Raw genomic sequence first — 57,671 nt, forward strand, 5'->3', positions numbered from 1 at the left:
TGGGCCCCCCGGGGGCGGCCGCGGGGGGGGGGGTGGTGCACCCCGGCGCGGCCCCGCGCGCCCCCACGCTGGGGGGCCGCTTCGTGGTTCGCTCCCGCCGTGGCCGGGGATCCACCGGCACGGCGTTGCTCGTTGACGATCTCGACGAGGACCGTGAGGGAGTTGTCCTCAAGATCGCCCGCGACAAGGCTGCTGGGCTTCGCCTCGGTGCCGAGGCGCGCGTGCTGCGTGAGTTTGACCATCCCCGGATCGTCGAGTTGCTCGAAGGGCCGATCGAGGTCAACGGGCGGCAGGCGCTGGTGCTCTCCGATGCGGGCAGATCAACTCTCGCGGACCGACTCTCCGAAGAGGGTCGCGCGACGATCGAACAACTCGAGAACTACGGTCGCGACTTCCTCGAGTCCGTCGAGTACCTCGAAAGCGTCGGCGTGTTCCACCGCGACATCAAACCGGGCAACCTCGGCATCGCCCCGGACCGAGGCACCCGTAAGCCCCGGCTGAGCCTCTTCGACCTGTCCCTGGCGAGCGTGCCGCTCGAGGATGTCACCTCCGGTACACCCGGCTACGTGGACCCGTTCCTCGGCCAGGGCAGGCGGCGCCAGTATGACCGCGCGGCCGAGCTCTACGCGGTGAGCGTCACCCTGTTCGAGATGGCCACCGGCGATCTGCCGACGTGGCGCGACGGCGACGCCGGGCCCGCGTCGGAGCGGGACCGTGTTGTCCTGATGCCAGAGCAGTTCGATCCAGCGATAGGTCCCCAGCTTGTCGGCTTCTTCACCCTTGCCTTCGACCCGGTAGCGTCGCACCGCTTCGCGAACGCCGCGGATCTCGGCGATGCGTGGCGGCAGGTCTTCGCGAAGGTGGACGTCCGTGGGCAATCGGACGCACAGCGCACCGACGTACAGGCGGAGCTCGACGCACGTGCCGTCGCGGCCGGCCGATCGACCCCGCTGACGGACTCGGGACTCTCCGCGAGGGCCCTCTCCGCGCTCGCCAGGCTTGAGGTCGCCACGGTTGGTGAGCTCATCGCCCGCAAGGGAACCGAGATCAACTCGATCCCTGGCCTGGGTGAGCAGTACCGGCGCGAGATTCAAGCACGAGTGCGCCAATGGCGGAGCGCATTGCTCGCCAAGTCCGAACTCCCGGCCGCGGATGAGCCAACCGAGCCCGACGGCGCACGGCTGGGTGTAGAGGTCATCGCCGGGAAGCTCATCCCGGCCAAGACCGCCGCGAACAGCATCGAGGTCCAGGTGCTGACCCTGCTGCTCGGGCGACTTTTGACCGCGCCGGGGATCTGGCCCACCACGCAGGACCTGGCGAAACAGGTGGGCGCCTCCCGTCTCGAGGTCGAGGACGCCCTGGACAACGCCGCACGGCGCTGGCGCGCGCAAAAGACCTTCAAGCAGGTGCACAACCTGCTCGTCGACGCAGTCGTCGGCCGTGGGGGAGTGATCGCACTCCACGAGGCTGCCGCGGCGCTAACCTTCCCGCTCGGCTCCACACTGGAGGGCGACGAACGCACCCGCGCCGCCGCGGGGCTCGTACGTGCAGTTGTCGAAGCGGACGTACGCGCCGCTCAACCCCGACTGATCACTCGCCGTCTTCTCGACCCCAGCGGGGATACCTACGGTGTACTCATCGCCCTTGCAGCGGGAGGATCTGCCTCCGGCGAAGCCCTGGTAGACGGCGACCTGGCCTTGGACCTGGCCGAGCAACTCGGCGCCCGGGCGGACGGGTTGGTCGCCGAGCGGGACGTCACACCGGCGGGAGCTGCACTCGGAGAGCTGCGGGCAACACTCATCTCCGCGGCCGGCGACGATCTCGATCAGTCCCAGCTGGACGACGATCACCTGCTCCGACTCGCGGTGTCCGCGGCGAAGCATGCCGCGGCGTCTTCGCGCGGAGAGGTCTATCGGCGCGGCCTCGATGCACGCGAGGCGGTCCTGCTCGCGCTACGCGGCGTCACCACCCAGACCCTCACGAAGGAGCGCGTCCACCAGCGCGTGCTCGGTCGATTCCCCGAGGCAGCCGATATTCCTGACGGCCCAACTCTGGACGAGCTGGTCACCACAGCGGTCCCGAGCCTCAAGTGGGACGGTGAACAGTACAGCCAGCGAGAACTGACCCGCCCGGCATCCTCAACAGCCACCATGACATCCGTTGGCGGGGGAGCAAGCGCACCGGCCATCGACCGGCGTCTCACGGAATCGGTCCGGCGCAGGTCCGCACTGACCCTGACCGTGCATCCCAGTAAGCACGCGGAAGCGATCACCGCCCTGCGGCACCTGCAACCGGTCCAGGTGCTAGATGTCGGCGAACTCGTGGTGCACGCGTTGCGCTCGGGTGCCGCGGCGCATGGTGCGAACTGGGACGACGTCGCGAACCTCGACAGCCACCCGGCAGGCTCGCAGCCCTTCTCCATCCTGCAGACGCTCGCCCGGGAGTCGGTTACCGGCGCGTGGAAGAACGTCGCTTCTAGCACCGAACCGCTGCTGTTGGTTCACGCTGGCCCGCTCGCTCGGTACGGGCTGATCCACCTACTCGCCGAAGCGTTTGATTTGGCGTATCCCCGCCCTGCGGCACGTTGGCTCCTGGTGCCGCGGCGGGGATCGGACCGTGCGCCCACCCTGGACGGCCACCCCGCTCCCCTCGGTCCTGACGGCTGGGTGGAGCTGCCCACTTCCTACCTGCACTACGACAACCTCACGGAGTCTCACGCATGATTGACTCGAAGCTGCTGCTGGCCGACCTGAAGAAGCAGCTGGTGCTGCTCACGACGGATCTCCGGGCTCGCGCCGAGGAGCCGGGTCTGGAGTGGGCCGCGGAGTTGCGCGCGCAGCACAGCGCCGCGGTGAGGCGGGGTCGGACGGCCTTCACATGGTCGGTCTGGCGCGATGGCCGGGTGGATCAGGCCGCGGTGGCCTGGTTGGTGGCATGTGCGTTCGTGCGGTTCGGTGAGGACAACGGCCTGCTCGACGGCGCAGCGGACTCCTCCGGACGGGCGGTGGCCGTGCCGTGGCTCGCCGGCCCCACCGACGGCCCGCTTGGGGACCGGCTGGCGCGCGCTAGCGAGAACGAGACCGTGTTCTACCGCGGAACCCCGACGGCGAACGCCCGCGATTGGTTGCAGGAGGCGTTCGCGGTGCTCGCCTCGCTCCCCGCGGGCCGGTTGCTGGTGGACCGTGCGCACAACCCTGTGTGGAAGGCCCCGATCAGCGCCGAGGCCGCGGGCCACCTGCTCTCCTTCTGGCGCCGCCACGACGACGACGGCGCACTGGTTCACGACTTCACCGACACCTCCCTGGACACGCGCTTCCTCGGCGACCTCTACCAGGACCTCTCGGAACACGCGAAGAAGACCTACGCGCTCCTGCAGACGCCAGTGTTCGTCGAGGAGTTCATCCTGGACCGCACGCTGCAGCCGGCGATGCTGGAGTTCGGACTCGAAGGCTTGAAGGTGATTGACCCAACCTGCGGCTCCGGGCACTTCCTCCTCGGCGCGTTCGCACGCTTGGACGCGGCTTGGCAGCAGGAAGCCCCAGGCATGGAGTCGCGGGATCGGGTACAGACGGCGCTCGACTCGATCCATGGCGTAGATCTCAATCCGTTCGCCATTGCCATCGCCCGCTTCCGACTCACAGTCGCGGCCCTGAAGGCCGCAGGGGAGACGTCGCTGGTCGGCGCACCCGACTTCGACTACCACCTGGCGATCGGTGACTCGCTGCTCGCGGCGCAGGGTCATCAGGACACGCTCAACGTCCACGGGGACGAGGAAGACGTCTTCACCTATGCGAGCGAGGACGTGGCCGAGTACCAAGACATCCTGGAACAAGGCCGATATCACGTGGTGGTAGGAAATCCACCGTACATCACGGTCAAGGACAAGGCGTTGAACGAGAGGTATCGAAAGGCGTACCCCGGCAGTACCAAGGGCAAGTACGCGCTATCGGCTCCGTTCATGGAGTTGTTCTTCCGACTCGCCCGGCGCGCGGGACCAGCCGGCGGCGCTGGTTTCGTCGGGCAGATCACCTCGAACTCATTCATGAAGCGGGAGTTCGGCTCTAAGGTCATCGAGAACCTGCTTGCGGGGAACGATCTGGACAACCCCGTAGACCTATCTGAAGTGATCGATACCTCCGGTGCCTACATCCCCGGGCATGGCACGCCCACGGTGATCCTCGTCGGACGCCGCCGTCGTGCGGTCGGTGACACCGTCCGTGCGGTCCTCGGTGTTCGCGGCGAGCCAGGGCAACCCGTGGACCCCGCGAAGGGCTTGGTCTGGACAGAAGTCGTCGAGCACTTGGATTCGGCGGGGTTTGACGGTATCTACGTCACCGTGACCGACCTCGACCGTGCTGTCTTGGCCGTGCATCCTTGGTCCCTGAGCGGCGGTGGGGCGAAGGCGGTTCTCCAACTGGTCGATAATGACACCCGTGGCCGAGTCGGTGATCACGTTGCTCGGATCGGGTTCTTCGGGATCATGGGAGCGGAGGACGCGTTCATGACCACGGCGAGTGACGTGAATCGGCTCGGCGACGTGGGTTCGCATCGCAATTTGGTGATCGGCGACAAAGTTCGCGATTTCGCTGTGCAGAGTGCCAATCCGACATTCTTCCCATACGACCGGGAGCATGTGCTCAAGGCGCTTTCGCGTTATCCTGCAATGGAACATCGACTCTGGCCGCTCAGGTCCGAGCTCGGAAATCGCGCAACCTTTGCGAAGGGCACATATTTCTCAGAGGGGAGACCGTGGTACGAGTGGCACCAACTTCCTAAGGATGTTGACGTGCATTCTTGGTCCATCACCTTCGCGTTCGTCTCCACGCACAACCACTTCGTGCTGGACCGGGGCGGGAAGGTGTTCAAGCAGTCAGCGCCGGTGATCAAGTTGCCGGCGGACGCCACCGAGGACGAGTACCTCGACCTGCTCGGCGTGCTGAACTCGTCGACGGCTTGCTTCTGGCTCAAGCAGGTCTCCCATGACAAGGGCAACGGCGGCTACGGTGGAGGGATTGCGGACCAAGAGTGGGAGCGCTTCTTCGAGTTCACCGGCACCAAGCTCCAGGAGTTCCCGCTCCCCCCTTTGCTCCCACGGGAGCGCGCCAGGCTACTGGATCGACTTGCCCAAGATCTGAACGAGGTCTCGCCGGCGTCGAGCGTCCCGGCCGCACTCGCTGCGGCGGATGCCGATCTTGCGCACGCGGTGGAGGAGGCACGCGGCCGGTGGGCGTCGCTTCGGCGACGGCTCTTCTTCGAGCAAGAGGAACTCGACTGGGAGGTTTACCGCCTCTACGGCCTCATCGATGAGGACCTGACCTATGCCGGGGGTGGGATCGACCACAACGAGCTCGGCGATCGAGCTTTCGAGGTTACCCTCGCACGTGCGGTTGCTGCAGGAGTCGAAGAGACCGCATGGTTCGATCGGCACGGCTCCACGCCGATCACTGAGTTGCCAGCCGAATGGCCGCAGGACTACCGCGACCTGGTGCAGCGACGCCTGGATCTTATCGCGAGCGACAAGCAGATCGGGCTACTGGAGCGGCCCGAGTACAAGCGTCGCTGGCAGACGCCCGGCTGGGACGTCCAACTCAAGGCCGCCCTCGAAACGGCGGTACTCGACCGGCTCGAGAGGCCAGAACTCTGGTCGGACCCCGCCGGTGTCACCACCCGAACCGTCGGCCAGCTCGCCGAGCTCGTCAGTGGCGATGCCGCGCTTCTCGAGGCACTGCGCCTCCTGTCTGGCACTCAGGATGTGAATGTTGTTAAGGCGGTGACTGCGCTCCTCACGGACGAAGCCGTCCCGTACCTGGCGGCGCATCGGTTCAAGGAACCGGGCCTGGAGAAGTTCGCCGAGTGGCAGCGCGTATGGGATCTGCAACGCCAGGAGGATGCACCGAAGACGGCGGATGCGCCGAAGAGTGTGGACATCCCGGTGCCGCCGAAGTACGGGCAGGCGGACTTCCGGCACGTGAGCATCTGGAAGGCGCGCGGCAAGCTGGACGTGCCGAAGGAGCGCTTCATCTCCTATCCGAGTGTCTCCTTCCCCGATGACCCGACGCCGGTGCTCGGGTGGGCGGGTTGGGATCACCGTGACCAGGCCATCGCGCTCGCCCGCCTGATTGGCGAGCAGCAGGCAGATGCCCCGAGCCGGACGCCTCTGGTCGCAGGACTGGTGGAGCTCGAACCGTGGCTGCACCAATGGCACGGTGAGATCGATCCGGCCTCCGGCGTAGTGCCGGCAGACACGATCACCACCATGATCGACAGTGAACTTGATGCTCTGGGCGCAACCCGAGACGATGTGGCCGCCTGGCGGCCAGAACCAGCTCGACGCGGACGCCGTCGGGCCTGATCAGCGGAGAAGCAACAGATGAGTACAGACATCCTCGACACCCCGCTCCGCGATGTCATCAATGTCCCGGAGGTCGTCACCGCCGGCGACTTCGTGCTGCAGCTCCAGAACGGCGTCGCGGACGCAGAGGGCACACTCGGCCACTACGTGGTCACCGAGGGCGTCGCCGAAGCGATGGATGAGGCCCTGGACCTCGTCGAGAAGACCGTGCGAAGCGGCACCAGTGCCGGCGCCTTTGTGCACGGTTCGTTCGGCTCCGGAAAGTCGCACTTCATGGCGGTGCTCCACCTCATCCTGGCGGGCAACGTGCACGCTCGGAGCCTGCCCGGTCTGCAGCAGAGTGTTGCAGGTCATCACGGCGTGCTCGGCAAGCAGTTCCTCGCCATCGACTATCACCTGCTCGGCAAACCAAACCTCGAGTCCGCAATCTTCGACGGCTACCTGAATACGGTCCGCGACCGTCACCCTGGCGCACCCCTGCCGTTGCTGCACCGATCCGACAACCTCCTGAACGACGCCGTCACGCAGCGTCGTCAGTACGGGGACGACGCGTTCTTCGCGGCGCTGAATGGCGCCGCCGCTGCGCAGAGTGCCTCGATGGGTGACCTTGGCAACCTGGGGAACCTCGGCGGATCGCTCAGCGCTGAGACCGGCTGGACCGCCGCGCGATTCGAGGATGCGCTCACCCAGCCGGTTGGCGGGACCGAGCGGGAACTGCTTGCCCAGCAACTCGTCGGGACGATGTTCGCCGGCTACACGGCATCGGGGGAGTGGCTCGACATCGCCGCCGGGCTCAAGGTGATGACCACGCACGCGCGCACCCTCGGCTATGACGCGATCGTGCTCTTCCTCGATGAACTGGTGCTCTGGCTGGGTCAGCACCTCTCCGACACCGCGTTCATCCAGGAGGAGACCTCCAAGGTCGCCAAACTCGTCGAATCAGAGATGGGCGCGCACGCCCTCCCGATGATCTCCTTTGTGGCCCGGCAGCGTGAGCTCAAGGACTTCCTCGGCAACACCGCAGACGGCGCTGAGATGGTGGCCGTGGGACAGTCCTTCCAATGGTGGGAGGACCGGTTCGACGCAATCACGCTCAAGGCTGCGGATCTGCCGCAGATCGTCCACCAACGGCTCCTGCAACCACGAGATGACGCCGGTGCGGCCGCGATCAAGGCGGCAGTCCAGCGTGTGAAGGCGGACAGCAGAGCCTGGTCCCACCTCCTCACCGACGAGGCGCTCTCCTCGGAATCGGACTTCGCGCTCGTCTACCCGTTCTCGCCCGCGCTTGTGGATGCCATGGTGGCGCTCTCCTCGCTCATGCAGCGGGAGCGAACCGCGCTCAAGATCATGAGCGAACTGCTCTCGAACGGTCGCGACTACCTTCGCGTGCGCGACGTGATCGGCGTTGGAGAACTCTTCGACGTCATCGTGCTCAGCCAGTCGAAGCCGTTGACGAAGGAGATGCAGACGCGGTTCGCCGTGGCGGAGAACTTCTACGCCACCAAGCTGCGCCCGTACCTGCTCGACAAGTACGGGTTGGACCAGGCGCAAGCGGATGCGTCCCCACGCCACTCACCGTTCCGCACGGAGGATCGGCTCGCCAAGACGTTGCTCATCTCCTACATCGCGCCGGGCACACCATCACTGAGCAATCTCACCGCGGGCAAACTTGCTGCTCTCAACTTCGGAACCGTCACCTCGCTGATCCCAGGGCAGGAAGCAGCACAGGTGACCACCTGGGCACGGGAGTGGGCGCGAAACTTCGGGGACGTCGTCGTTGGCACGGAGACCAACCCACTCATCAGCCTTCAGCTCTCCGGTGTGGACTACGAGTCCGTCATCGACCGGGTGCAGACCGAGGACCATCCGAGCAACAGGCGCGCCCTGGTCAAGTCATTGCTGGCCGAGGAACTGGAGCTCGTCGAGTCGCAGAACATGGTTTCCGATCAGACGCTCGGTTTCGTGTGGCGTGGGAGCCGGCGCCTTGTGGACGTACTGTTCGGCAACGTACGTGAACGCCCCACGATGCCCACGGACCAGCTCCGGGCAGCTCCCGGTCGGTGGAAGGTGATCATCGACTATCCGTTCGATGAGCCGGGTCACTTCCCGTCCGACGATCTGCTCCGGATCAACCAGGAACGCGAGGCCGGGCTCGAGACCAATGCGATCGTCTGGCTGCCACACTTCCTGGCATCCACCCGAATGCAGGACGTTGGGCGGCTCGTGGTCCTTGAGCACCTCGCGAAGGCTCGGCAGTTCGACGCGAACGCCTCCCACCTCGCCCCCGCCGATCGCGAGCCGGCGCGCCAGGCACTGGAGAACCAGCGCCGCGCATTGCGAGAACAACTGGTCGCCACACTCCGTCAGGCGTACGGGATCAGTACACCGAAGGATGACGTTGACACCGGGGCGATCAAGGCCCAGGAGATCTTCACGACGCTGCGGCCAGGACTCACGTTCCGGCCACCGGTGGCCGCGACGCTGCGCGACGGTCTGGTCAAGGTGCTTGATCAGGCACTCGGCGACGAGTACCCGGATCACCCACAGTTCCAGCCCGCTGACAGCGAGGTGCGCCGCGCCGAGATCCGTCACGTCCTGGACACTGTGCGCGAGACGATCGCCGCAGGTGGGCGGCTCGACGGGATCGATCGTGCCCGCGCGGCGGAGCTTTGGCGCGTCGCTGAACCTCTTGGGCTGGGCACTCCTCGCGAGAACGTCTACGCCCTGAGCGCCACGACGTTCCGTTGGCAGCCCGACTTCACGAAGGCAGTCACCGAGGCCGGTCGCGGTGGCGACGTGACCGTCGCCGACCTTCGGGCACGACTGGCAGGCACCGGCATCACAACGGACCTCCAAGACCTCCTTGTGCTCTCCTGGGCCGGGCTCGCGGACCGAGAGATCCTGCGCGGGGGAGTGCCCGCCGGCGAGCCTGGGATCGGGGGACTCACGCCGGACATGACGCTGCGCCAGCCCGTCCTGCCTGACGACGAATCCTGGGAACGGGCCCAGCTGCGTGCCCAAGGTCTGTTCGGTATCGCGCGAGAGGTCAACCTGACCTCGGCTGCGTTACACCGCTTCGGTGAGGCCCTACGCCGCCAATTCACTGGCTTCGTTGCTTCCGCACAGGGACTTGAGCGGGCACTCCACGACCACCGAGACTCGCTGGCACTCGACGACACGAGTCCGCGTGTGGTCACCGCACGGGCTTCGAGGGAACTCGTCGATTCGCTGCGAGGCGCGAAGGACGACGTTGAACTGGTCCGTGTGCTTGCCGGTGCCAAGTTCACCACCGAACCCGCGGTGATCGGCCGGTCGCTGGCCACAGCCGCGGACGTGACCCGAGCACTGGGTCAGGCCCGGTGGCAGATTCTGCAGCGCGTCGAGTCGATGGACGGCGGGAAGCAGGTCCTCGCGGACCTGCGAATGGCCGCCGCCACGAACGAGTCTTCGGCCGGGCTGCAATCTGCCCTAGCCCACGCTCAGCGGCGTGCGGATGAGTTGATCATTGTTGTTCCGCCAAGCGTGGTCCCGCCACGGCTGCCCCAGCACCCGCCGGAAGGGGTGGACTCGATCCTTCTCGACATCGACGCGAGCGGCGATGTCGGTCGCTTACTGACGTCACTCACCCCGGAACTTCGGAACTTCGTCGCGGCCAACCCGGGCAAGCGGGTGCGTGTCAGCTGGAGGCTGGAGTGAGCGCGCCCGCCACCAGCACCGTCCCGCTGGCGTCCGCGGGCTTGGTCACCGAACGGGCGCGGTCCCTCGTGTCGCGGGGCAGCGCCCGAATGCTCCTGCTGCGCTCGGAGCCGCGTTGGGACGGGCCTCCTTCGATCGCTGTCGACGGCACCACGGTGCAGATCCGGCCGGGTCGTTCCCAGCTAGCGGTGCTCACGGACTATACGGATCTCCCCGACGACGAGTACCTGGTGGTCCTGACCGACCGGAACGAACAGGACCTCGGCAGTGCTGTGATGCTGCGGGCCGCCGGGCAGACCATCGAGCGCCCGGATGACTGGAGCGCAGTCGCGAGCATGGTGGGCGCACATACGATCGACCCCGCGCTTCGGAAGCAGGGCCAATGGGCCGCTGGCGCACTGCTGGAGCACCGGCCACGCTCGGGGTGGCCACAGGTCACCACCGGTGTGCTCACCGCAGATGCCGCCTTCGGCAATCTGCTGGCTGAGCTGCTGGGTGAGCTGCTGCCAGCCCGTTGGGATGCCTCGCGGCTGACCGAGGTGCTGCACGGTGCCTCGGCCCGGGCAGTTTGGGCCGCGACGGACGAGGACCTGCGGAAGCACCTGACCCGCTGGGCAGGCGACGCACTCGGTCCGCAGACCGTGTTTGTGCTCGCCGCTGCGGCCAGCACTCAAGTCTCAGTGGTGGCGATCGGCCTCGCAATGGATGTGCTGTGGCCGGCGCAGCCCCCGGCCCAGATCGAAGCAGATCGGATCAGCGCACGCACGCGGATCGAACGCTACGTGGGCGGGCGGCCCGTGGAGAGTCTTCACGCGCGCGCCTTGGCCCTGGATGCCCGCGACACGCTCGAGCGCATGCTCGACGCGGATGATCCCGACCACGCGAACGTGCTCCGCCAGGCGGAGGCGCTGCTCGGTGATCTCGGCTGGCCCGACGGCGCCCTCCTGTCCTCGGTGCTGCCCGCAGGCAGGTCGGCGCGCAGCGAAGTCCTCGCGCAGGCGATTCAGGGCTTCCTCGCCGGCCGCGGCACAGATGCCGTCGAGGAAGGGCTGCGCGATGTACTCGCGCACCGGCTCTCCCGGCACGAGGGACGCGAGGTCGAGGCGGCACGGATGGCCACCCGGCTGGTGCGCTGGCTTGAGAGTGAACCCGCGGACACCAGCGCCACCCTCGGCGACAGCCTGCACCTGCAGGTCGACGACGGCGGCTGGGCGGATCGGGCGCTCGCCTCCATCTGGACCGGCAGCGCATTGGCACCGGTGGCGCACGCCTACCGGCGGCTGGCGGAGCGGGTCCAGGCGATCCGAGCCAAGAGGGACTTCACCGCAGCGCAACAACTGGCTGCGGTGACCGCGACGGACGAGCCGACCCCCGCCGTCGTCCTCCTCGAAAACCTCCTCAAGGAGGTGGTGCACCCCCTGACCAAGGCAACCCGCGTGCTGCTCATCGTGCTGGACGGGATGAGCACCCGAGTGGCGACCGAGATCGCCCAGGGCGCCATGGAAGCGGGGTGGACCGAGCTGATCCCCGCTGCGTCGTCCACCCGTGCCGCGGGGCTGGCGGTTCTGCCCACGATGACCACGTTCTCCAGGACGTCGCTGCTCAGCGGCGAGCTCCGTGCCGGGACACAAGCGACCGAGAAGTCCCGGTTCCCCAAGGTGATCGAGGGACCTATATTCCACAAGGATGACCTCCGGCCCGCCGGTGGAGACCTCGTGGCGCAGGTGGTCGGTACCGCGATCGATGATCGCGCCACCACGGTGGTGGGCGTGGTGCTGAACACGATCGACGATTCGCTCGCCAAGGATGACCCCGACGGCACCCGCTGGAACCTCGACCGGGTCCAGCACCTTCGTGCGCTACTCAATCGCGCCACCCTCGCAGGCCGAACGGTGATCCTGACCGCCGACCATGGGCACGTCGTGGAGCGGGGCGGTGAATATCGGGCGACTGCGGGTGCGGACACGCGGTGGAGACCGGTGAGTACTGGCGCCGCGGCAACCGATGAGATCGAGGTACGCGGCCGCCGGGTACTCGCAGCGGGCGGCGAAGCAGTGCTGGCCGTAACCGTAGGCCTGCGCTACGGCGCCAAGGCGGCCGGCTATCACGGGGGCGGGAGCCTCGCCGAGATCACGGTGCCGATCATTGTGCTGGACCGCAGCAATAGGCCCCAGATCGGCGGATGGAAGATCGCACCCTCGCAGACCCCGAGCTGGTGGAACGAGCCGGCGGTGAAGCACCGCTACGAGTCGGTGGTCGAGGAGCGGACGGACAAGACGCGACGGCGCCGGCCAAGGGAGGAGGCACCAGGGCAGGGCAGCTTCGACCTGATCCTGGCCCAGCCGCTACCCGTGGACGGCACCGCGGCTCTCTCCTCTGTGGTGGATCAACTGCTCGACTCCGACGTATACGCGCGGCAGCGCAAGCGCGCCGGCCGTGGCGCTCTTGGCGATGACGTGGTCCGCACGCTGCTCACCACGCTGGCAGATCGGGGCGGTCGAGCACACCGGGAGACCCTTGCCGGGCTGGTCGGGTCGAGCCTTCCCGCCGTGGAGTCAACACTCGCGGCGCTGCGCCGGTTGCTGAACGTGGAGGGCTACGCCGTGCTCTCTGACGACGCCGATGGCGTCACGGTGGTTCTTGACGAGGCGCTCCTTCGCGATCAGTTCGAGCTCGGCGGCCAACGGTGAACGTCTCTCCACGGCGCCGTCGGGACATCATCGACGCGGTGCGCCGCGGCACCGTGCCACAGCGGGGCCTGGACCTGATGGCGGTGCGGTTGGACCGGTTCGAGGTCACCGTGGACGAGGAACTCGAATCCGTGGCCGGCGGCGGCGCGCAGATGAAGGCGATCCGCGGTGAGTACGGCTCAGGCAAGACGTTCTTCGCGCGTTGGCTGACCGAGCGTGCGAAGGATCGCGGATTCGCGACGGCGGAGATTCAGATCTCCGAGACGGAGACACCGCTGCATCGGCTGGAGACGGTGTACCGGCGGATCGTCGAGAGCCTGACCACCGCAGAGGCCGCACCTTCCGCGTTGCGGGAAGTGGTGGACGGTTGGTTCCACATCCTGCGCACCGACGTCATCGAATCGGGTGCTCCCGCGAGCGATGAGACGTCCGTGCAGAGCGGCGTGGAAGCGCTGCTGGAGACGCGCCTCGCCGCTGTCAGCAAGACCGCGCCCTCGTTCGCGACCGCGCTGCGGGGCTATCGCGTGGCGATGATCGCCGGCGATGTGGCCCAAGCAGAGGGCTTGCTGGCTTGGCTGGGAGGGCAGCCGAACGTGGCCGCCTCCGTGCGGCGAGGAGCTGGGCTACGCGGAGAGTTGGACCACTTCGGCGCGCTCGGCTTCCTGCAAGGGCTGCTGACGGTGCTGCGTGACTCGGACTACGCCGGGTTGGTGGTGGTGTTGGACGAGGTGGAGACGCTGCAACGGGTGCGTTCCGACGTGCGGGAGAAGTCCCTGAATGCGCTGCGCCAATTGCTGGACGAGATCGACTCGGGACGGTTTCCGGGCTTGTACCTGCTGATCACCGGCACGCCCGCCTTCTACGACGGGCAACAGGGCATGCGGCGCCTGCCGCCACTCGCCCAGCGGCTGGCCACGGACTTCACCGCCGACGCGCGGTTCGACAATCCTCGCGCACCCCAGATCCGGCTTACGGGGTTCACGCAGGACTCGCTCCTGGAACTCGGGTCGCGGGTGCGTGACCTCTATGCGAGCGGCGCCGACGCCGGCGGGCGGGTGCTGGACCTCGTGGATGACGGCTATGTTGCGACACTGGCGGATGCCGTCGCCGGAGAGCTCGGCGGCAAGGTGGGCGTGGCACCGCGGTTGTTCCTGCGCAAGCTCGTGGACGTGATGGACCGTGTGGACCAGTTCGAGGAGTTCCGGCCGCGGCGTGACTATGCGCTGACCGTCGATCCGGGAGAACTGCACGAGACTGAGACCGAGGCGCGCAATCTCGGCGCCGTCCGCGGTCCGCGGGCCGTGGCGGCCAGTGTGGATGACGTCGACCTGGGCCTATGAGCGTTGAGAGCGGGCTGAACGCCGCCGTCGAGTACCACGTGGTGAACTCGCTCGGCTGGAGTTCCCTGCGGCCGCTGCAGCATGCAGCCGTGGCGCCCGTTCGGGCAGGCAAGGACTGCCTGCTGATCGCGCCGACGGCTGGCGGCAAGACGGAGGCGGCCCTCTTCCCGCTCCTGTCAGAGATGGTCGAGGAGGACTGGCATGGGCTGTCCGTCCTATACATCACGCCGCTGCGGGCACTGCTCAACAACCTGTACCCGCGGCTCGAGCAGTACGCAGGGTGGCTCGGTCGGCGGGTCGCCCTGTGGCACGGCGACGTGGGTGACTCGGAGCGCCGTCGAATCCTGGGGGAGCGGCCCGACATGCTCCTGACCACGCCGGAGTCGTTGGAGTCCATGCTGGTGTCGCGGCGCGTTGATCACCGGGCGCTGTTCGCCGGCGTGCGGGCCGTGGTGATCGACGAGGTGCATGCGTTTGCGGGTGCCGACCGCGGCTGGCACCTGCTCGCAGTACTCGAACGGATCCAGCGACTTGCTGGGCGCCGGATCCAGCGCGTCGGGCTCTCGGCGACGGTTGGAAATCCGGAGTCGATCCTCACGTGGCTGAGGGGGAGCAACGTTTCCGCGGGGACCGGAGCCGAGGTAGTGACGGGGGAGGACCACCGGACTGTTACATCACCGGTCGATGTGACACTGGACTACGTCGGGTCGCTGGCGAACGCGGCTGAGGTGATCTCACGCCTCTACCGCGGCGAGAAGAGATTGGTATTCTGTGAGTCGCGGCGCAGGGCTGAGGAACTCGCGTTTGAGTTGCGCGCCCGGAACGTGACGACGTTCGTCTCTCACTCGTCTCTGTCGCGTGACGAGCGGCAGGTGAGCGAACGAGCGTTCGCGGAGGCGCGCGACTGCGTCATCGTCGCCACATCCACGCTCGAACTGGGTGTGGACATCGGGGACCTGGACCGGATGATCCAGATCGACGCGCCTCGGTCGGTGGCGTCGTTCCTGCAGCGGTTGGGTAGGACCGGGCGGCGCGCCGGGACGCAGCGGAACGCGCTCTTCCTCGCCGTGGAAAGCGAGGGGTTCCTCCGCGCTGCCGCGCTCCTACTGCTGTGGGGCCAAGGACTCGTGGAGCCCGTGGTGCCTCCGCCTTCGCCGCGACACTTGGCGGCTCAGCAGCTGCTGGCACTGGCGTTGCAGGAAGGCAGGTTCGGGGCCACGACTTGGCGGTCCTGGTGGGACGGACTTGGGTTCATGGACGAGGCCGCACCGATCCTCGAGTATCTGCGTTCCGAGCAGTTTCTGGTGGAGGACCAGGGCATGGTGTTCATCGGCCCGCGCGCGGAGAAGGAGTTCGGGCGCCGGTACTTCATGGACCTGCTGGCCTCATTCTCCGCTGACCTCGAACTGCGGGTGGTGGCCGGTGTGCGTGAGATCGGCATGGTCTCGCCGTTGGCGCTCCAGAGCTGGAAGTCTGGCGGACCGGCGAAGAGGCTGCTGCTAGCAGGTTGGGCGTGGCGGGTGGAGTCTGTGGACTGGGAGCGGCGAGAGGTCGTCGTGAGCGATGCACCCGATAAGGGCAAGGTGCGCTGGCCAAGCGAAGCCGTCGCCGAGTCCTTCGAACTGGCACGCGCGCAGCGCGACGTCCTCCTCGGCAGAACTCCCGACGTCGTCTTGTCTCGGCGAGCAGTGGAGCGGCTCGCGCGCATCCGAGATGAGATGGCGGATGTGGTCGACCCGGATGGTCTCGTGGTGCTCGAGGCGCCAGCGGGACGGGAGTTCTGGACCTGGGCGGGCCTGCGGGCCAACGAGACACTCATCGCCGCGCTCGGTGCAGGGGATGGTGCGGACAACCATCGATTCACACTGGACGAGGCAACGGGGCTGTCCGATCTGCGTGCTGCACCCGTGGACGTGGCGTTGCCGGTCATCAGCCCGCAGGCTGTCGACGGCCTGAAGTTCTCGGCCGCGCTCGCTCCGGAGCTAGCGACTGCAACGCTTGCCGAGCGTTTCGTCGACCGGAGCGGGGCGATGGAGACAATCCAGTCGCCGATTGTGGCCACGTCGATATCATCTCGTCGTGGACAACTGCGCCGATTGGGCGAGGAGCTCTGATGCGACCCAGGATGCGGACAGCGAGGGTCATGGCGGAGGTCTTGGCGGGTGGAAGGGCGACCACGAATTCCGTCCGCGGTCCCAACGCCCGTCCCAAGTGCTAGTCGGCAAAGAGGGGTGAGGGCGTGCGCGGTCGGGCTCATGGTCCGCTTGCTCGACACCGCCGCCGTTCTGGTGTCGAAGTCATCCTCTACCAGCAATGTCCTTAAACTCCAGAACCGGCGCAGGCGCGAGCCGGTCGTCCTTGTAGTCGCTGTCCGCAACCACTGCGTAGCAGTGCTGGTCACCCCGCCAGATGGGTCGAGAACACCCCAACTGCCGAGCAGGCCACCCGAGCCGGAATCGCCACGCACGTACCCGTAGATTAAATGGCTGTCAAACACAGGGTGCCGGTTGAGGTGGGGCGGCTCGCGTTGGCAGTATCGAACTGCGGTTCCTAGTGATCTGCCCGGCGGATCATTGCTGCTGATCGATCTGTGGCAGCGCCTGACTCTCTGATGCGATCGGCCGGGACGTCCTCATTGAGGTCGCTGGGGCCGCGATCACGGGCCGGCTTCGATTCTGAGCCAATCGACCGTGCACCCCCTTCGGAGCTCCGCAGAACCTGCGGGGCGTGCTCGTCACGGTCCTCCAGGATGCCCAATGTGCACCGCCCGATAGGCGTCGCTAACTGCTGCTAGCTGGGCCGTGGCATGCTGTCGATGTGCGTCACCCAAACATGGACCTGCGGACGGTGTCCGTCCGCGCTCGTCAGATCGCTGTTCCCTTAGAGCACGCGATGAGCCTTGCGATCGACTCGGAGGTGGATGCCGTCATAGCAACTATGTTCGAGCACCAGTTCGACGCAGCGCCGGTGATGACAGAGGGGGTCCCGGTAGGGGTCTTCGTTCCGGCTTCGGAAGCGGCGCGGGGACCGGGCGCCGTGGTGGGCGAGCTCATGCTTCCGCTGGCCGCTCCGTTGATCGTGTCTGGCGAGGCAACCCTGGACCATTTGATGGAACGCATGGCTCGCGAGCCATTTCTGTTTGTGCTCGGGGAGTCAGGGATTACGAGCTTCGTCACCCCGGCGGACCTCGGGTCGGTGCCAGTGCGGACCCATTTCTATCTCCGGTTGGCACACCTCGAGACTGTCCTCGGGAACTACTTGCGCGTCCGCTACCCAGACCAGTCGCAGATCGTAGCCCTCCTGTCATCGCCGAGACAAGAGTCGCATGCCAAGATCGCCAATGAGCTGCGCGGAAGAGACACCTTCATTGATGATGTGTCGTGCTTGAGCGTACGGGACTTAGTGCAAGTCCTCGGTAAGGAAGACTCCTACAGGAGGGCGACCAAGGAGGCAGGCGTAGGCTGGCGCCGCGCAATCAGCGGTCTCTCCGACTTCCGCAACGACATCATGCACCCGACCCGCACGCTGGCGGGCGCGGGCGTCTCCCGTCCCGAGTACCTGCTGGAGCGGCAGCGACGGATCGATGCACTTATTCAGGCTACTCGATCCGTGGCCAATGAGCCCAGGGCTCTCGCGAGAGTAGATTGACGGATCGAGGCTCAGGGGTCCCGCCAGCGGCATGAGTCTCAGTTCCATGCCGGGCCGAGTGCGGCAGAGGGCGTGCATGTCATCCCCCAGTGCCGGTCAGTCCCGGGTAAGGGGCAACCCTGGAGAGACCAACAGCCGGCCGTGGTGCTCAACGACCCACGCCGCGCCGACATCCACGCCTCGGTAGTCACACCCGCACCGTTCGTGCTGGGATGTTGGCTCGAACCCCGCCCTATCTTTGCAGCTACCCTTGTGGCATCGTATGGCGGTATGCCGAAAGAACCCGCGGGGCTCCACTACTGTCCGGCTTGCGATAAGAACCAGCCGCATACCGAGCACTACAGCAATACGGCGCAAGGCAAGAAGCGCGAGGCGCTGATTTGTGACGTCTGCAACGCGTACAACGACTGAAGGTTCTGGACACGGGCCAATGAGTACCGAAGACGCCGGCCAGGAGGTGCCCGTCGGCGATTTCGGAGGCGTGCCGAACGCTTGGCTGCCCGACCTCGGCAAAATCGCCGTCTCGTCGGGGCGGATTGAATTCGCCGCTTACCAGATCGCCGTAGCCCTCGATTTGAAGCAGCCCCGCAACGGTAGGAGCCGCAACTTCAGTTCCCAGTGCGAGGACATCCGGCAGCGGCTGGAGGACCCGTGGCGTCCAGCCTGGTTGAGGGATCCGACGTCGTGGAGCGAGGACGTCGCGGCCTGGACTATAGACGCCACGACGGCGATGAATCAACACCGCAACACCATCCTTCACCGGCCGTATTTTCACCAGCGTACAAATGACGACTGGCTGCTGAAGACGATGAGACGGCTAGATGACTTCAGTTCGACTGTTCCGGCTTCGCACCGGGAGATCGTGGACGCGGTGGAGCGCTTGAGGCCGATCGCGGGGCGCGGCATCGACCTGTGGATCGCAGGACTTCGAACCATGCCGCCGGAGGGACGTATCGATCTAGTGGAGGATTGACGGCTCTACGCGGCTCGTCGTGAAGGCGCGCTCTGATGGATGCTCGCGCTACTGCTCGAGCGGCGCCGGCGACAAGGATACGGGCTAGGTGGTCGCGGGTGTTGTGGAAGCTGCGACCGGTTCGTTTGATGTTCTTGATAGTCGTGTTCGCCGCCTCAACGTTCACGTTCGTGGCCCCGGTGACGATGGGCACGTCGATGGCATCCCACCAGGTGACGATGGTCTCGTGGAGGCGGTCGGTCTCGGGCATGTTGACGACCTGGAGTCCGCGTCATGGTGGGCGAAGTGACGTACGTACTTGAAGGACGTGTGCCGTCGAGAGGTGCCGGCCCAAGGATCGTCACGCTGACGAGCATCCTCGCTGGCTGACTCCTTCCCGATCCGACGTCGCCCATTCGTCTCACCTCGTCTCAGATCGTGAGCATCCCGCCCCCTTCGTTGATCGCCCTGTCGGTTCTCCCTAGCGTGACCGTTGACTGCGCCGCCCTCACTCGGCGTACCCCCCACGCATTGGAGCACCCTTGTCACGCAGACGTGCCCTGCCCGCGATCGTCGCGGCTGGCCTCGCCCTGACCCTCGGCCTCGCGGCGTGCAGTGCCGGGGGTGACGAAGGCGGCGGTGGTGGTGACTCGACCACCGGCACCACGGGCGAGCCCCAGGCCGGCGGCACCCTCACCTTTGCCGCGTCCCAGTCGCCCGGTTGCCTCGACCCCCAGCAGCTGGCGCAGGCCATCACCATGACGGTGGGCCGGCAGATCACCGACTCCCTCACCGTGCAGGACCCCGAGACCGGTGAGATCAAGCCGTGGCTGGCGAGCGAGTGGGAGGCTTCCGCGGACGGCACCGCGTTCACCTTCACCCTGATCGAGGGCGCCACGTTCTCCGACGGTGCCCCTGTGAACGCTGAGGCGGTCAAGGCGAACTTCGACGGCATCGTCGAACTTGGCGCCCGGTCGCTGCTCGGGTCGACGTACCTGGACGGGTTGGTCAGCACCGAGGTGGTCGATCCGCAGACGGTCACGTTCACCTTCGACGAGCCGAACGCGCAGTTCCTGCAGGCGACGGCCTCGATCACGCTCGGGCTGCTGTCCCCGGCCACGCTCGCGCTCACCCCGGAGGAGCGCTGCGCCGGTGACCTGATCGGGTCCGGGCCGTTCGTGCTCTCCGACTACGTGCAAGACGAGTCGATCACGCTGACCAAGCGGGAGGGCTACGACTGGCCGAACGCGCTGGCCGAGCACACCGGTGACGCCTACCTGGACACCGTCGTGCTGCAGCTCATCACCGAGCCGGCGGTGCGGACCGGGTCCCTGCAGTCGGGTCAGGTGCAGGGCATCCAGGACGTGCAGCCGGTGGACCAGGACCTCTTCGACGGCGGCGAGTTCAGCCTGCTCACCCAGGCCAACCCCGGGATCGTGACCGGGTTCGTCCCGAACACCCAGCGCCCCGCCATGGCCGACCCGGCCGTGCGGGACGCACTGCAGGTCGCGATCAACCGGCAGGAGACCGTCGACACCCTCTACAACGACCGGTACCTGCCGGCCACCTCCGTGCTGGCCGGCACCACCCCGGGCTACCTGGATCTGACCGCCGAACTCGCATACGACCCGGAGACAGCGATCGAACTGCTCGACGGCGCCGGCTGGGTGGCGGGCGCGGACGGGATCCGCGTCAAGGACGGTGAGCCGCTCACGCTGAGCCTGCTCGGCGGGGGACCGGAGTCCGCCCTCGTGCAGCAGCAACTGGCAGCCGTGGGAATCGACCTGCAGATCCGGCAGGTGGACGCCGCGCAGTACGTGGAGATCCAGTCCAGCGGCGACTACGACCTGGCCGGCTACAACCTCACCCGCGCCGACCCGGACGTGCTCAAGGCGATCTTCTCCACCGAGTACACGAACGTGCCCCGGCTGGAGGCGAATCCGCTCGATGACACGCTCGCCGAGATGTCGGTGACCCTGGACACCGACGCCCGCAACGAGCTCGCCGGGCAGGCCCAGCAGACCATCATCGGCGAGGGCTACAACATCCCCCTTGTGGAGCAGTTCCAGGTGTTCGCGTTCAGTTCCGACGTGCAGGGCATCACCCTTGAGGCGTCCACCCGCCTCAGTTTCTACGACACGTGGCTGGAGAACTGAACATGACACTGACCCTGCAGGAGATCTCCGACCGGATCGAGATCACCGACACCATCACCCGCTACTCCTACGGCCTGGACCAGCGCATCTGGCCGGAGTGGGACCGCACCTTCACCCCGGACGCGGTCCTGGACTTCTCCGCCGTCGGGATGTCCGAGCACAGCCCGGCCGAACTGCGCGCCATCTTCACGCAAGGCGACGCGACCCGGATCCCGGTGGGCCAGCACCTGCTGCACAACACTGTGATCGAGGTGGACGGGGACCGCGCCACGGCCCGCTCGGAGTACACCATGACCACGCACTCGCGCACCGAGACCGAGGGCAAGGCCCGCCGCGTCCAGGGCGGCGGCTGGTACTCCGACGAACTGGTCCGAACCGACGCCGGCTGGCGGATCACCCGCCGCACCGCCAACTCCAAGTGGATCGACGTGGTCGAGGTGGACTGGGCCGCACCCGTGTCGGACTGATGGGCCTCTACCTGCTGCGCCGCCTCGGGCAGGCGGCGGTGGTGCTGTGGGCGGCGTTCACGGTCAGCTTCGTGATCTTGTACATGCTGCCCGGGGACCCGGTCGCGATCATGCTGAACCCGGGCGGCCAGGCCACCTACGTCGACCCCGAGGCTGAGGCGGCGCTGCGCGCGGAACTGGGCTTCGACAAGCCGCTCATCGAGCAGTACTTCACCCGGCTGATCGCGGCCGTGCAGGGGGACTTCGGCACCTCGATCCGCACCGGTGAACCGGTCCTGAACTCCCTCGGCGGCGCGCTGCCAGAGACCCTGAAACTGGCCGGGGCGAGCCTGCTGCTCGCGATCACCCTCGGCATGGCGCTGGCCCTGACCGCCACGTTCATGCGGGCGAAATGGCTGCGCGAGGCGCTGCTGTCGCTGCCGCCGCTGGCGATCTCGCTGCCGGGGTTCTGGGTCGGTCTGATGCTGCTGCAGGTGTTCTCGTTCGGGTTGGGATGGTTCCCGGCGTTCGGGAACGACGGCGTCGCCTCGCTCGTGCTGCCGGCCATCACCCTGGGTGTGCCGACCGGCGCCGTGGTGGCGCAGGTGCTCGCGAACTCCCTGGGCGCGACCTGGCGGCAACCGTTCGTGGAGGTGGCCCGCGCGAAGGGCGTCAGCCGGCTGCGCACCCACTTGGTGCACGTGCTGCGCAACGCGGCCATCCCGTCGCTGACCATCGTCGGGCTGATCGTGGGCAGCTCCCTGGCCGGCGCGGTGGTGGTGGAGACCGTGTACTCGCGCTCCGGCGTCGGCCGGCTGCTGCAGGGCGCCGTGGCCGAGCAGGACATCCCGATGGTGCAGGGCCTGGTCCTCGTCTCGGCGGTCGCGTTCGTGGTGGTCAACCTGCTCGTGGACCTCACCTACCCGCTCGTGGATCCAAGGATCACTACCCGACGGCGGGTGGGCGCGTGAGCGACATCGTCACCGTTTCCGCGGCGGAAGAGGGCAACGTCGGTGCCTCCGGCGCCGCAGGCGCCGCAGGCGCCGAACCTACTCGCGGCACCGGCGGCCGCAGCGGGCCTGCAGAACCCAGCCTCCGCCGTCGAGCAGGGTCTGGGGCCGTTGCGGCATTCCTGCGCCCCGGGCTGATCCTGTCCGTCCTGGTCCTCCTCGTGGTGATCGGGTGGGCGTTGGTGCCGACCTGGTTCACCAGCGTCGACCCGCTCACCGGCGTGCCCGCGGAGAAGTTCACCCCGCCCGGCGCGGCGCACTGGTTCGGCACCGACGAGACCGGCCGGGACCTGTACGCCCGCACCGTGCACGGCGCCGGGCTGTCCCTGCAGGCCACCGTGATCGCCGTCGCCATCGCGATGTTCGTGGGCACCACGATCGGGATGGTGTCCGGGTTCGTCGGCGGCGTGGTCGACGACGTGCTGATGCGGGTGGTCGACGTGCTCCTGGCCATCCCCGGGCTGCTGCTGTCCCTGATGATCGTGGCCGCCCTCGGGTTCGGCACCACGAAAGTCGCGATCGCGGTCGGCGTGGCCGGGATCGCGTCGTTCGCCCGGGTGGCCCGCGGTGAGGTGCTGCGGGTGCGCAACGCCCCGTACGTGGAGGCGGCGTTCGCCTCCGGGGTGCGCTGGCCGGGGGTGCTCGCCCGGCACGTGCTGCCCAACAGCGCCGGGCCGCTGGTCTCCCTCGCCACCCTGGACTTCGGCACCGCGATCCTGTCCGTGTCCGCGCTGAGCTTCCTCGGCTACGGGGAGATGCCACCGACGCCCGAGTGGGGCGTGCTGATCTCCGACGGGCGCAACTACCTCGCCTCCGCGTGGTGGCTCACCACCCTGCCGGGCCTGGTGATCGTGGCCGTGGTCCTCGCGTTCAACCGGATCAGCCGCGCCCTGAGCGCGTGGAGTGGGGGAGAGCGATGACCGCGGTGCTGACGATCGAGGGCCTGCGCGCCGGGTACCGGACCCGGGACGGGTTCACCGAGGCCGTGCAGGGCGTGGACCTGGAGTTGGGCGCCGGGGAGGTGCTCGCCGTGGTGGGGGAGTCCGGCTCCGGGAAGAGCACCCTGGCGCAGTCTGTGATTGGGCTGCTGCCAGGGAACGGTGTGGTGACGGGTGGGCGGATCCTGCTCGGCGACCGGGACATCACGGCGCTGGGAGGGCGGGCCATGGACCAGGTCCGCGGCGCCCAGATCGGGCTGGTGCCGCAGGACCCGGGGGTGTCGTTGAACCCGGTGCACCGGGTCGGCCGGCAGATCGCCGAGGTGCTCAAGGTGCACCGGCTCGCCCGCGGGGAGGCGGCTCTTGCTCGCGCCGTGGAGATTCTGGCTTCGGTCGGGATTCCGGATCCGGAGGTACGAGCCCGCCAGTACCCGCATGAGCTCTCCGGCGGGCTGCGCCAACGGGTGCTGATCGGGATGGCCCTGGCCGCCCGGCCACCGCTGGTGATCGCCGACGAGCCGACGTCCGCGCTGGACGTCACGGTGCAGCGGGTGGTCCTGGACCACTTCGCGCGGGTGATCGCCGAGACCGGGACGTCGGTGCTGTTCATCACCCACGACCTGGCCGTGGCCGCGGACCGGGCGGACCGGATCGTGGTGATGCAGGGCGGGCGGATCGTGGAGACAGGGCACGCGCGGCAGGTGTTGACCGACCCGCAGCACGAGTACACGAGGGTGCTGCTCGCGGCGGCGCCGTCGCTGACTGGCACTCGGCTGATCGGGACCTCTCCTGCGCCGGGCGAGCGGACGCCGTCGGGCGCTGTTGAACGCGAGCCGGCGCTCGAGGTGAGCGACCTCGTCAAGGACTTTCCGCTGCCCGGGCGGCGGGAGCCGCTGCGGGCGGTGGACGCGGTGTCCTTCACGATCCCGGCGGGGTCGACGTTCGCGTTGGTGGGGGAGTCGGGGTCCGGGAAATCGACCACCGCACGGATGGCGACCCTGCTCGAGCGGCCCACGTCGGGCCAGGTGCGGATCGCCGGTCGAGACGTGACCGGGCTGCGCGGGGAGGCGCTGCGGCAGCTGCGGGCCAGCGTGCAGGTGGTCTATCAGAACCCGTACGCGTCGCTGGATCCGCGGTTCAGCGTGGAGCGGATCATCGCCGAGCCGTTGCGGGCGTTCCGGGTCGGGTCCTCCTCGGACCGGGCAGCGCGGGTGGCGGAGCTCTTGGATCAGGTGGCGCTGCCTGCGTCGATGGCGTCGCGGCGGCCTGCGGAGCTCTCGGGCGGGCAGCGGCAGCGGGTGGCGATCGCGCGGGCGCTGGCGTTGCGGCCGGATCTGGTGGTGCTGGACGAGCCGGTGTCTGCGTTGGATGTGTCGGTGCAGCAGCAGATTCTTGAGCTGCTCGTGGACCTGCAGACCGAACTTGGGCTCAGCTACCTGTTCATCTCCCACGACCTGGCCGTGGTGCGGCAGGTGTCGAACACGGTCGGGGTGATGTGGAAGGGGCGGATCGTGGAGGCTGGGGCGACGCAGGCGCTGTTCGATGATCCGCAGCATGAGTACACGCGGGAGTTGTTGGAGGCGATCCCGGGGCGGGGTGCTGGGGCAGTGCCGTAAGCAGGTCACCAATCTTGGCTCCAGTTTGGAGGAAGCGGAAACGCCCATGCCTTTGGTCGCGGTCACGATCAAGCGTCGGTCGTGGCGCTCGGCAACCCAGCCGAGGACGCGTTCGTCGGGCTCGGTGTCACCGGTTAGCGGGTGACGGTTTAACGGCCGAAATGAACGTTCGGACGACCATCTCGTTGTGGACAATCGTGGAGTCAGCGAAAATCTCGTCGGGAGGAGGCGGCATGCGGGCGGCACGGTGATCACCAAGAGTGCCTCGTGGGCAGCTCTGGTAGCCGGCCCGGCGCACCGCGCCAGGCAAATGCATCGACCCGGACCGCGAATCAGCAGCGCACGCTCGACCAGCTCGACGCCATCGGGACCAAGACCGCTGCCGAGTAGGTACAAGAAGTCATCGCCGAGGACGCCGCCTGTAGCCGTATGTCTGAGGGTCGGGCGAATGAACTACGACGCGACGTGCGGGCACCGAGAGTCGGACCAGTCAGAGGGCGACCGTCGGCTGCCGCGGCCGGAATCAAGAAGTGCGGCCAATCTGGCTCACACTCTCGCGGCCTTCCGGTACGGTCACGTTCTGTGAAGCCTTGGAAGGACGACATCGTGGAGTCAGTTCGGGCGTTGGGCGGGGAGGCGGACCTGTCCGAGATCTACGAACGCGTCGCTCAACGGCGAAACCCGCTGCCGAAGTCTTGGCAGGCGATTATTCGCAACGCAATCGAGTCCCATTCGTCCGACTCGGACAACTTCCGGGGTGAGGACCTCTTCTATTCCGCCAAGGGCCGGGGCGGCGGACGATGGGGCCTCCGATGAGCGGACAGCCGCGAACGCTCCCGCAATGAGGGTGTTGTCGGGTAACGGCGCTCAGACACCGGCGGAGGGACCATTCCCGACCTCGATGCGATCGGCGACCAACTACTGGACTTCCACCGAGTTTTCGACCTGGTGCGCAGCCGACGTTGGAGGTCGCCCCGGAGCGTGCCGCATTGCGGCTGCGCCGAGTAGTCGCGGAGCTCAGGGACGCGATGGACCGGTCTGACCTCGTCGCAACCGGGGACGCGCCTACTGACATCACCTATAGGCGGTGTTAGTGCTGCGGTGACCTGGCATTGACCTCGAGGGCGTGGTGCGCGAGGTCCACCAGTCGAACATGATCAAGTTTGACTCGCGGGGCGCAACCTTCTGCGGGTGGACGAGGTCACGGAAGGATCGTCTCGACGAGAGTTCCTTGGTGCCAGCGCGCGACGTTAACGACCGAGGGCGCGACGTCAGCCTGACCGCACACCGTGAGTTCCCGGACTGCGTCCTTGCCGCGCTTCCGCCTCCATGCCTCCCACGGGTACTGCTCAAGTGGCGTAAAGATACTTGGCCCGCGCTTAGGCATGTTCGGCACATGGATGGATCCGGTGTTGTATGGCGCGAGTTCCACGGCAGGGTGGGACTCGAGGAATATCGCAGTGTCAAGCGTCAAGACATGTTGTGGGTGTGTTCGGTACATCCGCGCGCGGAGTAGACGTTGAAGGTCGCTCTCGTTTACGTGGAAGAACACCCGGGCGTTGAGGGCGTTCAGGTAGTCCTGTTCACTCACTCCTGGTTCTAGGCAGACGCTGAGGAACTTCAATGGTCTCTGGTCGCGTACGGTCGCTTCGGGGAACCCTGCTCGGGTCAACACGTGGCTGGTGCGTCGGACACTGTCCAAGATCTCAGCGCGGACGTGGACCGGCGGCCGGTACCGGTCGAGTAACGCCCGAGTGCTGAGCAAACCGTGCTCTCGAATGGAAGGCCACGAGCCATCGGCCGCCGTATGGAAGAGCCGCGGGTACTTGGCTATGAAGTCGGATCGTTCCATGAGCTCCTACTTGTGTCAGCGTCGGACGGCGCACCAAGCCCGAGAGCAGAGGATGCCGCGTCCGGAAGAAGTTGCGGTCAACGAAACCGCGGCACCGGGGGCGCTATCGACGTCCTCGAAGAACTGTAGCGTCCCGGTGAGTTGCTTGTTCCGGTAGGCCTCGGGGTGTTGGACCGAGATGTGGTCCGCGGGCAACGCGCCATCCGTCCGAGTTCAGCTGGCGGAACGGCGTCGGATCGTCCAGTGGAATGACGCGACGGGACGCGCTCAGGCAGCCAGTCCTTGTTTGCTCGTGGGCTCCCCGGGCTTTCGCAGTACTTCACCTGGAAGACGTGGTGGCCATCCCACGACGCGCCCACGATGCCTGCACCTCAGCCGACGTAATCCCCGTAAGAGTCGCGTTTCGACCGTTGTCCGTGCCTGTACCGAGGATCGTGGCGTCGGGTCCGTAGTGGCAGATGAGTACGGATTTCACCATGCGCTCGAACTCTTGCGCACCGAGTTCCTCGATTGCGTAGCGCACAGTTTCACAACCGCCCTTCGGAGGTATTGCATCACATCGCTCAAGCGATCTTCACTTCCCACGGTAGCGATTCTAGGTGAGGCCCGGTGGACATTGGGGCCTACAACTGGGGCATCTGGGAAAACGCGCCGTCTCAGCGGGCAACGCGTGCGCTCGCCCAAGAGGCATTGTCCTGATCCGGAAGGTGGTCGCCCGCGAACGTCACTCGTCAGCGACCAGGCCGATTCTGCCGAGTAAACAGGGCCCGTTCGATCTCGTCGGCTTGCGTCGGAATGCCGGACTTGGTGATGGTCTCTGCCCACCGGTGCAGAAGATCTACGTACTCCGCGTACATGTCCGTGTACCAGTTGTAGCTGCCCCTTGGAATCGTGGACCAGCCTGCTTCGTGCAGGGACGTCGCCACACGAGCGTCGAGGATGAGACACCTGTTGGCGACGGTTCCGGCACCCGCGAAGTAGAGGTACTTCGTGAAGAAAGCGGGTCCGAGTGAGGGGATCATTCCGCCACCGCGTCTGATGAGAGTGCCGTACGCCTCACGGGGATTCCCGCTACGGGCCGCTCTGGTCGCGTCGCGCAGCAACCTGACGTTACGGCCTCGGGCATCGCCCTTCACAAAGGCATTGATTCGGTCCAGGTTGTTGCGTCGGCTCGTGCCGCTGCCCCACGAGAGCACGTGCCACAATAGCGTCAGGTATGGCGCGTCGTCCTCGGGATCGTTCGCAAGCGGCTGAGCCAACCGGAACAGATCCGACCTCGTGAGGCGCGCGACACCGTCGGGCTCCTGCGGCGTGAGAATTATGGTGTAGTCGCCCTGCACCCGATCCAGGTTCCTGTCCCACCATTGAGTCCCAAGTTGGGATTCGTCGAACCCATGCCGATCGATTACGTTTATGCGGTCCCCCAGCCATGACTTCACGTATTTTGGCCAGACCAGATCGGATGGCGGAGCGAACCGTGTTTCTGTCGTCATCTCAATTATCTCCAGAGGTCAGTTCCGCGCTCGCCGTACCGCCGAGTTCGGAGATCGGGGTTTGTGGATGTGACGAACAGGGCTCGTGCCCCGTCAAGCCTGAGTGTCCCGTTAGTCGAGATCTGCGTCGGTTCGGACAGGTGGGTGGTGGAACGTCATGACGATTCGGCGTCGGCCTCCTCGTCGTCACCACGCCGGCGACGAGCCCGCTCGGCAAACTCGCTCGAGAGCCGATCCGTCGCGGTCTTGGCCCGGTCGAGGGTGTCATGACCGAATCGCTTAGCGGCATCAACGCCCTCTGCTCCGGTCTCGAGCACGTTGTCCCTGACCTCAGCGGCCGCCTCCACCCAGCGCTTTGCCTCCATTGAGCGCTGATCGCCCTCGATCCCGAGCCGATAGTGGAAGTCAATGACCGCGACCGAGACGTGGTTGCTTGAGTGCACTACAGCCCTGGCAGGCACTGGCTGAAGCAGTACCTTCCTGTTGGCGGCGCCGGCCGCGGTGTTCATGCGTGAGATCAGGCGCTCCGTGCTGCGCGAGATCACGTCTAGGCGCTTCTGCCGTGCGGCTTTGAGTGCGATGCGATGCTGGTCCAGGTCCTCGGGGAATGCGTCTAGAACGCGGTCGAGCTCAAGTACGCCGATCGCCTCTTGCAGTTGGAAGCAACGAGCCAGAATCGTCAACCACTCCTGAACCTTGGCCTCGGCTTCTCTGGTCGCCTTCGCGAGATCCCCGAGTTTCGTCTTTCGCTCAAGTTTCTCCGCGATCGCATCGAGCTGACGCAACGCATAGGCCTGTGTCCGCGCGATCGTTACCGAGGTGGACTGCACTTTCGACCACGTGACCTCGGAGACTTTGCCCACTTGCTCCCGGATGACCATGGCCTCGTCGATGACGAGGTCCACTCCGATCATGTCGGCAAGCACCGAGTCTTTCTGGGCCCGAAGTACGTCCTCGACCTTCTCGTCGATCGTGGCGAGGTAGTCGGCGATGTCGTCCATGGTCTGCTGCATCGCGAGTTGCGACATGAGAGCACCGGCGCTTGCAAGACTTGCCGGGTTGAGCAATGTCGCGCTCCTCACGATTTCGAGGATCTTGGTCGTCTGTCCGTTCTGAACGAGGACAGCACGGCCGACGTCGGCCGTCGAACCCCTCATGAGCTGACCGGCCTTGAGCGCCCTGGCTGAGTCTTCGGTCAATTTCACCCAGCGTCCCGAGTTGGCTGCGAACTCAGATCCTGCGTGCAGGGCGCCCGAGCCGGCGCTGAGTTTTGGTCCGAGTCGTTTGAGTCCGAGGTCCCGCGACGCCAGCCCTTGAGAGGAGAGAAACCGGTCGATGACCGCTGGATCGCCGAGGATCGCCACGCCATCGCCGTCGCTGATGAGTTCAACTTCGTTGTTCAACTTCGGCTCCTGGGTAGTGGGAGAAAGGTCACTCTTAGCATCAAATGCTTCACCGATGAGCTTGCGCCGTGTGGCGGCTCCACGGTACCTGCGATGCAGTTGTCTTCACCGAGTTTGTTGTCTGATTACGATCCGTATCTGACCGCCGCACGGTGCCGGTCTAACCGCCTCGTCGCGGCGGGCTCAGGTTGATGCGAATCCCCCCAAGTTCCTCCCGCAGCCCTGGCCCAGCGTCGGCGAACACGTAGTTGAGGAATTCGTCCTGGCGCGGCTGTCCGAAGGCGAGCCGGTACATCGCCACGCTTGCGAGCAACGGGTCGATCCTCGATCGCTCCCGGGTGTAGGGGGTCAGGGGTAGGTGCCGCTCGATCATCGCCCGGTCCTCGCCCAGCGAGGCCGGCGCGAAGACCCAGAACGGGATCATGTCCGAGTCGCCCTCGCCGCGAAGTTCCTCCGCCGAGGCGAACAGTTCCCGCCACGGCGCGGGGCCGGTCGGAAACGGGACCGAGCGGGCCACGTTCTTGCGGACCGCGTGACCCTTGTACCGGTGCACGCGTCCCTCCCGCTGTTCGAGGTCCACGGGGTTGCCCGGCAGGTTCCAGTGGGTCACCGCGTGCGAATACACGTGGAAGTCGAGGCCCTCCTGGCCCACGGACGTCGTCGCGAGCACGAACGGCCAGAACGGCGAGTTGAACGCGAGCGCCACGGTCTCGGCGCGCTGCTCGGCCTTCTCCTCGGTCGATTCCGAGCCGTATCGCATCGCGAAGTGCCCGCGTAGCGGGATCTGGTGCCACCGGAGTTCGGATCCCTCGCCGTCCGTGGTCATCACCGCAGGGCGGTACACGGGGGTGCGCAACCGCAGCACGGCGAGCACGTCATCGGCGAGGTCGGCCACGGCGGTGTCCGCGTCGTCAGTGCGATCGTGCCCCCGGTTCTCGACCAGCGTCGCCACGTACTCGTCGATCACCGACTGCAGGTTGCCCTCGGCGCAGTAGCGCAATACCCGGTGCCAATAGTCGTCATCGCGGGACCCGGAGGAGTCGATCACACGTGTGCCCTCGGGTGAGTTGAACAAGGTTCGGAAGCCGTCGGACGCCCTCACCGCGGCGCCGACGATCGCTTCGTCGGACGCTCTCGGCAGCACTCGTTCGAAGGCCCGGATCAGCACGGGCACCGGTCCGGCGAGGCTCGCCAACGTGACCATGTCCACCAAGTCTGCCGGCACCGGCGGCAGTTCGCCGACCCCGCCCCGCGCGACTTCCCAGAGCCGTTCGAGCTCGGCCCGGTGCTCGGCCAGCAGGCTGCCGTCCTCCTCGGAGTCGTCCTCGGCCAGGCGGACGCGGTGTGGGCTGTCGCCATCGAGCAGCACGCCGACCAGCGTGTACCAGGCTGTCGAACCACCACCGCGAGCCACCACCGGTCGATCGGCCACCAGGGGCTCGATCGCTGCCGATACCTGGCCCCGGACGTGCTCGGTGACCGACTCGAGCGTGGGCTCCACTCCGTCGGCGCGCAGGGCCACGGACGCGGCGTACGGGTCGCCGAGCCGGGCCAGCGCGAGCGCGGGAACCACGAACTGCAGGTTCGCCATCGACTCGGTGTTCGGTGCGAACCTCAGGTGTTGAACCGAGCGTCGGGTCGCGTCGTAGTCGTAGGTCGGAGCCCCGACGGCGGAGGCCGCCTCGTGTAGCCGTCGTTCGCTCTCGTAGGTGGTGAGCGTGGCGACCGCGGTGGGCACGAGATTCCACGAGGAGAAGACCAAGCGCTTCGTGAGCCGACGCGCTGCTGGTACCTCGAACGGGCCGCCGGCCCGGTAGTAGGCCAGGGCCGGGGGGAGCCACAATAGTCGCTCAGCGCCGGCGTCCTCGAAGAAGGTCGACCAGAGCTTGGTCAGACCGGAGTGAGCGGGTTCGATGCGCTCGTAGATGCGCATCTGCTCCCACGGCAGCACGGCGGCCGACTTCTGCAGTTGCGAGGCCAGGACCGCGTCCACGGGCTGTTCGGCAGATCCCGCATCGGGTCCGACGAGTTCCCGGAGGTGTCCGGCCAACTTGTAGCCGTGCGCGCCGAGGTAGGAGAGCGTGTATGGCGCCGATTTCCAGAACTCGACGATGTCCAGGTCGTGCATCGTCGAGTGCTGGGCGATGTAGGCGGCGGTCCTCGACGCGGCTGCGTACTGCTGCAGCGCCCCCGGATCGGGGATCGCCAGATCTTCGCGCACCTCCCGGAGCATGCCGTCCCGGTCGGGCGTGGCGGCCAGCCGTTCGGTCCGGACCATGACCCGCCGCAGCCGAGCGCTCACGGCATCGGCCGCCGCCCGGGCCGAAGCCACGCCGGCCGACGCCGCGTCGACCAGCGCGCCGCGAAGCCGCGCGAGGTCGCGGCGCAACTCGGCCGTCTCCCGGTCGCGGTCGGCGCCCGGGAGCCCATCCGCCAGGAACGAGTACGTAGCGAGGAAGTCCGCGTAGTGCTCATCGCCCCCGGTGGCCGACTCGGCCGTGGTCGTGTGCATCACGTACGGTGTCGCGGAGAGCATCAGCACCCGCGTGGTTCTCTGGAAGTCGGTGTGTTCGAAGGAGAACAGGTGGCTCGCGATGTCGGCGGCGTAGCCCGCCGCGCCCGAGGTATCGCCGTGGAGGATGTCCCGGAACCGCTGGAACTCGTCGAGCACCACCATGTCCGGGCGGAGCAGATACGCGCCGGTCATCGCCAGCGCCTCCCGGAGTTGACCGATCAGGCGGTTGCGTTCGTCTCGGGTGGCTCGGTCAGGTTCGGCGTCACGGGCGTACCTCGCCGCGATCCGGTGCAGTACGGTATCGAGGTCGTCCAAACCCTCGCGTGCTCGCTCCGAGTTCACCGCATCGACCTGGTTGCCGAAGATCTCCAGCGCCTCGTCCGAGAGGTCACCGCTCCACTCGGCCTGATCCCGGATGCGGGCCTCCGGTGACTCGTGCCAGCCTGGGCCGATACCGCCGGCGAAGATCCGCCAGATGCCACGGCCGCGGACGCGGTGACCGCCCCATAGTTGCTGCAGGGCTCGCAACACGGCGGCCCTCTCGGTCCAGATCCCTCCAGTGCTGCCCAGGTTCAGGGAAGTGCCGGGTGTCAGAGCGATCAGGTTGATCGGCCGGTGCTCGCGAGCCGAGAGTTTGAAGGCCAGAAGCGGAAGCCGTTCCGTTCGGTGCTCCACGGGAACCCCGGTGGGGGCGAGCTTGCGGAGGTTCTGCGCCGCGATCGCACCGTTGGAGCAGATGTAGACGATGTCGACCCGTTGATCGCCGGTGTTCTGGAGGTGCTCGATCGTCCGGGCGATCACCCCACGCGCCACCATCGTCTTGCCCAAGCCAACCTCGTCTGCCACCAGGAACCGCGACGTGGCCTGCGCACCGTCGCCGAAGAGACGCCCGAACGCGTAGTCGGCGGTGTCACGTTGGAAGGTACGCAGGCGCGAGAGTTCCTGGTCGACGTCGATCCTCATCGGGCACGCTCCGCCGGCACGAGGACCGAGATTGCGTCCCAGAGGTCGACGAGGGATTCGTCGCTCAGTTCCGGGTGGTTTCGCACCACGTCCATCAGACGCCCCACCGCTTGGAGTCGCTCGGGATACCTGACCGCCGCCCGCAGCATCATCTCGAGCAGGGGCAGAGTCTCTAGATCGGTGCGTTGCTGCGCTCGGGAGGCACGCTCGAGTTCCTGAGCGATGCCGTCGAATTTGTCGTGCGCCTGGTCGGCGAGCAGCATCAGCAGGTACCGCACGAGCCTCGCTGGATTGGAGATCAGGTGCGCCAGCAGGCGGTCCTCGCGGTCGTCGGGTGCGTTCACCAGGTCGCAGGCGAGCACGAACTCGCTGACCTCGCCATCGAGCCCGATGCGGACGGCGAGGAACGACGTCAGGCCGGTCAGGCCGGTGCGGCTGGTGAGCGTGAGGTCGGTCCCGCTGATCGTGCTCCACTCGGGGACCGTCACGGGACGGACCTCGAGCGTGGCAGCACCCAACGGGGGGAACGGCTCGGTCGCTGCGTAGGTGACCGAGTACCAACCATCAGATTCCGGGTCGACCGTCGCCGTCACGCGGACCTTGGCGATCGCGTCCTGGAGGTGCCGCAGCGCTTCCTCGGCCGGTGTCTGCGCCGGTACCGGTTCGGACCAGGTGTGCGGCAGCAGCATCTGGCGCAGGGTGGGTGCCTTCTCGTCCAGCCAGGTGCGGACGCCGACCTTGTAGGTGGGACCGACCATCTCCAGAAGCACCTCGGTGTTCTGACCGAACGCGGCGCCGGTGGCGTTCGCGCTGCCCGCGAACACGTGCGTCCGACTGCCGGGGACATCGTGCACGAAGACCTTCGCGTGCAGATCCGTGAGGACCTGTTCGCCGGAGTCGTCCACGAGGTTCGGGTTGATCACGAACGCCGGCGGGCGCCGCGTCTCGTCCCTGCCGTCGAATGCCCGGTCGAGTTCGTCTGCGCGAGAGACGATGCTGAGTTCCCGAGTGCTCTTCTCGACGCGACTGACGTACCCGGGGGACAGGAAGGGTGCCATCACCAGCGCGCGGTTCGAACTCTCGGGGAACGGCCAGGCGCCCGCGTCGGTGTCCCGGAACCCGATCGGGTGCAGTCGTAGCGTGTCGAAACCGGACGGGGCCCCGAACCGCGCCGCAGCGACGGACTCGGCGAGGCCTCGGAGGTTCTCGGCACGCTCCGGCGTCAGGCGGGCTGTCGAAGGCAGGTCCATCAGGTCGTGCAGGAGCTCAGCGACCTGGGGGAGTGGTTGCCCCTCGTCGGACTGTTCCAGGCAGACCATCGTGTCCCACGAGCGGTCGAAGGTGAGGTTCCGGGAGGCGACGAGCACGCGGTGCGTACGTACGCCGTCGTCCGTGGTGAACCGGATCAACCACAGCTTGGGATGGAAGGCCCCACCACGCGGCGCCGAGACAGGGACCACCGATCCTTCGAGGAACCCGAGCACGCCGGAGACGGCGTTCCTCGGTACGGCGATGCGCGCCGCGTCGGCGAACAGGGTGATGCTGCGGGCGTGGCGACGCAGCGCCTCCAGCAGCGCCAAGGGCGTCTGTTCCTGCGCCGTCCCGGCTTCTTCCGTAGTGGCGCTCAGGGCGAATGCGGTGGGCACCGCGAGCAGTGCCGCGAGATCGAGCGTGTAGGAGGTGCCGACCGCGACGTCGAGTCGGTACCCGGCTGGTGGTGTGAGCGACTCAAGCAGGGTCACACCGGTCTCAGGACTGAGCATCGGTCACCTCCAAGGCTGCCACGCAGTCTCTGATGTGTGCGGAGGCGACTCCCCAACGGAAGTCCAGCCGATCCGCACCGACGAGCTCCCCGTTCCAGGCGAGCAGCGGGGAAGGATTCGTCAACCGCGCGGACGACTTCTTCAGCGTCGCTTCCCGCATTCGGATGACATGGCCGAGCGTCTCGTCGGTGAGGGCTTCGACCGGGTCGCGTACCGCACGGGTGGACCACGTGGTGACGAACTCTCGCATCGCGGTTCCGATCCGCGCACCCTGGTCTGACAGCGTCTCGAACATCACCGGGAGCCGATCGAGCCAATGTTCGACGGCGTCGCTCTCGTCGTGCATCTCGTTGGTCCAGTCGGCGAGTCGAGCCTCGAGCAGGTCGCGGTTGGCTGGCGTCTCGCCGGTTCGAGCTGCTCTCGCTTCGAACAGCAGACTCAGGTAGCGCAGACGTGCGCCCTGGATGACGAGTGAGAAGCCCCAGGCGAGGTCGACCAGGTCGCGAAGGTAGGGCGATAGGACCACCCGATCGACCTGCCAGGGATAGTCCGCCTCGGCCTGCACGGGCTCTCGTGCGATGCGGGCGAGGAGAGTGGGTTCGGCCTCGGCGTCGAGGCCGCTGGACGGAACGCGGGTCTGGGCCATCTTCGCGAGGAGGTATTCGGCCTCGTCGGCCGTCGGGAACACGGACAATGGTTCTTCGGGAAAGCCGTCCGGCGGTGTCGGCAGGGTGTCCCAGACCAGGTACGGGGTGGCCTGCCCGTCATCGGTCCGACGAGTCTGCCGGTGTTGCAGGACGACGTCGCGAGCATCCCCGCGGGTCAGGCGATCGGCGAGCCTGATCTTCCACGCCGCGGTGCCGCTCCAGTAGATCGTGGACGGCAGTTGTTGGATGTTCGCTCCGCGGTTGCGGCCGATGATGCCGACGGTTTCCAGGCTGTTGCCGGCCTTGAGCGCGTCGATCGTGGCGACCTCGGTGTCCCTGAGCCAGCGGTCGTACTGATCGCGCGAACGGGGGCCGCGGGCCGCGACGTGCTGCATCGCCCACGGCACCAGGAGGAAGTATCGAACGCGGGTGTGCAGGGTGGAAGTGCCCGGAAAGAAGAGGTTCGCGAACCCGTCCCTGATGGTGCCGATCCCGAGCGAGTCGAGCGTGGTCGGTTCCTCCAGGGCTCGGACTAGTTCGCGGGCTCGGCGGGACTGCTCGGCGTCGAACTGCAGCCAGGTGAAGGTGGATGTGCTCATGGCTGCGGGTGACTTCTTCCTCTGTCCGGGATGGCAGTACCGATCCTGGCAGTCGGGACCGACACGCGCTCGGCTTCGGAGCAGGTCACACGCGCACCCTCCCGGCTTCGAGGAAGTACTGCGCTCGGATCGACGGAGGCTCCTAGTCGTACTGGTTCTCCACGGTTGTGGTGATGGGTGCGGGCACGGCCTGCAACCTACCCACCCTACGATCGCGTTCCTCGGGTTCGGCTCGACACGGATCGCCATCGCGGCGGGTGTCGCCGGGATCGCGTCACTCCAGAAGGCGCCACGGCCCGTTGGGGTTTCCCGGCTGTTCGTTCCGTGTCCACCACGTCGCCTCGTAGCGGTGCCCTTGGTGCTCCACCACGTCGCCGGCTATGAAGATCCTCGTCGACGTCCAGAGCGCGGTGCCGTCGCTCGTCGTTGCGACCTCCTGCCATGGGCCGTACGCGTCGCCCGGCTGCTGGTTCTGCGTCCACCAGGATGCCACCCACGTGCTGTCGCCGGAGGCGACCAGGTCGCCCTGTGCGTACTGCGTCCGGGCGTCCCAGGCCGGCGGCGCCGGCACGGCGTCGGATACCGCTGAGTCGCAGGACTGCTCGACGGTGAGGTTCTCGAAAGTGCTCGCCGTGGAGGCGTACAACCCGACCCCGCCGCTGCGGACCACGGTGTCCCTCGCTTCCGCGACCTCGACGCCGTTCAGGGTCGCGACGATGTGATCGCCCTGGATCGTTGCCCCCAGTTGGACGGGACCGGTCAGAGGGTCGCTGATGGGCACCGACGCGAGCGTGACCGGACCGGACCGGTGTGCCTCGCGAATGATGCCGAGGTACTGGCTTCCACGGCTTGTTCGGCCGAGGTGGATCCGGTACCCGTAGGAGTCCGAGGTGTCGCGCAGCGAGATGCCAGCGCTGCCGGTGTCTCCAGTGATCGTGACGGTGGCCTCCGCGACGTAGTCGCATTGCAGTGAGAAGCGCGGGGGCAGTGTCGAGCTGGCCAGCACGTGGGCCCAGCCGTCGACGGGAGTCAGGTTCAACCGGTCCGAGGTCACGGACACCTCACCCGCGATTCCCTGCCAGTTGGCCTGATCGAGCCCCTCGCTGATCGAGATGTTGTCGAACGTGGCCGCACGGCGATGTGTGTACGCGGCAGCCCCACCCGACGGCAGCTGGGAGTCGTCCGCGGAGATCGACGTGTCGCCGACCGTGGCGACCAATTGGCTCCCGATGGCGGACACGGTCATCGTGTACGGGTCTGCGGAACCGAGCGGCAGGGCGGACTCCGCGAGCGTTGTGGATGTCCCGTTGTAGACCTTGACGAGCTGCAGGGTCACGCCGGCCGAGGAGGTGAGGACATTGGCCCGGTAGTAGTTGCTCGAGTCGTGGTAGCGGAAGACGAGACCGGTGCGAGCGGTCCTCTGGCCACTCGTGCCAGGGGCGATCTCGGCCGTGATGATCGCGTCGTTCGGGACCTCCTGCTGCGCGGCGAACGACTGCAGGTCCGCAGTCGAGGACTGTGCCAGCGCACCGGACTCGCCGTCCGGCGCCCAGGCGCCCTCGACCGGCGTCCAGCCTTCGAGGGAGCCGTCGAAGGCATAGACGGTGCTGTCGAGACTGGCGTCGGCGAACTCCTCGGTCAGGACCGGGCTCACGGCCGAGGTCTCCTCGGTCGTGACGGTGACCTGGTCGCCGTCCCGGGTGAACGCCGCCGGGCTACCGTTCACCATCACGACGCCCGCGTCCGGAGCGTTGATGGTGATCGTTCCCGTGTACGGATCACCGATCGAGATCTGTGCCGTGGCGCCGAGCAATTCCACGCTCACGTCGGAGACGACCCCGGAGGCGGTGAGGACGGCATCACGACCATCGAGCAACTGAGATCCCCTGGTCAGGGCGTACCTCGTGAGCTCACCGTCCTGGCTGCGCTCGAGATAGGCGGTCTCGGCGTCGGTCTCGGCTTCGCCGAACGCTCGCGTTGAGGGCACGTCTTCACGCGAGAGGTAGAAGCGCCCGACGGCGTCCGGCAGGTCGATCTGCATGGCGGTAGCCGTCGAGTGGGTTACGCCGGGCAGATCGATGCGGGTCGCCGTCGTCGCGGGCGCCGGACCGGCCGCGCCGGGGACCACGACGGTGTCCAGCCCGGTCGCGCCGCTGGTGGACCAGTCATAGGACAGGAAGTCGACGTCCGTGAGCACCTCCTCACCCACGCTCACGGCGCCGTCGTCGTGGACGGTCGGGACGAGGTCGACGCCCTCCGGCGTCACCGGCACGAGTTGCACGCCGGCAACGGGATGGGACCCGGGCACGGTGTCGAACCCGATCGTGGCGACGTTGGTGCTCGGGTCGACCGCGACCGGGTCACCGGGGAAGTGCCACAACTGCCGATAGTCGTGCGCCGCGGTGTCACCCGTCAGGCTGTCGGAGACCACCCAGAACCCAGGCTTGACGAAGTAGACGACCCGATCGTGGACGACCGGCTGGTAGCCGAACGCCTCACCCTGGTAGATGTCGAGGCCTTCGTTCGTCCGCCACAGCGACATGCTGCGGGTGGCGCCGGCGGCCTGCGGGACGCCGTCGACCTCGACCGTGTTGTGCGCCTCGGTCGTGTATCGCATCCATTCGTTCGTCGGCGTCGGGCTGTAGTCCCCGACTCCTGGATCGACGATCAGCGGACGACCGTACGCCGCCATCACCAGGCTGAGGTCATCCGGGTGCCGGTGCGAGCGGGTGTAACTGGAGTTCTGGTTGTTGATCAGCATGTACTGGGCGTCGGCGTCCCATCCGGAGCGCTGGACTGCGAAGCTGATCGGGAACAGCGTGGACGGCAGCGTTGGCACGGTCCCCTCGGTCCGACCGGAGGCGACCCAGGCGAAGTCGGACCAGGAGTTGCGCTCAGCGGCCCTCCGGATCGTGCCGATACCCGCGTCGATATTCGGGGAGTCACCGATCAGGGCGGGCTCGAGATTCGGCTGCCGGGTCGCGAACAGGGAGTCCGCGATCCAGTCCGACCACCGCGGGATCGGAGCTGGAAGCGTTCGCCCGTTGGCATGCGCCACCTCGAGCAGAGTGTTGAGCAGGTCCGCGACGTACGCCTGATAGTTGAATGCCGGTTCCCGGTATACGCCGTCGCCTTTGATGTAGGCGTGCATGAACCGCTCGACGGAGCGTACGGCGAACCACTCCCACGAATACGATGCCGAGAGTTCGGGAAGATAGATCGCCGTCAGGTAGATGGAGCGGGCCATCGACAGGTACCAGTTGTTTCCGACATGGCGCTGCAGTGCGTCCACGAGATGATCCGTCGTCGCGTGCACACCTATTAGGTACGCAGTGAGATCGCTCGCCTCGATGGTCGGCTCCGCCCGGAACACCGCGAATGCCGCGACGAGCTGTGACAGCCGCTTCGCGCCGGAGAGGTTGCGGTTCGTCGCCCAGGTCGGATTGTCAGCGAAGAAGTCCAGTGAGATGTCCATCCAGGCGGCCGCATAGGTCGACCGGAGCTGCGGGTCATCCTCGTTCTGGTAGGCGCGCGTCAACTTCCCCATGAACGAGAGATCGCTCATCAGGACCTGCGCGCCACCCGGGGAAGCTTCGGTCCCGCCCCAGAGGTCCTGCCAGTCGACGTCGATCCTTTGCTCCGCGTGGTTGTAGAAGTCTCGGGTCTCGGCGCCGAACCGGAAGGTGCCCGCCGCGAGCTCATCGGCAGTAGCGTCCCCGATCCCCGACCCTGAGACCGGAAGCTCGATGCCGGTGCGGTTCGCAAAGTGCAGCTGGAGCTCATCGGCAGCCCCTGCCTCATCGCCGGCGGCGAGGTGTGCCGCTACCGGTGCGAGTTCCGGGCGGGTCAGGTCGAGCAGTTCGCCGAGATCCGACGTCTCGTCCGCGGCGGCCGGCGCCGACGGTAGGCCTGTCGCGACCATAGCCAGCGCGAGTGCCGCCGCCATTGTGTGGAACCGACGGGTCGAAGTCCTTGAGGAGATCAACGGTGATCCTTCCGCTATACGACGGGCGGCGTAGCCTCCGTCCCACGATGACGCATCGTTGCGTCACGGTAGGGGATGGCGTTGTCGCGGGTCAAGGCCCGCGAACCGGAGGGTGCAACCTGTGCGCTGGCGTGGTCGAAGGTTCGGCGGTCAGCGCGAGGGCGGCGCCGTGCTTGCGCGCACAATGATCTGGGGTCGCGACTCGATGACGCCGAGGGTCGTGGGCGTGCCCTCGAGCAGCGCCGCGACCTGGTCGACCGCACGAACGCCCAGTGCCCGCATCGGCAGTCGAACCGTCGTCAGCCGCGGCCTCACGATGTCAGCGATCTCGGCGTCATGGATGCCCACCACCGAGAGCTGGCCCGGCACCTCGACCCCGTGGTCCGCCGCAGCCGCCAGCAGACCGGCGGCGGACATCACGTTATTGACGACGACACCGGTGGGGAACGTGCCACTGGATCGGATCGCAGCGAACCCGAGACTGCCCGCCTCAACGCCGAACCCGGTGAAACTGCCCGCTCGAGGTCGCCGCCGGGCCTGCTTCATCGCCGTGACATACCCGTCGTACCGCGCTGCCGAGGTCCGGCTCTCGTCGAGGCCGCCCACGAACCGCACGTCGGTGTGACCAGCCTGAAGAAGGAACTCGGTCGCCATCCGGCCGGCCATCAGATCATCGACGGCGACCCAGTGGCTGTGCGGGTCGGACTGCTGTTCCAGCAGCACCACCGGCGTCGGCCGTGCGCGCAGGTGTGCCAGCACGTCCCCGTCGATCAGACCCTCATGGCGCAGCAGGATCGCATCGATCGATCCCTGGCCGAGCAGCCGCGCGAGGAAGGGGCTGCCGGAGCGCATCCAAGCCGTGTCACCGAGCACCACGGCCCAACCGCGGGCTTCGGCCGCCTCGTAGATGCCGAGCAGCAACTCCTTGTACACGGGGTTCTCGAGCCCTTCGACGACCACCGCGATCGTGCCTGCCTGCTGCCGCCGAAGCGCCCGCGCCGCATCATTGGGCACGTACCCGACCTCGGCGATCACCGCCTCGATACGCGCCCGAGTCTGAGCGCTCATCCGGGTGTGTGTGGTCCCGTTGACCACAGCGGACACCGCAGAGGCCGAGACCTCAGCCCGGCGTGCGATCTCCTTCAGCGTGGCCATCCGCCTGATGATAGGCCGTCACCACAGGCTCGGGCGGCTATCCGAGATCGACCGGGTGTGCCGAAGATGCGTGACGGGTCGGCCGAGGGGAGCAGGCCGAACAGAGGTGACCTCAACCGCGACGGCGAGGTGCCGCCGTCGGGCATGGGAGACGACGGAGTTTCGTGAGCCGCGAGATCAGCGTGCCACGTGCTCGTGCCCCGCCAAGGTGCATCCGACGGTGTTCACAGGCCCCGCCACGACGATCGAGGTGCCGTCGGGAAGTTCGACGGTGGCACGAGTTCCTCGAGGTGTGTTGACCGTCATGGTGAACCTGGACTCTTCCAGGCTCCAGGCGGCTGAGACTTCACCGACCGGCGTGCGGTGCGACGCTCGGGCCGACGTCACCCCGCGCACCGGCTGCGGCCGGATCACAAGCTCGCGGTAGCCCACCGACCGGGCCGACTGCTGGATACCCACCAGATGGGCGAAGAACCAGTGGTCGACGACGCCGTTCATGAAGTGGTTCTGGCTGAATCCGAACGTGGGCCCGTCCCAGGTCTCGGTGAGCGACGTGGCACCGTGGCGGAGTTGGTAGCCGTAGCCCGGATGGCGATCCTGGACGGTGATGGCGTGGATCAGGTCATGCTGGTCGGCGTCGGCGAGCACGCCGAGCAGTGCCGCCATCGCTACCTCGCCGACGTCGAGGCGGAGGTCGTCGGCGAGGATGCGTTGCGCGAGTTCCTCCCGGGCGGCGGGCACGAGGTGCTTCGGAACCACGCCGTTCTGCAGCGCGACCGCCAACTCGGCGAGGGTGCCGTCCCCGACTCGCCCTTCGGGCGTGACGAAGCGGGCGGCCAGCACGGTCCGGAGGTCGTTCGCCTGGGTGTCCCACCGGGCTCGGTCCGCGTCTTCGCCGAGGGCCGCCGCCGTCAGCGCCAACACCGTGCAGGCACGGGCGAGGGTGGCCGTGGCCACCAGCGGCACGTGTCGTGGCTCGCGGCCGTCCCAGTCGCCCAGGCCGTACTCGATCACGCCGTCGGTGCGGCGGGCGAGGACGTGCTCCACCCAGCGGACCGAGGCCGCGTAGGTGGCGCGCAGGATCCCGTCGTCACCGTAGGCCCGGTAGAGCTGCCAGGGCACGAACACCAGCGCGGCACCGAAGTTGACGTCGCCGCGCCACGGGTCCGGGAACGGGTCCCATTCCGGTACGTAGAGCCCGAGGTGACCTGACTCCGCCTGGGCCTCCCGGGCGATCTGCAGCGTGTTCTCGAGGAGGGCGCCGACGTCGTAGTTCCAGTGGAGCGTGTCAAATGCCAGGTGCAGCTGCTCCAGGTAGCCGAGCTTCTCGCGCTGCGGACAGTCCGTGAACATCGAGTACATGTTGGAGGTCACGGCACGCTTGATGATGCGGTGGGTGGCGTTGAGCCGCTCGTCGGAACACTGGAACTCACCAGCGGGCTCGGCCGCGGCGGCGATCACGATGCCGCGCACGGAATCGGACGCCGGTGCTTGGTCCAGTCCTTCGATCTCCAGATAGCGCAGCCCGTTGTACATGTACTGCGGATGCCAGGTCAGCGGGGACTCGGCCGTGCTGACCCGGTGATAGACGGGCCCCCAGCCCTGGGTTCGCGGATCGATGGAGCCGTCCGGGTTCAGTAGTTCAGCGGGGCGCAGCGTGACGCTCGTGCGGGCCGGCAGGTCGAGTTCGACCCAGCCGGCGAAATTGACGCCGAAGTCGGCCACGTAGACTCCGGGCGCGGGTTCGGTGAGCGCGACGGTGGGCAGGTCCTCGACCCGCTCCAGGGGCGGAATCTGCTTGCGGGTCAGCACCAGCCCGCTCGGCATCCTGGCCCCGACGGCGTTCGGCCAGTCCTCCACTGTGGTCAGGTCGACGAGGTGGCTGGCGTCGAAGTCCTCACCGCCCACCCAGTTCGCGCGTCGCACCGGTCCGAGGGTCGCGTGCCAGGTCAGGTCGGTGGCCAGGCGATGGGTGCCGGTCGCGTCGTGCCACTCCAGGACGGCGCAGGCGCCGAGGTCGCCGAAGTCGGTGTGGATCTTCGTCCAGCGGTCCCCGGCCGGCGTCGAGCGGTAGCAACCGGGGCCGAGGTCGATGCTCAGCACGTTCCGCCCGGCGGTCAGCAGCTCGGTCACGTCATGGGCGACCCATTCGGTGCGGATGCGGTAGTCGGAGTAGCCCGGTTCGAGGAGTGCCGAAGTGACCCTCCTGCCCGCGATGCGTGCGCAGTAGACACCGAGGCCGGCGATGCTCAGTGTGGCGTCGGAGGGCCGGCCCGCCACCTGGAAGGCGCGGGCGAGCACGGGCAGCGGACCATCGGGGTCCTGTTGCCACGCTGCCGACGTGATCCAGACACCGTGCTGATCGGGAGGCTTGCAGTCGGGAATTATCGTCTCCTTCGGTGATGCGGCGACCGTGAGCGGTCCGCGGTCGTCAGGACGGGCAGCCCTGGAACGGTGTGCGGCGGTTACTGGCGGGCGGTCGTGGCTCGGACTACGAGTTCCGGGGCGAACAGCACGGCCTGGTGCTCGTGCTCGGGGTCCCTCATCTCCTCGACCAGGAGGTCGAGGGCGGTGCGCGCCATGTCATGCACGGGCTGGCGCACGGTGGTGAAGGGAACGCTCAGGTAGCGCACCATGTCGATGTCGTCGTACCCGCAGATCGCCACGTCCTGGGGGACGACCGTGCCGCGTTCCTGCAGGGCGAAGGACAGTCCCATGGCGATCAGGTCGTTGCCGCAGAGCACGGCGACGGGGGAGTCCCGGTGCTGGAGCCGCTCCGCCGCCTGCCGACCACTGATGATGTCCTCGTGAGGGACCTCGATCACCTGGACGTCGAGGCGGCGACCCAACGGGCTCTCCTCGAGCGCCGCCCGGAACCCGGCCAGGCGCGCGGCGTGCTGCGTCGTGCGCGCCGGCGTGCCGACGAACGCGAAGCTCCGGTAGCCGTAGTCGAGGAAGTGCTGGCCCGCCAGCCGGCCGCCGGCCGTGTCATCCATGGCCACCGAACAGATGCCGGACTCTCCGGGTGCGTCGAGCACCACGACCTTCGTGCCGATGCGGCGCAGGCGGCCGAGGGCGTCTGCGGGCAGGGCCGAGGGGGTGATCAGGACCCCCGAGGCGCGTTGCTGGATTAGTAGTTCCACGGCCGTCGACTCGCGCACCGGGTCGGCCCCGGTGTTCGTGGTGGAGACGATGTACCGAAGGTTGAGGGCGGCGTCCTCGACGGTGCGGATGATCTCCCCGAAGAACGGGTTCGAGGCGTCGTGGACGACGACGCCGACGAAACGACCGGGTCCGCCCGCGAGGACGCGGGCGGACTCGTTCGGCACGAATCCCAGGTTCTCCATGGCATCGAGGACGCGCTGGCGCGTCGCTGGGGCGACGATGTGCGGCCGGTTCATGACGTTGCTGACCGTCGAGCGGCCGACGGCGGCCAGCCGTGCCACGTCTTCGATGTTCACCACGAAGTGCTACGCCCTGACTGCGAAGATCCGGTCGACGTACAGGTGGGAGATGGCGTCCGAGCCAGGGGGTTGGACCCAGACGACCTCCGCACTGTCGCTCCGGTAGGTCCCGGGCACCTCGATCGTGTGGAAGGCGCCGTCCGAGAAGTCTCCGACGCGCAGATCGATGTAGTTGCCGAACGGCGGGTGGACGCCGATCGACATCGCGCGAGCTGTCGGATCCTCGGACTGGGTGTCGGCACGGACCACAACATAAACCGTCCAGTCGATGTCCGGCGGCAGCAGGCTCAGCTCGAGCTGGATCCCCCAGTCGATCGAACCGCCGGTCATCCGGGCCGAGTATCCGCTCGAGGCGGCCGCGTCCTCGACGACGTCGGCGTTCAAGGGGTAGAGCGTGAAGTCCAACTCCTGATAGTCGACCCAGTCGCTCGCGGGCAGGCCCGCGACCTCGGCGGGTGGGTCCGCCGGGCTGGGAGTGACGCTGACCAACCGGCGAAGCCAATCGACGTCGCCCAACGCGGCGCCGGCGAGGATCTCCCGGAAGGCGGTCATTCCCGAGGCGTCGAGTGCGTCGTTGAACCGGGCGATCCGACGATCGATCTCCAGGTCCCAACGGACGTTGCGTTCCGCCGCGGCGCTGGTGAGCTCGTTGCGGCGCAGGAGGACGACCATGTCGAGGCCCATCCGCAGGATGCGGACGTGCTTGAGCAGGGTTTCGTCACGGCGGACGTTCCGCTCCGCGCGGTCGAGGAGCAGGTCCGCCTGCCGCACCGTCTCGAAGGGCAGGTACGCGGGCGCGACCGACGAGATGTAGCAGGGCAGTTCGGCTCCGGTCGAGGTGACCGAGTTTGCCAGCAGTTCCAGGTACTCATAGACCTGAGTGCCACCGGCGCCGTAGTAGTTGTCGACGAACTCCCTGATGAGCGCATCGGGTTCGAGCTCGGGGTCCCAGAGCAGCCGTGCGAGCACCCAGGCACGCAGTTCCGCTGTCTCGGCGCCGCCGCCGTTGTCCCAGGCCGCCTGACCGAAGTACCCCTGGACCGATCGCTCGGCCAGTTGCTTCAGTGATTCGCACATCGTCCACCAGTTCGGGAACGGCAGCAGGTAGTTCTCGAAGTTCGTGTTGTAGGTCCAGACCACGATCTGGTCGGTGAGCTGGGTCCACCCGTCCAGGTCAGCCGCGGTCTCGGGGTTGCCCTCACCGAACAGGGGATGAGCGAAGTCGGCCCAGATCGGCGCTGCGGTGATGAGCACCCGGTCGCTGACGGCCAGACCGGTCGGTGGGCGGAACGTGAACTGGTACGCAAGGGTGGCCAGCCGGGCCTCCGGGATCACCTGACCGACCTCGTCCGCGACCTCGTTCAGCATGTCGATGATCGGTGCCGACAATGCCCCGCCATGCGCCTCGGCGAACGCGGCGCTGTCCGCGTCCGGCTGCCAGGACCAGTCCATCTGGCTGAACCCGAACGACGGGTCGCGGCCCTCCTCGATCTTCGCATCGATCCGCTGGATCAGCTCGGCGCTGGCCTGATCACGGGTCGCCTGTTCCATCGCCAGGAGCTGACCGCCGTGCCAGAGGCTCTGGTCGGACACGATCTGGTGGAAGTTGTGTGCCTCGTAGGGCCAGTAGTCCGACCAGGTGTCGAGCTCGGGCGGGGAGGGCCGCTCGCGCAGGTGGTGACTGTTGCCGTTCAGCAGGTTGTGGTGCCGGTACGCGGGGTCCGCACCGTCCGCCGCGAACACCTCTCGGAAGCGGAAACCCGGCACCTTGACGGCGTTCAGGTCCGACTGCCGCAGCGTCAGCACCCGCTGGCGTGGAACGACCGTGTACTCGTGGCCGAACCATCGCACGCCGCACAGGCGATCCAGGAACCAGTAGGCGCCGTAGAGCGTGCCCCGGTCGCCGGCGCCGGCGATGACGATGCTGGCGCGGCCGTCAGCGTCCGCGCCGGTGTCGACCGTGCGGAGGCAGAAGCCGTCATCGGAGACGTCCGCCAAGGGCAGGTCCGCGGCAACGGCCACGGGGTTGTGGCGACCGATGACGATCAGTGGCCCGGATTTCGGCGGTTCGGGCGCCACGACGAGCGGGAACGATGCGCCGGTGATCTCACCGAGGTAGTCGACCAGTTCCTGTGCCGCGTGACGCGCGATGGGACCCTCATCGGCTCCGACGTAGACGGCGTAGGCGGTTCTCCCGCCCCTGGCGAGCGCCAGACGTCGGTGGTCACCCGCCGCGGCGTCGGCATGTGCGGACTGCGCCGTGGCCAGGACGCCGACCGTGGCACCGAGCGCGGCGCCGGCGCGAAGGGCGGTGCGCCGGGTCACCGCCGCCCCGCGAGGGACGTCGGTGGTCGACCGGGCGGTGGCCTGGGGTGTGTTGGTGTGTCGCATTGTCCACTCTCCGTTGTGGGGACGTTCCAAGGTTGGGTTGGAGCGATTCAACCCATGAACCGTGGCAGGGTCACCCGAGTCCTGTCAAGCCCCTTCGCTGTGAGACACAGCCGGTGAGGACAGCGCGTCGAGCCGCATAGATTCGCGGCGACTTGAGGTCTTGACGGCGACCGTATCGCGCACCTAGGTTCGCTCGGCAGGGCAATTGGAGCGATTCAAGGAGCCGTAGATGCACGCCATGGCGATCGACCTGGGCGCGACGAGTGGTCGCGTCGCTCGGGTCTACGTCGACGAGTCCGAGTTGACGGTGCTGGACCTGGTCAGGTTCGCCACGCCGACCTCGGACAGTCACGGTGCACGCTGGGATTTCGAGAAACTCATGACGCTCCTGCTCGATGCTGCTCGGCAGGTCGCTGATGGCGGGCCGATCGACAGCGTCGGTATCGACGCCTGGGGTGCCGACTACGGACTGCTGGAGCGGAACGGCTCCCTGATCGAGGCACCGTTTCGCTACCGGGACGCGCGCACCGTGGGCGTGAGCCGACGCTACGACGAGCTGAGGACGCGAACCATTACAGGTGTGATGCCGCATGACTTCAGCACAGCGTGCCAGTTGCTCACCGAGTCGGAACGGACACTCAGCAGGACAGCCATGCTGCTGTCCATCGGCGATCTCGTCGCGTATCGCCTGACCGGCCACGCAGCGACCGACTGCTCGTGGGCGAGCACCACTCAGTTGTTCGACGTCCACTCACTGAGCTGGTCGACCGACCTGCTGGCCGAGGTGGGATTGGGCCGGGACGCGATGCCGGAGGTGCAGCCGTGCGGCACGGTCCGTGGCGAGCTGCTGCCCCAGGTCTGCGACCAGCTCGGTGTGGCTGGCCGGACCCCGCTCGTGACGGTCGCCGGGCATGACACCGCATCGGCCATCGTGGCGACTCCGGCCAGCAGCGACGACTTCATCTATATCTCGTGCGGAACGTGGGCCCTCATCGGGGTCGAGTCGAACGAGCGCGTACTGGCCGACCGCGCGCTCGGCACCGGATTCGTCAACGAACTCGGTGTCGACGGAGTCAGCACGATCCACCGGAACGCAGCCGGGCTGTGGCTGCTGAACGAGTGCCTGGGCCGATGGACGGACACCTCGGGGGACACGTTGCTCGCGGCCGCCGCTGCGCTTCCGGTGGGCCAGTTGGTCTTCGACAGTGAGGATCCCCGCCTGTTCGCACCCGAGGACATGCCGACCCTCATCGCCGAGCTGACCCGGGAGGGGGCCGGCCGCGTCCCGGCGAACCGTGCCGAAATGGTGCGAGCCATCATCGACAGCCTGGTCCTGGCGTTCGTGCGAGCGATCGAGGACCTCGAGGCGATGCTCGGCCGGCGGGGTGCGGTCATCCATCTCGTGGGCGGAGGTGCTGCCCTGCCGATCCTCGGACAGGCCCTGGCAGCTGCCGCCGGGCGGACCGTTCTCGCCGGACCGGTAGAGGCATCCCTGCTCGGAAACGCCCTGCTCCAGGCGCGTGCCCTGGGCAGCGTCCCGGACACCGCAGCCTGCCGGGCACTCGTCAGCCGCACCCAGACCGCTCACCGATACGAACCCGAACCACAGCCGAACCCACGAGAGGACACCCCATGACCCGGGACCAACAGGAAGTCGTCGACAGAATCGTCAAGCTGTCCATCGAGACGCAGTCGTGGGGGTACGTCAGCACCGGGACCCGCTTCAAGGTCTTCGACACGCCCGGAACGGCGCGAGACGTCTGGGAGAAGATCGATGACGCCGCCGAGGTCCACCAACTGACCGGTGTCACACCGACCGTCGCCCTCCACATCCCCTGGGATGCCGTGGACGACTACGCCGCGCTCGCCACGTACGCCCAACAGCGCGGTGTGCGAATCGGCTCGATCAGTCCGAACCTGTTCCAGGAGGACAACTACCGACTCGGCTCCCTCACCCATGTTGACGCGTCCGTGCGCGCCCAGGCGATCGCCCATGTTGCCGAGTGCATCGCGGTCGCGCAGTCCACGGGATCGCGCCAGATCTCACTCTGGTTGGCCGACGGCACCAACTATCCGGGGCAAGGGGACTTCCGGCGCCGACGCCGGTGGCTCGAGCAAGGGCTGGCCGAGATCTACGGTCAGCTGCCGAGCGACATGTCCCTGCTGCTCGAGTACAAGTTCTTCGAACCGGCCTTCTACCACACCGACATCGCCGACTGGGGCCAGTCGCTCCTCCTCTGCGAATCGCTCGGCCCTCGTGCCCGCGTTCTGGTGGACATCGGGCATCATCCCCTGGGAACCAACATCGAACACATCGTCGCGACCCTGCTCGGCCGCGGGCGGCTCGGCGGCTTCGACCTGAACAGCAAGAAGTACGGTGACGATGACCTGTTCGTCGGTGCGGTCAACCCCCACGAACTCTTCCTGATCTGCCTGGAGCTGATCAAGGCCGAGGACGACACGGACCCCATGGTCACGGGTGCGGCTCACGAGATCCTCTACAAGATCGACCAGTGCGCGATGGTCGAGGACAAGATGTCAGCCATGCTGCGCAGCATCGATGCGGTCCAGCTGGCGTTCGCGAAGGCACTCCTGGTCGATCTCGACGAGCTGGAACGCGCCCAGGACGACGGCGATGTGGTCGGATGCAACCAGATCCTCGACGACGCCTACCAGACCGATGGCCGGCCGCTCGTCCGCCAGGCGCGTCAGCGGCTCGGCGTGCTGGACAGCCCACTGGACGCCTACCGTGGGTCCGACTCGGCACGCACCCGGGAACGCGAGCGTGTGGGTCGTGCGGCGGGATGGTGAACCGCCCCACCGTCGCCGACGCCGAGGAACTGCGGCTGGCGGCCGAGACGGCCAGGACGGCCGCCGATCCGGGCAATGAACTCGTGGTTGCGGCCGAAGGCAACATCTCGGTCCAGACGCCGGGCGATCGGCTCCACGTCACGGCCAGTGGCACCCGGCTCGGCCGTCTCCAGCCATCCGACTTCGTCGAGATGAGCCGCAGCCGCCTGCTCGCCGGTATCGAGGAGTGCTCGAGCGACGCCGCGTGGAAGAACGTGCTGACCGGCGGAGCGGACGCCGGCGCCGCACGTCCGTCCGTGGAGGCCGGCCTGCATGCGGTCCTCGGCGAGCAACTCGGTGCCGGAGTCATCCTGCACACCCATCCGACGCCCGTGCTCGCCCTGATGGCGGCGGGGCGTGGCGCGGAGTTGGCCCGGGAGCGGATGATTCCCGATCACGTCGTGATGTGCGGGACGAGCTCCGTTCTCCTCGACTACCACGACCCTGGCCTGGAGCTCGCGAAGCAGGCCCTGGGCGTGGTGCGGGCCGGGACCGGGCGTTCGAACGTCTGGCTCCTGGCGGGGCACGGGATGGTCGCGCATGCCCGAACGGCGGAGGCCGCGCTGGACGTCACGCTGATGGTCGTGAAGATGGCACGGCTGCTGCTGGCGGCCGGGCCCAACGCGGCGGCACTCCCGAGGTCCGAGGTCCGGCGGATCGCGACCAGGGAGGATGAGAGATACCGGCGTGCACTGCTTCGACTGGACGCGGGGTGATCTGGGCCGCGTGGCTCGGCTAGGCGACGGCAGACTCAGCGCGTCGGTGTCAGCGCGCACCTCGTCCACACCCGGCCGGTCGGCCACCGGGTGTAGGCACCAGGCACCTGTCCCCGACGTGACTGGCCTCGGGGCCATCGACCCGCGAGACCCTCCGCCGGCGGATTGGCATAGCGCCAGTCAAGCCGGTCGCGGCGCCAGCGGGCTGTCCCGGAGCGAGCGCGCGAGCTGCACGAAGTTCATGGCGGCCGCGTTGGTTGTCGCTCGCCTCCATGCGAGCGCCAGGGGGAGCTCGAGCGTCGAGTCGGCGACGGGTCGGAAGACTACGCCCTGCATCGTGAAGTGCCTGGCCGAGTGCGGCACCAGTGCCACGCCGAGGCCGGCCGAGACCAACGAGATCACGGAGTGTGTCTCGAACACGGTCTGCACAGTCGTCGGCACGAAGCCGGCGCGGACGCACGCGCCGAGCACAGCCACCTGAGTCACCGATCCTTGGCCCCCGTAGGTGACGAACCTCTCCGAGCGGAGCCGCTCGAGGTGTATGGGTTCCTCGGATCCTGCCAGGGCGTGGTCTCCAGGCAGCGCCAGAATGAGCGGTTCCGAGGAGATCTCCAGAGAATCCACGCCGTCGGCCTCGAACGGCGGCCGAAGCAGACCGAGATCGAGCTGGTTGTCCAGCAATGCCTCGACCTGCTCGCCGGTGAACATCTCCGTGTGGATCTGGAGCTCCACGCCGGGGAATTCCTGGCGGTAGGCCTTCACCAGGAACGGTAACCATGAGTAGGTCGTCGAGCCCGCGAAGCCCACTGAGACATGCCCCGAACTGCCTTCGTGGACCGAGCGGACCACTTGGGCGGCACGCGTCAGTTCATCGAAGATGACCCCCGTGCGGTCGTACAACGCTGCGCCCGCTTGCGTGAGGGCCACTCGACGGGTCGTGCGGGTGAACAACTCGGCGCCGAGTTCCTGCTCAAGGCGTTTGATCTCGCGACTGACATGGGGCTGCGCGGTACTGAGAGCCTCGGCGGCACGGCTGAAGTGCAGATGGTCGGCGACCGCGCGGAAGTACTGCAACTGCTGCAACTCCATACGACCAGACGATACATACCCGCTTGGTATCAATGTGGACCATATGAGTCTTGGACCTCATAGATGATCGGCACCTAGCCTGGCTGGACCGGGCCAGCGAGCGCTCGGCGACACCCGCCGAATCAGGCGACGGAGTCCGAACCCGATCGATGGAGATGGGATGCTGGAGCGAGATTTCGACATTGTGGTCCTTGGCGCGGGGGCCTCGGGTGTGCCGGCGGCGATCGCCGCAGCGGAGTTGGGACAACGGGTCGTGCTCGTGGACCGGGGCCCATTGCCCGGCGGTGAGCTGATCGGCGGCCTGCCTATCCTCGGTGCGGCGAACAGCCGGGGCGAGGTCACGGTGGCGGGCATCTTCAGTCGACTGATCGAACGGCTCAGAGATCTGGACGGTTACGTGGGCATGCCGTTCGACTGGCGCACCATGTGGGGAGCCTGCTTTGACCCCGAACTGATGAAGCTCGTCGTCGTCGACGAACTGCGCCGGGCAGGTGTCGAGCTCCGGCTCGCCACACAGGCGATCGACATCTCACGCTCCGGGGATGGTCGGGTCCGAGGGTTGACTGTGCACGATGGCAGGGACTACGTCGATCTCCGTGCTGATCAGTTCATCGACGCCAGTGGTGATGGATGGTTGGCGGAGCGTGCTGGCGCTCCGATGGAGGAACCGCCTGCCGACGCCGTACGCCAGCCGGTCAGCCTCACCTTCCGGATGTGCGCCGTCGACTACCGTGCGCTGGTGGATTACGTCGGTGCGCACCCGGCGGACGTCATCGTCGCCGAGAATCCGATCATCGCCGAGTCCGAGGCCGAAGCGGCCGGGAAGATCGCAGAGTCCGGGCTTCCGTTCGTCGCCGTCGGATCGCACCGTGAGGGCAACAAACTCGCGACAGCGATCGCGCAGGACCGCATGTTCCCCACCACTGCCTTCTACACCTGGCCCACCTCACTGGCCAGGTCGGAGGTTGGCCTCAACGTCACACGGATCGCCGACATCGACGGAACCCGGATGGAGGAGGTCTCCCGCGTGTTGCCGACCCTGACGGATCAGGTCCGTCAGGCGAGCACGTTCCTGCAGAAGGAGATCCCGGGTTACGAGCGCGCATCAATCTCGGCTCTTGCCGCCCGCGTCGGCGTGCGTGAGACGAAGCGGATCGCGGGCGAAGGGCGATTGGAGACCGAAGACGTGCTCGGGGCTCGCAAACTCGAGGACGGGGTCGCCCGCGGCGCCCATCACGTTGACATCCACGGCGCTGGCACCTACCAGCTCCGCCGCTATATCGAGGGCGGCGGGTCCTACGACATCCCCTATGCCGCGATGGTGCCGCAGGGGGTGCCAAATGTCATTGTGGCCGGCCGCTGCCTGTCGTCCTCACGGGAGGCGAATGGATCGGCTCGCGTCATGGGGCCGTGCATCGCGATGGGCGAAGCCGCCGGGGTGGCTGCGGCCACTGCCCGCACCGAAGGAGTTGATCGCTTCATCGACATCGACCCCGCCGCAATCCGGGCCGGCCTCGCCGCGAGAGGTGCCTTGGTCTCTCCTGACATCATCTGACCGAAATAGGAAACGGAGTCCGACATGAGGCAACGACGCTTCATAGCCATGATGGCAGCCGCGGCACTGACCATGCTCTCGGCATGCTCGCTCGACGGTGGCAGCGACGATCCCGGGAGCGTGGAGCAGGACGCCGACGCACCGCTGACGCTGCTGACCCACCCGACGATCTACGGTGCCCTCGGTGGTGATGAGTTCATCGCCGAGTTCGAAGAGGCGACGGGGATCTCGGTGGATGTCACGACCGCCGATATCGGTCCGCACCTAGACAAGCTGATCGCCGACTACCAGGCCGGAAGCGGCACCTACGACCTGGTGGCGCTACAGAACATCGACTACATGCCCCGGGTCACGGATGGCCTGCTGCCGCTCGATGACTTCATCTCCGGTGCACCGCAGGTGTGGGACTGGGACGACTTCCTTGCCAGCACGCGTGAGTTCGCCGCGGTGGACGGTACGCAGTACGGGGTGCCGGTACGCCTCGGAACCCAAGTTCTCTACTACCGAACTGACCTCCTCAGTGCGGCCGGCATCGAACCGCCAGCGACGTTCGAGGAGTACGTCTCGGCCGCCACCGCACTCGACACCGCCGAAGTGAACGGCGCCGTCCAACGAGGCGTCCCGCGTGAGTTGGCCAACGACTGGCTTGGGTTCCTCTACTCGGCCGGAGGCACGATCTTGGACGATGAGGGCCAATGTGCATTGGACGGCGATGCGGGGCTTGCCGCAACGGACATGCTCGTCGCCCTGGTGGAGAACGAGGCACTGCCGACCGACTTCCTCGCTTGGGGACGCGACGACTACATCAGCAGCATGCAGCAGGGCAACGCCGCCATGGGCGTCTACTTCTCGCCGTACTGGGGTCTGATGGCGAACCCCGAGGAATCCACCGTTGCCGACTCCCTCGGATACGCTCTCGCCCCCGTTGTCGAAGGCGTGGCGCCGGGCACCAGCCGGGCCCAGACCTGGAACCTGTCGATCACGGAGGCCTCCACCAACCAAGAGGGGGCATGGGAGTTCATCCAAAGGGTGACGAGCGTGGAGAACAGCCTGCGCTCCGCCACCGAGTTCTCCAACGGACCGGTCCGGACTTCGACCTACACGGAACCGAGCTACGTCGAGTCGAACCCGGTTGCCGGACTGTGGCTCGAGTCAGGTGAGGTGGCGCAGGTGGACCCACCGATCGGGGAACTCCCAGAGATCATCGACATCATCGCCACTCAGGTGACCTCGGCGCTCGACGGTTCGGCCACCTCCGTGGATGCGCTCACGGCCGCCTGCCAACAGGTCGACCGTGTCCTCGGCTGACCCCGTCGGAAACTCCACCGCCGGGGAGATGTGCTGATGATGACGGTAGAGGCACCGGCACCGGACCGCCTCCACGAGCCGCCGACGCAGCGCCGGCGCATGCGCCGGATCCCGCCCTGGTTGCTGCCGCTCCTCCCTGTCCTGCTCCTCATCGCCGGCCTGCTCATCTGGCCGATGGTGCAGGCCCTCGTGGAGTCCGTCAGTGTCGACGGGCAATGGTCGACGTCCGCGTACGAGCAGGTCCTCGGCGACGCGGTGTTCCAGCAGGCCCTGCGGTACACGCTGGTGTTCACGGCGGCGACGATCGCGCTCGAACTCCTTCTCGGATTCGGCGCCGCGTCCCTGCTCGACGGGATGCGCGCGCGGACCCGCAAGCTCCTCACCGCGGCCCTCATGTTGCCCTACCTGATCGCCCCCGTGGCGGCGGGGCTGATCTGGAGGCTCATGCTCGACTACTCGATCGGGACCATCAATTGGGGCCTCGGGCTTGTGGGGATCGAGGCTGTGAACTGGCTGGGGTCGGCAAGCCCGGCGTTCTGGGCGACGGTCCTGTCGGAGGTCTGGCGTTCGACGCCGTTCGTCCTGATCATCCTCCTGGCAGGGATGGCGGCGATGCCCACCGATGTCCTCGAGGCGGCGCGCGTGGACGGCGCTTCCCGCGCCCAGGTATTCGCCTTCATCAAGTTGCCGCTGCTCCGGCCGGCCATCGCCGTGGCACTGCTGTTCCAGACGATCTTCAAGCTGCGTCTGTTCGAGCTCCCCTTCATCCTCACCGGTGGAGGACCGGGCAACAGCACCACCCCGTTGGGCCTCCTGGTTCACCAGTACTACTTCCGTTACGCGAACACGGCGACAGCGTCCGTCGTCTCCGTGGTGCTGCTCGTGCTCGGTGCCGTGATCGCGTTCGCCTACATCCGATGGGTCTACCGGGAGGTGGATGCCTGATGGCCGCTCCCGTGTCCGTGCAGGGCAGAAACCTGCCGAGCTGGACCCGCGGCGCTCCGCGGGCCGCCGCGGTCGTCGCGCTCCTGGCATGGAGCCTCTTCCCGATCCTGTGGATCGTTCTGACGTCGTTGAAGACCAGGCTCGAGATATTGGCGGACGAACCCGTCTTCTGGTTCACACCGACGCTCGACGCGTACCGGCGGACGCTCTTCTCACCGGGCGCCGGCGTGCTCAGCGACCTCCTGAACAGCGTTGGGATCACGATGGCCAGCACGGTCGCGACCATCCTGGTCGCTGGCCTGGCAGCGTACTCGCTGGCGCGATTCGCGTTCCGGGGGAAGGGGCCGGTCCTCACGTTCATCCTCGCCTCACGGCTGCTTCCGCCCATCAGTGCCGTGATTCCCCTCTTCCTGCTCTTCAGCACATTCGGGCTGATCGACACCCACGCGGCGCTGATCCTCGTGTACACGGCGCTGAACGCACCGTTCGCGGCTTGGCTGCTCAAGTCGTTCTTCGAGGGTGTGCCCAAGGAGCTGGAGGAGGCGGCCGAACTCGACGGATGTTCAGCCCTCGGCGCCTTCTTCCGGGTCACGATGCGCCTGGCTGCCCCCGGCATCGTGGCAACCGGGATCATCACCGGGAACATGGCGTGGAACGAGTTCCTGTTCGCGTTCATGTTCACGTCCGTGGACGCGACGACCCTTCCACTCGCCCTTGCCGAGTTGAAGGGCGGCGAACAGATTGCCTGGCAGGACCTCGGTGCGCGAGCCACGCTCCTGATGCTCCCCGCTCTCACCGTCGGGCTGTGGTCACAGAAGTACCTGGTGAGCGGGCTGACGGCGGGATCGTTGAAATGAGGCGATGCCGGCAGGTTGCCCATGCCGCTCCCCGGCGACGGGGCATTGCTTCGGCTGGACGCAGGTGACCCGGGACGAGCTGATCGGCCAACCTGAGAAAGATACTTGACACAGGTAATTAAGTGCGTCATGGTCTTCTCGTGCCTCTACAACGACGTGGTCCGATCGAGGGAACACCCGCCGAAGCCGCGGTGCTCACCACAGTCTTCGCCGAGCAGCCGATCGCCCGAACGGACATCGCCCGCCGCATCGGCCTCTCCTCGGCGGCGGTCACCCGCGCGACGCAGCCGCTCCTGGACGCCGGGTGCCTCGAGTACGCCGACGCCGGGGCGGGCGACGCTGCGCAGGACCCGACCACGAGCAGGATGGGCCGCCCGCGCAGACCGGTGCGGATCGCAGTCGACTACACCGGCACGTTCGGCCTGAAGCTGACCCATGAGGAGGTCGTCGGGGTCCTCGTCGACTTCGGCGGGAGGATCAGAGGCGTTGAGCAGCGGCCGCTGGCCGGCACGGATGTGGACGCCGCGATCGAGACCGTGGTCGAGATCATCGGGGCCCTGGATCGCCGGGCGCGCAAGCTCGGCTTCACGCATCCCGCCGATCACGTCGGCCTCAGCGTGTCCGGCGACGTCGACCACGCCACGGGCCGGGTCCGGTACTCACCATTCCTGGACTGGCGCGAGGTGGACCTCGGTGCCCGCGTCTCGAAGGCGACCGGCAAGCACGTCGTCGTCGAGAACGACGTCAAGGCGTTGGCGACCGCGGAGCAGTGGTTCGGATACGCACGCGGCCTGGACGACTTCGCGCTGGTGACCATCGGCACCGGCATCGGTTCCGCGCTGGTGGTGGACGGCGCTCTGATCCGCGGCGCGCACTCGGTGGCGGGTGAGATCGGGCATCTGCCGGTCGGTGACCCAGCCGTTCTCTGCCGATGCGGCGGGCACGGTTGCGTCGAGGCGGAGGCGTCCACGGAGACGCTGATCCGGCGGTGCCGTGAAGCCGCGGGCGACCCGGACCTGACGCTGGCCGAAGCCGTCGAGCGGGCTCGCTCCGGTGATACGGCGATCGAGCAGGTCTTCGTGCGGGCCGGTCACCTGATCGGGTTGGCCATCGCGTCGCTGGCCAACATCATCGGCCCGGCGCAGGTGATCGTCTCGGGTGAGGGCCTGACGTCCTACGACTTCATCGAGTCCGCGATCCGGGCGGCGTTCGTTGAGCAGACCTTCGGGGCGGCACAACAGACCCAGCTCCACCTGCAGCCACTGCCGCTGGATGAG

Annotated in this window: 34 protein-coding genes and 1 pseudogene (1 of these 35 running past the window's edge); 22 read left to right on the top strand and 13 right to left on the bottom strand. The window is 67.3% G+C overall.

Going from position 1 to position 57,671, the window contains the following annotated elements; all coding sequences use genetic code 11:
* Positions 1-83 precede the first annotated feature (83 nt).
* The 9 genes from KCQ71_RS04515 to KCQ71_RS04555 all read left to right on the top strand — a co-directional run bounded on the left by KCQ71_RS04515 (position 84) and on the right by KCQ71_RS04555 (position 18,699).
* Complete coding sequence (locus KCQ71_RS04515) at positions 84-2,723, top strand: protein kinase domain-containing protein (RefSeq protein ID WP_223403303.1); 2,640 nt, start codon at positions 84-86, stop codon at positions 2,721-2,723.
* On the top strand, positions 2,720-6,352 hold the full coding sequence (pglX, locus tag KCQ71_RS04520; protein ID WP_223403305.1) for a BREX-2 system adenine-specific DNA-methyltransferase PglX: 3,633 nt from the start codon (positions 2,720-2,722) through the stop codon (positions 6,350-6,352). The genes KCQ71_RS04515 and pglX overlap by 4 nt, the downstream gene beginning before the upstream one ends.
* A gap of 18 nt (positions 6,353-6,370) precedes the next feature.
* Positions 6,371-10,048, top strand: coding sequence for a DUF6079 family protein (locus KCQ71_RS04525; protein WP_223403307.1), 3,678 nt, complete (start codon positions 6,371-6,373; stop codon positions 10,046-10,048).
* Positions 10,045-12,738, top strand: a complete 2,694-nt coding sequence (gene pglZ, locus KCQ71_RS04530) for a BREX-2 system phosphatase PglZ (RefSeq protein WP_223403309.1) — start codon at positions 10,045-10,047, stop codon at positions 12,736-12,738. The genes KCQ71_RS04525 and pglZ overlap by 4 nt, the downstream gene beginning before the upstream one ends.
* Complete coding sequence (gene brxD, locus KCQ71_RS04535; protein WP_223403311.1) at positions 12,735-14,078, top strand: BREX system ATP-binding protein BrxD; 1,344 nt, start codon at positions 12,735-12,737, stop codon at positions 14,076-14,078. The genes pglZ and brxD overlap by 4 nt, the downstream gene beginning before the upstream one ends.
* The gene (locus KCQ71_RS04540; RefSeq protein ID WP_223403313.1) at positions 14,075-16,192 is read left to right on the top strand and encodes a DEAD/DEAH box helicase; all 2,118 of its coding nucleotides are present in this window, start codon (positions 14,075-14,077) and stop codon (positions 16,190-16,192) included. Before brxD ends, KCQ71_RS04540 begins: the two co-directional genes overlap by 4 nt.
* Before the next feature lie 778 nt (positions 16,193-16,970).
* A complete protein-coding gene (locus KCQ71_RS04545; RefSeq protein ID WP_223403315.1) occupies positions 16,971-17,726 on the top strand; it encodes a hypothetical protein in 756 nt (251 codons plus the stop codon).
* Positions 17,727-17,867: 141 nt separating this feature from the next.
* A complete protein-coding gene (locus KCQ71_RS04550; protein WP_223403316.1) occupies positions 17,868-18,137 on the top strand; it encodes a hypothetical protein in 270 nt (89 codons plus the stop codon).
* Positions 18,138-18,156: 19 nt separating this feature from the next.
* The gene (locus KCQ71_RS04555) at positions 18,157-18,699 is read left to right on the top strand and encodes a hypothetical protein (protein WP_223403398.1); all 543 of its coding nucleotides are present in this window, start codon (positions 18,157-18,159) and stop codon (positions 18,697-18,699) included.
* 88 nt (positions 18,700-18,787) lie between these two features.
* Here the strand turns inward: KCQ71_RS04555 and KCQ71_RS04560 are convergent.
* Positions 18,788-18,949, bottom strand: a pseudogene (locus KCQ71_RS04560) (transposase); the annotation flags it as partial.
* A gap of 271 nt (positions 18,950-19,220) precedes the next feature.
* Here KCQ71_RS04560 and KCQ71_RS04565 point away from each other — a divergent pair.
* From KCQ71_RS04565 to KCQ71_RS04585, 5 genes are read left to right on the top strand one after another with little or no spacing between them, the layout of a single operon-like run.
* Positions 19,221-20,834 carry an ABC transporter substrate-binding protein gene (locus KCQ71_RS04565; protein ID WP_223403318.1) on the top strand — a complete coding sequence of 538 codons (1,614 nt, stop codon included), beginning with the start codon at positions 19,221-19,223 and terminating at the stop codon, positions 20,832-20,834.
* Positions 20,835-20,836: 2 nt separating this feature from the next.
* The gene (locus tag KCQ71_RS04570) at positions 20,837-21,301 is read left to right on the top strand and encodes a nuclear transport factor 2 family protein (RefSeq protein WP_223403320.1); all 465 of its coding nucleotides are present in this window, start codon (positions 20,837-20,839) and stop codon (positions 21,299-21,301) included.
* Positions 21,301-22,251: an ABC transporter permease gene (locus KCQ71_RS04575; RefSeq protein WP_223403322.1), complete on the top strand. Its 951-nt coding sequence runs from the start codon at positions 21,301-21,303 to the stop codon at positions 22,249-22,251. Before KCQ71_RS04570 ends, KCQ71_RS04575 begins: the two co-directional genes overlap by 1 nt.
* Positions 22,248-23,210, top strand: a complete 963-nt coding sequence (locus tag KCQ71_RS04580) for an ABC transporter permease (protein WP_223403324.1) — start codon at positions 22,248-22,250, stop codon at positions 23,208-23,210. The genes KCQ71_RS04575 and KCQ71_RS04580 overlap by 4 nt, the downstream gene beginning before the upstream one ends.
* Positions 23,207-24,844: a dipeptide ABC transporter ATP-binding protein gene (locus KCQ71_RS04585; protein WP_223403326.1), complete on the top strand. Its 1,638-nt coding sequence runs from the start codon at positions 23,207-23,209 to the stop codon at positions 24,842-24,844. Before KCQ71_RS04580 ends, KCQ71_RS04585 begins: the two co-directional genes overlap by 4 nt.
* A gap of 1,201 nt (positions 24,845-26,045) precedes the next feature.
* Here the strand turns inward: KCQ71_RS04585 and KCQ71_RS04590 are convergent.
* The 11 genes from KCQ71_RS04590 to KCQ71_RS04640 all read right to left on the bottom strand — a co-directional run bounded on the left by KCQ71_RS04590 (position 26,046) and on the right by KCQ71_RS04640 (position 47,074).
* Positions 26,046-26,696: a DUF7002 family protein gene (locus KCQ71_RS04590; protein WP_223403328.1), complete on the bottom strand. Its 651-nt coding sequence runs from the start codon at positions 26,694-26,696 to the stop codon at positions 26,046-26,048.
* A gap of 731 nt (positions 26,697-27,427) precedes the next feature.
* Entirely contained in the window at positions 27,428-28,189 is a 762-nt protein-coding gene (locus tag KCQ71_RS04595; protein WP_372453925.1) for an 8-oxoguanine DNA glycosylase OGG fold protein, read from the bottom strand.
* Between the two features lie 155 nt (positions 28,190-28,344).
* On the bottom strand, positions 28,345-29,592 hold the full coding sequence (locus KCQ71_RS04600) for a hypothetical protein (protein ID WP_223403331.1): 1,248 nt from the start codon (positions 29,590-29,592) through the stop codon (positions 28,345-28,347).
* A 160-nt stretch (positions 29,593-29,752) separates the two neighbouring features.
* Complete coding sequence (locus KCQ71_RS04605; RefSeq protein ID WP_223403333.1) at positions 29,753-33,070, bottom strand: helicase-related protein; 3,318 nt, start codon at positions 33,068-33,070, stop codon at positions 29,753-29,755.
* A complete protein-coding gene (locus tag KCQ71_RS04610; RefSeq protein WP_223403335.1) occupies positions 33,067-34,833 on the bottom strand; it encodes a phospholipase D-like domain-containing protein in 1,767 nt (588 codons plus the stop codon). Before KCQ71_RS04610 ends, KCQ71_RS04605 begins: the two co-directional genes overlap by 4 nt.
* On the bottom strand, positions 34,820-36,079 hold the full coding sequence (locus KCQ71_RS04615) for a DUF6361 family protein (RefSeq protein ID WP_223403337.1): 1,260 nt from the start codon (positions 36,077-36,079) through the stop codon (positions 34,820-34,822). The genes KCQ71_RS04610 and KCQ71_RS04615 overlap by 14 nt, the downstream gene beginning before the upstream one ends.
* A 274-nt stretch (positions 36,080-36,353) precedes the next feature.
* On the bottom strand, positions 36,354-40,025 hold the full coding sequence (locus KCQ71_RS04620; protein WP_223403339.1) for a heparinase II/III domain-containing protein: 3,672 nt from the start codon (positions 40,023-40,025) through the stop codon (positions 36,354-36,356).
* Positions 40,026-40,214: 189 nt separating this feature from the next.
* The gene (locus KCQ71_RS04625; RefSeq protein WP_223403341.1) at positions 40,215-41,219 is read right to left on the bottom strand and encodes a LacI family DNA-binding transcriptional regulator; all 1,005 of its coding nucleotides are present in this window, start codon (positions 41,217-41,219) and stop codon (positions 40,215-40,217) included.
* Between the two features lie 177 nt (positions 41,220-41,396).
* Positions 41,397-43,520: an alpha-L-rhamnosidase gene (locus KCQ71_RS04630; protein WP_223403343.1), complete on the bottom strand. Its 2,124-nt coding sequence runs from the start codon at positions 43,518-43,520 to the stop codon at positions 41,397-41,399.
* A gap of 164 nt (positions 43,521-43,684) precedes the next feature.
* Complete coding sequence (locus tag KCQ71_RS04635; RefSeq protein WP_223403345.1) at positions 43,685-44,680, bottom strand: LacI family DNA-binding transcriptional regulator; 996 nt, start codon at positions 44,678-44,680, stop codon at positions 43,685-43,687.
* A gap of 9 nt (positions 44,681-44,689) precedes the next feature.
* Positions 44,690-47,074, bottom strand: a complete 2,385-nt coding sequence (locus KCQ71_RS04640; RefSeq protein ID WP_223403346.1) for a DUF4838 domain-containing protein — start codon at positions 47,072-47,074, stop codon at positions 44,690-44,692.
* Between the two features lie 229 nt (positions 47,075-47,303).
* Here KCQ71_RS04640 and KCQ71_RS04645 point away from each other — a divergent pair, with 229 nt between their 5' ends.
* From KCQ71_RS04645 to KCQ71_RS04655, 3 genes are read left to right on the top strand one after another with little or no spacing between them, the layout of a single operon-like run.
* The gene (locus tag KCQ71_RS04645; protein ID WP_223403348.1) at positions 47,304-48,710 is read left to right on the top strand and encodes a rhamnulokinase; all 1,407 of its coding nucleotides are present in this window, start codon (positions 47,304-47,306) and stop codon (positions 48,708-48,710) included.
* Positions 48,707-49,885, top strand: coding sequence for an L-rhamnose isomerase (rhaI, locus tag KCQ71_RS04650; RefSeq protein ID WP_223403350.1), 1,179 nt, complete (start codon positions 48,707-48,709; stop codon positions 49,883-49,885). The genes KCQ71_RS04645 and rhaI overlap by 4 nt, the downstream gene beginning before the upstream one ends.
* A complete protein-coding gene (locus KCQ71_RS04655; protein WP_223403352.1) occupies positions 49,879-50,640 on the top strand; it encodes a class II aldolase/adducin family protein in 762 nt (253 codons plus the stop codon). Before rhaI ends, KCQ71_RS04655 begins: the two co-directional genes overlap by 7 nt.
* A 180-nt stretch (positions 50,641-50,820) precedes the next feature.
* Here the strand turns inward: KCQ71_RS04655 and KCQ71_RS04660 are convergent, their stop codons facing one another.
* Entirely contained in the window at positions 50,821-51,729 is a 909-nt protein-coding gene (locus KCQ71_RS04660) for a LysR family transcriptional regulator (protein ID WP_223403354.1), read from the bottom strand.
* A 160-nt stretch (positions 51,730-51,889) separates the two neighbouring features.
* Between KCQ71_RS04660 and KCQ71_RS04665 the strand changes: the two genes are divergently transcribed.
* The 5 genes from KCQ71_RS04665 to KCQ71_RS04685 all read left to right on the top strand — a co-directional run.
* On the top strand, positions 51,890-53,284 hold the full coding sequence (locus KCQ71_RS04665) for an FAD-dependent oxidoreductase (RefSeq protein WP_223403356.1): 1,395 nt from the start codon (positions 51,890-51,892) through the stop codon (positions 53,282-53,284).
* 24 nt (positions 53,285-53,308) lie between these two features.
* Entirely contained in the window at positions 53,309-54,592 is a 1,284-nt protein-coding gene (locus tag KCQ71_RS04670) for an ABC transporter substrate-binding protein (protein WP_223403358.1), read from the top strand.
* A gap of 36 nt (positions 54,593-54,628) precedes the next feature.
* Complete coding sequence (locus tag KCQ71_RS04675; RefSeq protein WP_223403360.1) at positions 54,629-55,537, top strand: carbohydrate ABC transporter permease; 909 nt, start codon at positions 54,629-54,631, stop codon at positions 55,535-55,537.
* Positions 55,537-56,394 (top strand): carbohydrate ABC transporter permease, encoded by an 858-nt coding sequence (locus KCQ71_RS04680; RefSeq protein ID WP_223403368.1) that lies wholly within the window; start codon positions 55,537-55,539, stop codon positions 56,392-56,394. The genes KCQ71_RS04675 and KCQ71_RS04680 overlap by 1 nt, the downstream gene beginning before the upstream one ends.
* A 140-nt stretch (positions 56,395-56,534) precedes the next feature.
* Positions 56,535-57,671: the 5' portion of an ROK family transcriptional regulator gene (locus KCQ71_RS04685; protein ID WP_223403370.1), read on the top strand. The gene runs 96 nt beyond the window's last position; the window shows 1,137 of its 1,233 coding nt (coding positions 1-1,137); it begins with the start codon at positions 56,535-56,537; the stop codon falls past the right edge of the window.

The organism is Occultella gossypii (assembly GCF_019947135.1).
In the GTDB taxonomy this organism is placed as follows: Bacteria; Actinomycetota; Actinomycetes; order Actinomycetales; family Beutenbergiaceae; genus Occultella; species Occultella gossypii.

Coding starts and splice junctions, on each gene's coding strand:
- pglX (WP_223403305.1), top strand. CDS start 2,720: ATGATTGACTCGAAGCTGCTGCTGGCCGACCTGAAGAAGCAGCTGGTG.
- KCQ71_RS04525 (WP_223403307.1), top strand. CDS start 6,371: ATGAGTACAGACATCCTCGACACCCCGCTCCGCGATGTCATCAATGTC.
- KCQ71_RS04540 (WP_223403313.1), top strand. CDS start 14,075: ATGAGCGTTGAGAGCGGGCTGAACGCCGCCGTCGAGTACCACGTGGTG.
- KCQ71_RS04545 (WP_223403315.1), top strand. CDS start 16,971: ATGAGCCTTGCGATCGACTCGGAGGTGGATGCCGTCATAGCAACTATG.
- KCQ71_RS04555 (WP_223403398.1), top strand. CDS start 18,157: ATGAGTACCGAAGACGCCGGCCAGGAGGTGCCCGTCGGCGATTTCGGA.
- KCQ71_RS04570 (WP_223403320.1), top strand. CDS start 20,837: ATGACACTGACCCTGCAGGAGATCTCCGACCGGATCGAGATCACCGAC.
- KCQ71_RS04575 (WP_223403322.1), top strand. CDS start 21,301: ATGGGCCTCTACCTGCTGCGCCGCCTCGGGCAGGCGGCGGTGGTGCTG.
- KCQ71_RS04585 (WP_223403326.1), top strand. CDS start 23,207: ATGACCGCGGTGCTGACGATCGAGGGCCTGCGCGCCGGGTACCGGACC.
- KCQ71_RS04590 (WP_223403328.1), bottom strand. CDS start 26,696: ATGGAACGATCCGACTTCATAGCCAAGTACCCGCGGCTCTTCCATACG.
- KCQ71_RS04595 (WP_372453925.1), bottom strand. CDS start 28,189: ATGACGACAGAAACACGGTTCGCTCCGCCATCCGATCTGGTCTGGCCA.
- KCQ71_RS04605 (WP_223403333.1), bottom strand. CDS start 33,070: ATGAGGATCGACGTCGACCAGGAACTCTCGCGCCTGCGTACCTTCCAA.
- KCQ71_RS04610 (WP_223403335.1), bottom strand. CDS start 34,833: ATGCTCAGTCCTGAGACCGGTGTGACCCTGCTTGAGTCGCTCACACCA.
- KCQ71_RS04615 (WP_223403337.1), bottom strand. CDS start 36,079: ATGAGCACATCCACCTTCACCTGGCTGCAGTTCGACGCCGAGCAGTCC.
- KCQ71_RS04620 (WP_223403339.1), bottom strand. CDS start 40,025: ATGGCGGCGGCACTCGCGCTGGCTATGGTCGCGACAGGCCTACCGTCG.
- KCQ71_RS04625 (WP_223403341.1), bottom strand. CDS start 41,219: ATGGCCACGCTGAAGGAGATCGCACGCCGGGCTGAGGTCTCGGCCTCT.
- KCQ71_RS04640 (WP_223403346.1), bottom strand. CDS start 47,074: ATGCGACACACCAACACACCCCAGGCCACCGCCCGGTCGACCACCGAC.
- KCQ71_RS04645 (WP_223403348.1), top strand. CDS start 47,304: ATGCACGCCATGGCGATCGACCTGGGCGCGACGAGTGGTCGCGTCGCT.
- rhaI (WP_223403350.1), top strand. CDS start 48,707: ATGACCCGGGACCAACAGGAAGTCGTCGACAGAATCGTCAAGCTGTCC.
- KCQ71_RS04655 (WP_223403352.1), top strand. CDS start 49,879: ATGGTGAACCGCCCCACCGTCGCCGACGCCGAGGAACTGCGGCTGGCG.
- KCQ71_RS04660 (WP_223403354.1), bottom strand. CDS start 51,729: ATGGAGTTGCAGCAGTTGCAGTACTTCCGCGCGGTCGCCGACCATCTG.
- KCQ71_RS04665 (WP_223403356.1), top strand. CDS start 51,890: ATGCTGGAGCGAGATTTCGACATTGTGGTCCTTGGCGCGGGGGCCTCG.
- KCQ71_RS04670 (WP_223403358.1), top strand. CDS start 53,309: ATGAGGCAACGACGCTTCATAGCCATGATGGCAGCCGCGGCACTGACC.
- KCQ71_RS04675 (WP_223403360.1), top strand. CDS start 54,629: ATGATGACGGTAGAGGCACCGGCACCGGACCGCCTCCACGAGCCGCCG.
- KCQ71_RS04680 (WP_223403368.1), top strand. CDS start 55,537: ATGGCCGCTCCCGTGTCCGTGCAGGGCAGAAACCTGCCGAGCTGGACC.